The sequence below is a fragment of the Tenacibaculum sp. 47A_GOM-205m genome, assembly GCF_000518405.1.
GTDB classification, from domain to species: domain Bacteria; phylum Bacteroidota; class Bacteroidia; order Flavobacteriales; family Flavobacteriaceae; genus Polaribacter; species Polaribacter lutimaris.
The window spans coordinates 173,015-230,685 of sequence record NZ_JADN01000003.1 but is presented as its reverse complement, the minus strand read 5'-3'; the positions used below and the strand labels follow the sequence as shown (position 1 = coordinate 230,685).

At 31.4% G+C, this 57,671-nt stretch carries 44 protein-coding genes and 1 other RNA gene (2 of these 45 running past the window's edge); 26 read left to right on the top strand and 19 right to left on the bottom strand.

Translation table 11 applies throughout. From position 1 onward, the window contains the following. From N534_RS0101070 to N534_RS0101045, 6 genes are all read left to right on the top strand, one after another. A protein-coding gene (locus N534_RS0101070; protein WP_028890708.1) for a TrkH family potassium uptake protein crosses the window boundary here: on the top strand, positions 1-462 show its 3' portion. It extends 1,038 nt beyond the left edge of the window; 462 of the gene's 1,500 nt are visible here — the last part of the coding sequence; the start codon falls outside the window, past its left edge; it ends in the stop codon at positions 460-462. A 280-nt stretch (positions 463-742) separates the two neighbouring features. After that, positions 743-1,309: a phage tail protein gene (locus N534_RS0101065; protein WP_028890707.1), complete on the top strand. Its 567-nt coding sequence runs from the start codon at positions 743-745 to the stop codon at positions 1,307-1,309. Between the two features lie 151 nt (positions 1,310-1,460). After that, on the top strand, positions 1,461-4,541 hold the full coding sequence (locus N534_RS0101060; protein ID WP_028890706.1) for a T9SS type A sorting domain-containing protein: 3,081 nt from the start codon (positions 1,461-1,463) through the stop codon (positions 4,539-4,541). A 17-nt stretch (positions 4,542-4,558) separates the two neighbouring features. Then, positions 4,559-4,735: a hypothetical protein gene (locus tag N534_RS15405; protein ID WP_197017687.1), complete on the top strand. Its 177-nt coding sequence runs from the start codon at positions 4,559-4,561 to the stop codon at positions 4,733-4,735. Between the two features lie 66 nt (positions 4,736-4,801). Beyond that, positions 4,802-5,908, top strand: coding sequence for a hypothetical protein (locus N534_RS0101050; RefSeq protein WP_028890705.1), 1,107 nt, complete (start codon positions 4,802-4,804; stop codon positions 5,906-5,908). Beyond that, positions 5,898-6,983: a nucleotidyltransferase family protein gene (locus tag N534_RS0101045; protein WP_028890704.1), complete on the top strand. Its 1,086-nt coding sequence runs from the start codon at positions 5,898-5,900 to the stop codon at positions 6,981-6,983. Before N534_RS0101050 ends, N534_RS0101045 begins: the two co-directional genes overlap by 11 nt. On the opposite strand, the gene murC is transcribed toward N534_RS0101045, so the two are convergent. Continuing rightward, the gene (murC, locus tag N534_RS0101040; RefSeq protein WP_028890703.1) at positions 6,967-8,319 is read right to left on the bottom strand and encodes a UDP-N-acetylmuramate--L-alanine ligase; all 1,353 of its coding nucleotides are present in this window, start codon (positions 8,317-8,319) and stop codon (positions 6,967-6,969) included. The two genes, N534_RS0101045 and murC, sit on opposite strands and share 17 nt — an antisense overlap. 185 nt (positions 8,320-8,504) lie before the next feature. Here murC and N534_RS0101035 point away from each other — a divergent pair, with 185 nt between their 5' ends. The 4 genes from N534_RS0101035 (at position 8,505) to N534_RS14230 (ending at position 19,677) form a co-directional block, all read left to right on the top strand. Continuing rightward, positions 8,505-15,071 (top strand): alpha-2-macroglobulin, encoded by a 6,567-nt coding sequence (locus N534_RS0101035; protein WP_028890702.1) that lies wholly within the window; start codon positions 8,505-8,507, stop codon positions 15,069-15,071. A gap of 40 nt (positions 15,072-15,111) precedes the next feature. Then, entirely contained in the window at positions 15,112-15,597 is a 486-nt protein-coding gene (locus N534_RS0101030; RefSeq protein WP_028890701.1) for a hypothetical protein, read from the top strand. 265 nt (positions 15,598-15,862) lie between these two features. Beyond that, positions 15,863-18,610: a TonB-dependent receptor gene (locus N534_RS0101025; RefSeq protein ID WP_028890700.1), complete on the top strand. Its 2,748-nt coding sequence runs from the start codon at positions 15,863-15,865 to the stop codon at positions 18,608-18,610. Positions 18,611-18,612: 2 nt separating this feature from the next. Beyond that, complete coding sequence (locus tag N534_RS14230; protein WP_051435809.1) at positions 18,613-19,677, top strand: phytase; 1,065 nt, start codon at positions 18,613-18,615, stop codon at positions 19,675-19,677. A 67-nt stretch (positions 19,678-19,744) separates the two neighbouring features. Here the strand turns inward: N534_RS14230 and N534_RS0101015 are convergent, their stop codons facing one another. The 3 genes from N534_RS0101015 to N534_RS0101005 form a co-directional block, all read right to left on the bottom strand. Then, a complete protein-coding gene (locus N534_RS0101015; protein ID WP_028890699.1) occupies positions 19,745-20,260 on the bottom strand; it encodes a DUF4136 domain-containing protein in 516 nt (171 codons plus the stop codon). Positions 20,261-20,361: 101 nt separating this feature from the next. Beyond that, a complete protein-coding gene (locus N534_RS0101010; RefSeq protein ID WP_028890698.1) occupies positions 20,362-21,846 on the bottom strand; it encodes a S8/S53 family peptidase in 1,485 nt (494 codons plus the stop codon). Between the two features lie 171 nt (positions 21,847-22,017). Then, positions 22,018-23,016, bottom strand: a complete 999-nt coding sequence (locus N534_RS0101005) for a M28 family peptidase (RefSeq protein ID WP_028890697.1) — start codon at positions 23,014-23,016, stop codon at positions 22,018-22,020. 106 nt (positions 23,017-23,122) lie between these two features. Here N534_RS0101005 and N534_RS0101000 point away from each other — a divergent pair, with 106 nt between their 5' ends. Then, a complete protein-coding gene (locus N534_RS0101000) occupies positions 23,123-24,076 on the top strand; it encodes a transglutaminase domain-containing protein (protein WP_028890696.1) in 954 nt (317 codons plus the stop codon). Here the strand turns inward: N534_RS0101000 and N534_RS0100995 are convergent, their stop codons facing one another. Genes N534_RS0100995 through N534_RS0100985 form a run of 3 tightly spaced genes read right to left on the bottom strand, consistent with a single transcriptional unit; the run spans position 24,077 to position 25,926 of the window. Next, positions 24,077-24,445 (bottom strand): DUF1801 domain-containing protein, encoded by a 369-nt coding sequence (locus tag N534_RS0100995; RefSeq protein WP_028890695.1) that lies wholly within the window; start codon positions 24,443-24,445, stop codon positions 24,077-24,079. It lies immediately after the preceding gene. A 9-nt stretch (positions 24,446-24,454) separates the two neighbouring features. After that, positions 24,455-24,676, bottom strand: coding sequence for a DUF3820 family protein (locus tag N534_RS0100990; RefSeq protein WP_028890694.1), 222 nt, complete (start codon positions 24,674-24,676; stop codon positions 24,455-24,457). A gap of 41 nt (positions 24,677-24,717) precedes the next feature. Further along, positions 24,718-25,926: an NAD(P)-dependent oxidoreductase gene (locus N534_RS0100985; protein WP_028890693.1), complete on the bottom strand. Its 1,209-nt coding sequence runs from the start codon at positions 25,924-25,926 to the stop codon at positions 24,718-24,720. A gap of 212 nt (positions 25,927-26,138) precedes the next feature. Here N534_RS0100985 and ssrA point away from each other — a divergent pair. From ssrA to N534_RS14215, 9 genes are all read left to right on the top strand, one after another. Next, positions 26,139-26,534, top strand: a transfer-messenger RNA (tmRNA) gene (gene ssrA, locus N534_RS15165). 154 nt (positions 26,535-26,688) lie between these two features. Beyond that, complete coding sequence (locus N534_RS0100980; protein ID WP_028890692.1) at positions 26,689-27,471, top strand: hypothetical protein; 783 nt, start codon at positions 26,689-26,691, stop codon at positions 27,469-27,471. 66 nt (positions 27,472-27,537) lie between these two features. Further along, entirely contained in the window at positions 27,538-27,828 is a 291-nt protein-coding gene (locus N534_RS0100975; RefSeq protein WP_028890691.1) for a hypothetical protein, read from the top strand. Positions 27,829-27,918: 90 nt separating this feature from the next. After that, a complete protein-coding gene (locus N534_RS0100970) occupies positions 27,919-29,259 on the top strand; it encodes a DUF3987 domain-containing protein (RefSeq protein WP_028890690.1) in 1,341 nt (446 codons plus the stop codon). 197 nt (positions 29,260-29,456) lie between these two features. Further along, positions 29,457-30,521, top strand: a complete 1,065-nt coding sequence (locus N534_RS14225) for a DUF6371 domain-containing protein (RefSeq protein ID WP_051435808.1) — start codon at positions 29,457-29,459, stop codon at positions 30,519-30,521. A 72-nt stretch (positions 30,522-30,593) separates the two neighbouring features. Then, positions 30,594-30,884 (top strand): mobilization protein MbpA, encoded by a 291-nt coding sequence (mbpA, locus tag N534_RS0100960; RefSeq protein WP_028890689.1) that lies wholly within the window; start codon positions 30,594-30,596, stop codon positions 30,882-30,884. A 3-nt stretch (positions 30,885-30,887) separates the two neighbouring features. Then, positions 30,888-31,646 (top strand): relaxase/mobilization nuclease domain-containing protein, encoded by a 759-nt coding sequence (locus tag N534_RS14220; protein ID WP_051435807.1) that lies wholly within the window; start codon positions 30,888-30,890, stop codon positions 31,644-31,646. A gap of 2 nt (positions 31,647-31,648) precedes the next feature. Beyond that, on the top strand, positions 31,649-32,029 hold the full coding sequence (locus N534_RS0100950; protein ID WP_028890688.1) for a DUF6730 family protein: 381 nt from the start codon (positions 31,649-31,651) through the stop codon (positions 32,027-32,029). A gap of 69 nt (positions 32,030-32,098) precedes the next feature. After that, positions 32,099-32,371, top strand: a complete 273-nt coding sequence (locus tag N534_RS14215; RefSeq protein ID WP_081728255.1) for a ParA family protein — start codon at positions 32,099-32,101, stop codon at positions 32,369-32,371. A 276-nt stretch (positions 32,372-32,647) separates the two neighbouring features. On the opposite strand, the gene N534_RS0100940 is transcribed toward N534_RS14215, so the two are convergent. The 3 genes from N534_RS0100940 to N534_RS0100930 are packed head-to-tail and all read right to left on the bottom strand — an operon-like array spanning position 32,648 to position 42,499. After that, positions 32,648-34,525: an OmpA family protein gene (locus N534_RS0100940; protein ID WP_028890687.1), complete on the bottom strand. Its 1,878-nt coding sequence runs from the start codon at positions 34,523-34,525 to the stop codon at positions 32,648-32,650. An 11-nt stretch (positions 34,526-34,536) separates the two neighbouring features. Further along, positions 34,537-35,475 (bottom strand): type IX secretion system membrane protein PorP/SprF, encoded by a 939-nt coding sequence (locus N534_RS0100935; RefSeq protein ID WP_028890686.1) that lies wholly within the window; start codon positions 35,473-35,475, stop codon positions 34,537-34,539. 10 nt (positions 35,476-35,485) lie between these two features. Next, positions 35,486-42,499 (bottom strand): gliding motility-associated C-terminal domain-containing protein, encoded by a 7,014-nt coding sequence (locus tag N534_RS0100930; RefSeq protein ID WP_028890685.1) that lies wholly within the window; start codon positions 42,497-42,499, stop codon positions 35,486-35,488. Between the two features lie 776 nt (positions 42,500-43,275). Here N534_RS0100930 and N534_RS14210 point away from each other — a divergent pair. Next, positions 43,276-43,740, top strand: a complete 465-nt coding sequence (locus N534_RS14210) for a thioredoxin family protein (protein ID WP_051435805.1) — start codon at positions 43,276-43,278, stop codon at positions 43,738-43,740. A gap of 39 nt (positions 43,741-43,779) precedes the next feature. Here the strand turns inward: N534_RS14210 and N534_RS0100920 are convergent, their stop codons facing one another. The 3 genes from N534_RS0100920 to N534_RS15475 form a co-directional block, all read right to left on the bottom strand. Continuing rightward, positions 43,780-44,874 (bottom strand): OmpA family protein, encoded by a 1,095-nt coding sequence (locus tag N534_RS0100920; RefSeq protein ID WP_028890684.1) that lies wholly within the window; start codon positions 44,872-44,874, stop codon positions 43,780-43,782. 256 nt (positions 44,875-45,130) lie between these two features. Continuing rightward, positions 45,131-46,369, bottom strand: a complete 1,239-nt coding sequence (locus N534_RS0100915) for a tyrosine-type recombinase/integrase (RefSeq protein WP_028890683.1) — start codon at positions 46,367-46,369, stop codon at positions 45,131-45,133. A 266-nt stretch (positions 46,370-46,635) separates the two neighbouring features. After that, the gene (locus tag N534_RS15475; RefSeq protein ID WP_051435804.1) at positions 46,636-47,409 is read right to left on the bottom strand and encodes a helix-turn-helix domain-containing protein; all 774 of its coding nucleotides are present in this window, start codon (positions 47,407-47,409) and stop codon (positions 46,636-46,638) included. A 133-nt stretch (positions 47,410-47,542) separates the two neighbouring features. Between N534_RS15475 and N534_RS15235 the strand changes: the two genes are divergently transcribed. Next, positions 47,543-47,731 (top strand): hypothetical protein, encoded by a 189-nt coding sequence (locus tag N534_RS15235; protein ID WP_156025516.1) that lies wholly within the window; start codon positions 47,543-47,545, stop codon positions 47,729-47,731. 350 nt (positions 47,732-48,081) lie between these two features. On the opposite strand, the gene N534_RS0100900 is transcribed toward N534_RS15235, so the two are convergent. After that, positions 48,082-48,834, bottom strand: a complete 753-nt coding sequence (locus tag N534_RS0100900; protein WP_028890681.1) for a hypothetical protein — start codon at positions 48,832-48,834, stop codon at positions 48,082-48,084. 96 nt (positions 48,835-48,930) lie between these two features. On the opposite strand from N534_RS0100900, the gene N534_RS0100895 reads away from it, so the two are divergent. The 4 genes from N534_RS0100895 to N534_RS0100880 all read left to right on the top strand — a co-directional run bounded on the left by N534_RS0100895 (position 48,931) and on the right by N534_RS0100880 (position 55,403). Beyond that, the gene (locus N534_RS0100895) at positions 48,931-49,149 is read left to right on the top strand and encodes a helix-turn-helix domain-containing protein (protein ID WP_028890680.1); all 219 of its coding nucleotides are present in this window, start codon (positions 48,931-48,933) and stop codon (positions 49,147-49,149) included. A 316-nt stretch (positions 49,150-49,465) separates the two neighbouring features. Then, positions 49,466-49,996, top strand: a complete 531-nt coding sequence (locus N534_RS0100890; RefSeq protein WP_028890679.1) for a hypothetical protein — start codon at positions 49,466-49,468, stop codon at positions 49,994-49,996. 84 nt (positions 49,997-50,080) lie between these two features. Then, the gene (locus tag N534_RS0100885) at positions 50,081-50,350 is read left to right on the top strand and encodes a hypothetical protein (protein WP_028890678.1); all 270 of its coding nucleotides are present in this window, start codon (positions 50,081-50,083) and stop codon (positions 50,348-50,350) included. Between the two features lie 235 nt (positions 50,351-50,585). Then, positions 50,586-55,403: a BT4734/BF3469 family protein gene (locus tag N534_RS0100880; protein WP_081728253.1), complete on the top strand. Its 4,818-nt coding sequence runs from the start codon at positions 50,586-50,588 to the stop codon at positions 55,401-55,403. 177 nt (positions 55,404-55,580) lie between these two features. Here N534_RS0100880 and N534_RS0100875 read toward each other — a convergent pair whose 3' ends face one another. The 5 genes from N534_RS0100875 to N534_RS0100860 all read right to left on the bottom strand — a co-directional run. Further along, positions 55,581-56,027: a hypothetical protein gene (locus N534_RS0100875; protein WP_028890676.1), complete on the bottom strand. Its 447-nt coding sequence runs from the start codon at positions 56,025-56,027 to the stop codon at positions 55,581-55,583. A 112-nt stretch (positions 56,028-56,139) separates the two neighbouring features. Beyond that, a complete protein-coding gene (locus tag N534_RS15565; protein ID WP_369791953.1) occupies positions 56,140-56,229 on the bottom strand; it encodes a DUF1508 domain-containing protein in 90 nt (29 codons plus the stop codon). 396 nt (positions 56,230-56,625) lie between these two features. After that, the gene (locus N534_RS0100870) at positions 56,626-56,994 is read right to left on the bottom strand and encodes a hypothetical protein (protein ID WP_156025514.1); all 369 of its coding nucleotides are present in this window, start codon (positions 56,992-56,994) and stop codon (positions 56,626-56,628) included. A gap of 11 nt (positions 56,995-57,005) precedes the next feature. Next, positions 57,006-57,368 (bottom strand): hypothetical protein, encoded by a 363-nt coding sequence (locus N534_RS0100865; protein ID WP_156025512.1) that lies wholly within the window; start codon positions 57,366-57,368, stop codon positions 57,006-57,008. A gap of 83 nt (positions 57,369-57,451) precedes the next feature. Beyond that, on the bottom strand, positions 57,452-57,671 hold the 3' portion of the coding sequence (locus N534_RS0100860) for a hypothetical protein (RefSeq protein WP_231517290.1). It continues 212 nt past the right edge of the window; only the last 220 of its 432 coding nucleotides appear in the window; the start codon falls outside the window, past its right edge; it ends in the stop codon at positions 57,452-57,454.

Genomic DNA, 57,671 nt, shown 5'->3' with positions numbered 1-57,671 from the left:
ACCGCTATATTTTTCTCTCTATTTTTCTTAGGTGGCTCAGCAGGATCTACCTCTGGAGGGGTAAAAATTGTTCGACACATTATAATGCTGAAAAACAGTTTTTTAGAGTTTAAAAAATCACTACACCCAAATGCTATAATCCCTGTTCGTTATGATGGTAAAGCTGTGAATCAAACGATTATATTTAATGTACTTTCATTTTTTATCCTATACATGTTAATATTTATAATAGGTACAGTTGTGTTAGCTCTTTTAGGTTTAGACATAAAATCTGCTTTAGGTGCCTGTGCTTCTTCCTTAGGTAATATTGGACCTGCCATAGGTAGTGTTAGTCCTGTAGATAATTTTAATCATTTATCAGCAGGCGCAAAATGGTTTTGTTCTTTTTTAATGTTAATTGGTCGTTTAGAGCTATTTACTGTGTTAATTTTATTGACTCCTTTCTTCTGGAGAAAAAACTAACTTAGCTAATACACTTACCAATAAATAAGATTTCTCCTTAAACGTATATACCTTAAAAATATACGTTCGCATATCAATCAAACACGCTTAAACAATAGAATTAAAGTTTAGTTTAGTTTGTCTTTAAATTTGATTTTAGAAAAAAATATTCAATATTTAGTAATTTCACAAACTTGCAACAAACAATGTAATTAACAAATAATTAGATAGTTACGTGAAACGCATTGTTTTTTTTACTAAATTGTTGATCTAAACACTAACTACTAAACTTTTATTACTTATGGATCCATTTATAGGAGAAATTGTTATGTTCGGAGGAAACTTTGCTCCAAGAGGTTGGGCATTATGCGACGGCCAATTATTACCAATATCACAAAACACTGCTTTATTTTCAATTTTAGGAACCACTTATGGTGGAGACGGAAGAACAACTTTTGCTTTACCTGATTTAAGAGGTAGAGCCCCAATAGGTCCTAGACAGGGACCTGGTTTATCTGATTATAGATTAGGTCAAAGAGGAGGGGCACAAACTAACATTTTAAATGTAACCCAAATTCCTAGCCATAATCATGCTGCGACAGGGACCGTTAAAGCTTCAAGCTCTGACGGAACTACAAACGACCCTACAGGAAATGTTTTAGCCACTGGAAAAGCCCCGATAGATAGATCTAATATAGTTGATGCTAACATCTATACTAGTCCAGCCCCAAATACTAACATGGCTGCAAATGAAGTAACTGTTACTGTTGGAAATACAGGAGGAAATCAACCAATAAACAATTTGCAACCTTATTTGGCTGTTAATTACATTATTGCTTTAGTTGGTATTTTTCCTTCTAGAAACTAATTATAATTAACTTTTAAAATAGATAAACAAGCATTGATATATAATGTATCAATGTTTGTTTTTACTCAAAAAGCTTCAATAAAGAAACACTACCTCTCTGTTAATAACGTTTTTATTGAATTTATATGACTCATTTACAAATTAAGGCATTATGAAACAAAGCTATTTTATCTCGTATATATTATTTTTTATATACTCTATTACAATTAACTCTTCTTTTGCACAAACAACTTATACTTTTTCAGCACTAGGTAGTAGTAGTAATGGTTTTAAAACAATAACAACAAGTCCATCGGGAGCAAATATTATTGTTTCTGATAATATGACTTTTTACAATCCAATAATAACAGTTGGTGTTTCCAGTACCGCTAGTTTTACCTGTACTATTAAGGGAGATGGTGTTAATACAGGAACATTTACTTTTGATGATATGTTATGGGGACCGTTCACTGGTTCGAGAACTTTAACTAATACTCAAATTGTCTTTAAAGATTCTTCTGGTAATACTATTGATACATGGACTCTTTCAGCTGCCTATCAAGTCCTTTTAAGTTTTGATTCGGAGGTCTCCGCTAAAACAATTTTTGGTGAAACTAATTCAGTAGCTAATGTTGCTGAAGTTATAATTACTGCCGACTTAGATGGATCCTCAAATTCTGATAATATTGAGTTTAAAAACATAACATTAAGTTCAATTACTGCACCTGTAATAAACACAGCACCAGTAATTGGAGGTACAAGTGCTGGTCAAAGTGTAAATGATAATAGCACTATTGCTCCTTTTTCTAGTATTACAACCATGGATGCAGATGATGATAATTTATCTGCTACTATTACTTTAGATAATGATGCAAAAGGAATACTAACAGGTACAGGGCTTTCTGGTTCTGGTCCTTATACTATAGCGAGTACTACACCTACTGATTTACAGTCAAAACTAAGAGCTTTATCTTTCAACCCAACTGACAACAGAACAGCTACTTCAGAAACAACCACTTTTACAGTAGTTATTAATGATGGTACCACTGATGATACGGACAACACTACAACTGTAATTTCAAATGCAGTTGCACCTACTGTTTCTAGTGTGAGTGTACCTGCCAATGCTACTTATGTTACGGGACAAAACTTAGATTTCACTGTTAACTTTAATGAAAATGTAACCGTTAATACTACAGGAGGAATACCACAAATAGCTATTACTATCGGAGCTACCACACGCCAAGCAACTTATATTAGTGGCAGCGGAACAAGTTCTTTAGTTTTTAGACACACAATTCTTACAGGAGATCTTGACACTGACGGTATTGCTGTTGGTTCGTTAGCTGCCAATGGAAGCACTTTAAAAGATGCTGGAGGAAAAGATGCAAACCTGACTTTAAATAGTATAGGTTCTACAGCCGCTGTTTTAGTAGATGCTGTTTCTCCAACTGTTACAAGTGTTAGTGTTCCTATAAACGGTAATTATCTTACAGGTCAAAACTTGGACTTTACTGTAAATTTTGATGAGAATATAACTGTAAATACTACAGGGGGAACTCCTCAAATAGCTATCACTATTGGAGCCACTACGCGTCAAGCAGCTTACCAAAGCGGAAGCGGAACTAGTGCCTTAGTTTTTAGATACACAGTACAATCAGGTGATTCAGATACTGATGGTATAGCTGTTGGTACATTAGCTGCAAATGGAGGGACGTTAAAAGATACCGCTTCTAACGATGCTGTTTTGACATTAAACAGTGTAGGTAGTACCACCAATGTTCTTGTTGGTATAGGAACCGTTACTTGGACAGGGTCTACTGATGACAATTGGAATACAGCTTCAAACTGGGATCTTAATGTAGTTCCTCCAACCAATGCAAATGTTGTTGTTCCTTCTGGTTTATCAAATTATCCAACTGCCTACTCTGCAGTTACCTTTAACTCATTAACCATAAACAGTGGTGCTTCATTTATACCACAAAGTACTGTTACTGGTACTGTTACTTATAAAAGAAGTTTACCAACTACATTATGGTACTTGGTATCACCTCCTGTTGCTGGTGAAACTTTAGAGGATATTATTGCTAACCATACCTTGGCTAGTGGAAGTGGTGGTAATTTAGGGTTAGCTCCTTATAGTAATATTACTGGACCTGCATGGTTATACGCTCAAAGTGGTAGTACAGGAACAATAACTAATGGAACAGGTGTTTCTATTAAGTTAGCCACTCCTGGAGAGGCTTCAATAAGTGGAACAGCTAATACTTCTAATATTGCTAAAGCAATTACTACAGGTAGTAGAACTAATTACAACCTTGTAGGGAATCCGTATACATCTTACATTAACTCTGCTAATTTTGCAGCTGCGAATACAGCTATACTTACTAGTGAGACCATTTGGTTATGGAACGGAACACAATACACTACCCGAAACGCAGCTAACCCAATTGAAATTGCTCCTGGTCAAGCTTTCTTTGTGGAAGCTGCAGCAAGTAACAATCTTATCTTTGCTTTCTCTAATCAAAGTCATCAAAATTCAGATACATTCATGAAGCAAGAACCTATTCCTTCAATTGAATTATCTGTCGAAAATGGTAACACAAAAAGATCTACACAAGTCTTTTATATTTCAGGAAAAACTACAGGCTATGATAGAAGTTATGATTCGAAAATGTTTGGAGAAGATACTTCTGGTTTAGCTATTTTTACTGAGTTACTCACCAATAACCAAGGAAAACAATTAGCTATTCAAACATTACCAAATAATGATTATGAAAACATGATAATTCCTGTTGGTTTAAGAGCTTTAAGCGGTAAAGAAATAACTTTTTCTGCAGATATTAAAAACTTACCAGATAACTTAAATGTGTACTTAGAAGATAAAGTGAATAATACATTTACCAACTTGTCGGAGAAAGAGTATACCATAACACTTAATAACAACTCAAACTCTACAGGTCAATTTTATTTACATACTAGTGCTAAAAGTTCAAGTCCAACTTTACCGAATGAAACAAAAGGTATTGAATTATTTAAACCTAAAAACAGCCAAGTTATTATAGTTAAAGGACTTCAAAGTAAAAATGCTACTTTAAAAATATTTTCTTTATCAGGTAAGCAAGTTTTTGATACTGTTATTAATTCTAACGGTTACTCTGAAATTTCAATTCCTAAACTAGCTTCAGGTGTTTATCTTGTTGAGTTAGTTTCAGATCTAGGCAAAATTCCTGCTAAAATTATTTTAGACTAATTTAAACTCTAAGAATCATGAAAAAACAAACTGAAAACAACAATAAAGATATAACTAGAAAAGAGGCTTTAAAAAAAATAGGCAGCTACAGTAAATATGCAGCTTTAACAGCTTTAGGTACTTATATAATCTTAAACCCTCAAAAAGCACAGGCACAAAGCCCAGCTCCAGAAGGTCCAGGGCAAGATTTTTAATATCAAAGAATAATTTCACTCTAAAACCTCGAGAAATTCTCGAGGTTTTATTACTTTTATAAGTACATGACTAATAAACAAATAGAGAACAAGCAAGTTGTTTGGTTTCAAGACAATAATGAATATCTTGTTGTAGAACCTTTGGTTGCCGAAATATTATCTCTTTTAAACAAAAAAATCAGTAAAAAAGAAATTGTTTCTCAAATAACTAAGCAAGTTAACATACCTTCTCAAAAAGCAGTAGAACTTGTTACTGATATTGAAGCTTTACTTATTTCTTCAGAAAATAAAAACAATAAAAAGCTAATACCTGTAACTAAGTCTAAAACTTTTGAGGTTATAAAATACTATAGTATAAACAGTTTGATATTTAAAGCAAGTTACGCTTCTGATGCCGAAGCTTTCTTAATACATCCAAAATTTGCTCATTTAGAAGTTGAAAATATTACTAATATCAATCATCTATTTGAAGTATATAGTAACGACAATGCTATTTCTTTTTCTGTTGACAATACCCTTATTGGTACCTGGAACTTAAAAGAAGTGCATTACTTTCAAGGGAAGTTTTCAATGGAGTTAGTACAGAAAATACATCAAAAAAATGAAGAAGAATGGATAGGTACTTTTCATGCTTCAGCAGTTAGTAACAATGATAATTCTATTTTATTTTTAGGTGATTCTGGAAATGGAAAGAGTACTTCTTTAGCATTATTACAAGCCAATGGCTTTACTTGTTTAGCTGATGATTTTGTACCTGTTGATAATTCTTTAAATGTACACAGCTTTCCTTCTGCCATATCTATTAAAAAGAATAGTTTAGAAACGCTACTTCCAATCTATCCTGAATTAAAAACATCTGCTGAATATCATTTTAAAAAGCTAAATAAAATTGTTCGCTACTTACCTACAAACAATTATGATTATTCACTAAATCTTCCTTGTAAAGCTCTAATTTTCATTAAATATCAAAAAGACAGTGACTTAATCATTAATAAAATTTCAAGCATTACAGCTTTCGAGCAGTTGATTCCTGATTCTTGGTTATCTCCATTACCTCAAAATGCTGAGCTATTTTTAGATTGGTTTGAAAAATTGCCTTGTTATCAGCTAACTTATTCAAATAATGAAAAAATGATTTCAACTGTAAAAAAAATATTTGCTGATGAATTATAAAGAAACATTGTTATTTATTGCTAGGTGTTTAACCATAACACATGAAAGAATTCATCAAGAATTAATAGAAGAAACAATTAAATCGGGATTAATTAATTGGGATGCTGTAGTTAAAGTAAGTACAGGTCAATATGTATTTCCAGCTTTGTATTGTAATTTAAAACGAGCTGATTTATTACACTATCTACCTGTTGATTTAGTTGAATATATGAAGCATATTACCGATTTAAACAGAGAACGTAATCAACAAATCATAAAAGAAGCTAAAGAAATCAACGAGCTTTTACTCTCAAACAACATCACTCCTGTTTTTTTAAAAGGAACAGGTAATTTATTAGAAGATCTATACGAAGATATTGCAGAACGTATGGTGGGTGATATTGATTTTTTGGTAGATAAAAAACATGTTAAAACCACTTTTGGAATCCTAAAAAAAAACGGTTACACAAATAAAGTTTCTGAGCTTTTTGAAGACCACAGACATATACCCAGAATTACTCATCCAAATAAAATAGCTGCTTTAGAAATTCATAAAGAAATGTTACGAAAGGAAAAAGCTACATTTTTTAATTATGAAACTGTAGAAAATTCTCTCCTTACAACTAATAACATTACAGTTCTCTCTTATGAAAACCAAATTAAGCTAACCGTGTTTTCTAAATTGATTAATGATAATGCTTACTTTTTAAAAAACATTAACCTCAGAGGAGCTTACGATGTTTTTTTATTAGGTTATAAATTAAAAGTAAAAACTGAAGTATTTGATAACAATCTTTCTAAAGAGCTAAATGCTGGCTTAGATTTATACTGTAACCTTTTATCAAAACCTCAAAATCTTGAATACACTTCGGATAAAAAAAGCCAACAATATGTTGTAGATTGTTTCCAAAATTTAACTCCTAATCGATATAACAAAACCGAAAAAAGGGTTTTAAAATTCTATGTAAAATCAATTACAAGACTTCAAATCTTATTTAAATCTTTATTTAACAAGTCTTACTTTCTGTTTGTTATCTCTAAAATAACAGATATAAACTGGATAAAAACAAAACTAGGTTTTAAACCAAACTCTTAACCTCTTCAAAGTCTAATCCACCATAATTACCAGAGCTCATTAACAACAAGGCTGTATTATCTATGTCTTGGCTGAATAAAAACTCTTTAAACTCTTGTGGATTCGTATAAATTATTAAATCATCTCGTTCAAAAGCCTTCGCTATTTGCTCTTTTGTAACCTCTTCTAATTGTTTAATTTTTACTGCATGTGGAGAGTAAAAAACAACTGCTTTGTCTGCCTTATCTAAAGCGCCTTTATATTCCGATAAAAATTCAGCATTTAAACTAGAATATGTATGTAACTCTAAACATGCTAACAAAGTTCTATCTGAATATTGATTTTTAACCGCTGCAGTAGTTGCTGCTACCTTAGATGGCGAGTGTGCGAAATCTTTAAACACAACAGCTGATAAATTTTCAGCAATCTTTTCTAATCGCTTACTCGCTCCTTTAAAACTAGCTATAGCTTCGTAAAACTCGTCTTCATCAATTCCCATGTGCTGACAAATCCATTTTGCTCCTGCTAAATTCTGTAAATTATGCTCTCCAAATATTTCCAATGGTAAATCTCCTTCTGATGTCTCTAAATAGGTTATTCCATTTTCTATAAAATAATCAGGAGTTTTGTATGGATATTTTTTTATTGGGTGCGTTGAGCTTTCAACTACATCTTTTAAAATGGCATCTTCTTCATTATACACCATTATTCCTCCGTTAGTAAGTGAATCTGTAAAAATTGAAAACTGTTCTACATAATTTTCAAACGTTGGAAACACATTGATATGATCCCAAGCAATACCACTCAACAATGCAATATTTGGTTTGTACAGATGGAACTTCGGGCGCATATCTATAGGTGAACTCAAATACTCATCTCCTTCCAACACAATAAACTCGTTTTCTTCAGTTAAATGTACCATAGTGTCAAAACCATCTAACTGTGCCCCTACCATATAATCTACTTCTCTATCATGATAATTCAACACATGTAGAATCATAGACGTTATAGTTGTTTTCCCATGAGAACCACCTATAACCACACGTGTTTTATCTTTAGACTGTTCATATAAAAACTCTGGATACGAATAAATTTTCAACCCTAATTCTTCTGCTCTTAACAGCTCTGGATTGTCTTTTTTAGCGTGCATTCCTAAAATTATAGCATCTAAGTCGGTAGTGATTTTTTCTGGATACCATCCAAACTCTTCTGGCAACAACCCTTTGTTTGCTAAACGGGTTTTTGACGGATCATGAATCGTATCATCACTTCCTGTTATTTGGTATCCTTTTTGTTGTAAAGCAATAGCTAAATTATGCATTGCACTACCTCCAATGGCTATAAAATGAATTCTCATATATTAAGTTATCTGTAGTGTATAAAAACCCAAAAATACAAAACCAAGTAAGAATTTTAAGTATCTTTAAATCGAAACTCATTGAAAAGTTACATACACTCACTCAAATGCTATTATTACAAACTTTAACTTGTGATAAATTGTCATTTTTTGGTGCTTTGTAGGAATAAATGAATAATCACGTTATGAAAAAATTGACTTCTATTTTGCTAATGATTTTATTTTCAACCTTAGTAAACGCTCAAGAAAATTATAAAGACTTGTGGGAAAAAGTTCACAAGTACGAATTGGATAATTTACCTAAATCAGCATTAAAAGTGGTAAACACCATTTATGAAAAAGCTGAAAAAAGCAACAACTCGCCTCAAATTATAAAATCGCTATTTTATAAAAGTAAATACTCATTGACTCTAGAGGAAAATGCACAGTTGAAAATTATTAATCAATTCAAAAAACAAATTGATAAAAGTAGTTTTCCTATACAAAATGTGTTAGAAAACATTCTAGCTAATTTGTATTGGCAATATTTTAATGAAAATAGATGGAAATTTTACAATCGAACACAAACACAAAATAAGGTTGATGAAAACGATTTTAGAACTTGGGATTTAGATACACTTTTTGCTGAAATTCATTGTCATTATCAAAATTCTCTAGAAAATGAACGTGAACTTCAAAAAACAGATATATACACCTTTGGTGATATCATTCATGCTGAAAAAGATTCTAAGAAGTATCGTCCTACCCTATTCGATTTTTTAGCTCATAATGCTTTAGCTTTCTATAAGACTACAGAAACCAACATTACAAAACCTACTTATCAATTTAAAATAGATAATCCACAATATATAAGTAGTGTTAAAAAATTTCCAGCTTTAAAACTTACTTCTAAAGACGATTTATCTCTACAGTTTAATGCTTTAAAAATCTATCAAAAACTCATCAGTTTTCATTTAAAAAACAACAATTTAGATGCTTTGGTAGATGTTGACATTCAACGACTACATTTTGTTAATCAGCATGCAACTTTTAGTGACAAACAAGAACTGTTTTTACAAACCTTAACTACATCAGTTACTAATTATAATAACAAAGAAATTGGTAGCTTATATAACTATGAAATTGCTCGAATTTACAATCAACAAGTTAACTTATACAAAACTGATAAAAATAAAGACTTCCGTTTTAAAAATAGAGAAGCTTTAGCCATTTGTAATGAAGTTATACAGCAATTTCCTAAAAGTTTAGCTGCTAAAAAGTGTAAAACACTACAACAACAAATTACAACTACATCATTAAATCTTCTTTCTGAAATATTTGTTCCAACAAATACTCCTTCAAGAATATTAGTTACTTACAACAATATTGATAGCCTTTATTTTTCAGCTTATAAAATCAATCAAAAACAATTAGAAGAACTTCAAAAAATATACAAAGAAGAAGATAGAATTAACTTTATAAAAAAACTTACAAAAACCGCTTCTTGGAATAGTAATTTACGAAACGAAAAAGATTACTTACAACATACAACCGAAGTAGTTGTTCCTAAACTTAATCAGGGAAATTATTTAATTGTTGCTCATAAAAATACTACCTTCAATACTACCTCCTTATATGCTACCGCTAATTTACAAGTAACTAACTTAGTCCTTGTTGAAAGTAATAATAAAGGAACAAGAACATATCAAGTTGTTGATAGAATGACTGGAACACCTATTAAAAATGCCCAATTACTTCTTCAAAACAAACAATCTCGGTACGGAAAAAAAATTCATAAACTATTAACCACTGATAAAAATGGTTTTGCTTTATTTAAAAGTGAAGTGAACTACAGTAATGTTTACATTACAGTTACTACAAAAGACGATACTGCTATTTTTGGCAACTATTACTTGTACAAACATCATGAACAAGAGTTAGCCAACAACAAAGAACAAATACGTATAAAACCTTTCATTTTTACCGACAGAAGCATTTACCGACCAGGTCAAACAGTATATTTCAAAACTATTTTTATTCAACAAAAAAGAGAAAAATCAACACCTTTCACCAATGAATATGTACAAATAACACTGAATAGTGTTAATGGCGAAGAAGTAAAAACTTTAGATTTAAAACTAAACGAATACGGTGCTGCTTCTGGAGAAATTATACTACCTAATACTGGATTAACTGGTGAGTATTGGTTTGATATTGATGAAAGTGAAAAACACGAAAGTACCTTTTATGATTCTGCTGATTTTGACTTTGACCAATACGATTATATTACTCGTATTTCAGTTGAAGAATACAAACGACCAAAATTTGAAACCGAATTTAAACCCATCACCAAAACCTACAAAGTAAACGACAGTATAACTGTAAATGGATTTGCCAAAGCTTTTGCTGGTTCAAATATTACAGATGCTAAAGTGGTATATCGAGTACATCGTAAAGTGCAATATCCTATTTGGTGGTATTGGCGTAAACCTCAGTTTATTTCAGAAGCTCAAGAGATTACACATGGTGAGTTAACCACTGATGCACAAGGAAATTTTGAAATTACATTCAAAGCTTTACCTGACGAAAGTGTTGACAAAGAAAGTTTACCTGTTTTTGAGTACGAAGTCACTGCTGATGTTACCGATGTAAATGGAGAAACTCGCTCAGCAACCTCTATTGTTAAAGTTGGGTATCATGCACTACTTGCCAGTATACAAATTCCTTCAACTATCAATAAGGATGATAAGAGCTCCAAAATTAAAATCTCGAGTAAAAATTTAAATGGAGAGTTTGTTCCTGCGGAAGGAAGTATAAAAGTTTATAAACTTCAAGCACCTAAAAATCCATTACGTGAAAGACCATGGGACACTCCAGATTATCAAGATATCTCTGAAACTGAATTCAGAAAACTATTTCCTCATGATGCTTACACTTCAGAAGAAGAAAACCCTGATAATTGGAGAAAAGGAACGCTAGTTTTTGAGCAAACTTTCAACACTCAAGAATCGAAAGAAATTACTCTTACCAGCTATAAAAATTGGAATTCAGGAAAGTATATAGTTGTATTAGAGTCTAAAGATGAATTCGGGCAAAAAGTTACTGACAAAACTCGTTTCACATTAACTTCTAAAGATGAAAGAAGTATAGCAGATAGTCAGTTATTTGTTTACAACACTAATAAAACAGTTTACAACCCAAACGATAAAATCGAATTACAAATTGGTTCTGCTTCAAAAGATGTAACTATAATAGTTCAAATAGAAAAAAGTCAGGAAATTATAAAAACCAAACTTGTTCATGTAAGTAATAACCTAAAAACTATCAAAATTCCTATTACGAAAGAAGATATAGGCGGATTTGCTATTAAATACTACTTTGTAAACTATAACAGCTTTGTAAGTGGAACTATTCCTATTTCGGTACCGAATGAGCAAGAAACTATTAGTATAGAAACCAATACATTTAGAGATAAACTACAACCCGGAGCAGAAGAAACTTGGAGTTTTACCATTAAAAATGATAAAAACAACAAAGTAACCGCTGAAGTATTGGCGAGTATGTACGATGCTTCTTTAGATGAATTTAAACCACATCATTGGGAATTCAACCCCATCGTAACTCCAACCTATTACTCTTATGGAAACAATGCTAATGCATATCAAAGTTTTGGTAACGAACATTTCAGAGTTTTTAATAGACGCTATCCTAAATCTTATTATCCAACTCAGCAATATGACCAATACAATTGGTTTGGATTTAGTTTTAACAATCATCGTTGGGTTCAAAAACGATTTACACAACAGCTTGCTAGAGCTCAAAAAACTACAAGAAGTAATTATGACAGAATTATTACAGGGGTGGTTCAAGACGAGTCAGGTCCATTACCTGGAGTTACTGTATTAATTAAAGGAACTGGCTTCGGAACCGAAACTGATTTTGATGGGAAATATTCAATTAAGGTTAAAAAAGGTGATGTTCTTGTTTTTAGTTTTGTTGGAATGAAAACTGAAGAACGACAATTAAATGAAGCTTCAGAAGTAATTCTTACATCAGATAATTTATTAGAAGAAGTAGTCACTGTCGCTTACGGAACAACAAACGATCAGCCTTATACTGCTCTAAAAGGTAAAGTAGCAGGTGTTGAAATTGTAGAAAGCCAAGAAGCTGATAGTGTCGTTAGAATTCGAGGAAATGCTTCTACAACTGGTAAAAAAACTCCTATCTATATCGTAGACGGAAAAATTGTTGATTCATTTAATATAGCTAGTAACGATATTATTTCTTCAACTGTTTTAAAAGCTAACGAAGCTATCGCTCTATATGGTGAAAAAGCCAAATTTGGCGCTATTGTTATTGTTACAAAAGCTGGTCAATCAAAGTTAGACAATGAATTAGCAAAAGTAAAAGCTCGTAAAAACCTTCAAGAAACAGCTTTTTTCTATCCACATTTACAAACTGATAAAGAAGGTAATATTACGTTTAGTTTTACCACTCCAGAAGCTTTAACACGCTGGAAATTGCAGTTACTAGCACATACAAAAGAATTACAGTCGACTACCAAGACATTAACTACTGTAACTCAAAAAGAGTTGATGGTAATCCCTAACGCTCCAAGATTTTTAAGAGAAGGAGATCAAATTACATTAAATACCAAAATAGCTAACATCTCTGATAAAAACTTACAAGGTAACGCACAACTTGTACTAACCGATGCGGTTACGGGAAAAGAAATTAACCTATTAGACAATTCTGCGAAAAATCAATCTTTTAGTGTTGATGTAAATGGAAACACACAAGTTTCTTGGAACTTGTCTATTCCTGACACCTACCAAGCTATTCAATATAAAGTAGTTGCCAAAGCAGGAGATTTTTCTGATGGAGAAAAAAATGTGCTACCTGTCTTATCAAACCGAATGTTAGTTACCGAAACACTACCAATATGGGTACGCAGCAATCAAACCAAAACATTCACTTTGGATAAATTAAAAAATAATACTTCTAACTCTTTAAAAAATCACAAACTTACTTTAGAAGTCACCTCTAATCCTGCATGGTATGCTGTACAGGCTTTACCATATTTAATGGAATATCCGTACGAGTGTAGTGAACAAACCTTTGCACGCTATTATTCAAATACTTTGGCTAGTCATATCGCAAATTCAAATCCAAGAATTCAAGAAGTATTTAATGCTTGGAAATCTTCAGATGCTTTGTTGAGCAACTTGGAAAAAAATCAAGAGTTAAAATCGTTAATTATTCAGGAAACTCCTTGGTTACGTGATGCTCAATCTGAAACCGAGCAAAAGAAGCGTATTGCTTTGTTATTCGATTTAAACAAAATGAAAAACGAACAACAAAACGCTATTAACAAACTATCTCAAATGCAGTTAAACAATGGCGGATTTCCTTGGTTTAAAGGTAGCGATTACCCAAATGCTTATATCACAAATCATATTGCTACTGGTTTTGGGCATTTACAAAAATTAGGTGTAACCAATTTTGATAAATCAACTACTGCTATTGTCCAAAAATCAGTCAGCTTTTTAGATGCTGAAATTGAAGAAGTTTACAAAAAGCTTCTAGAAAATGCTGAACGTATCAAGACTAAAAAAGGACAAAAGAAGTACGAAGAATTCTTACAAGAGAATCATTTAAACTATTTTATCATTCAGTATTTATACATGCGTTCTTTTTATAAGAATATTGATATCAATAGCACTACTAAAACAGCTATTGAATACTACAAAAATCAAGCGTCCAAATATTGGAAAGATTTTAATTTATATGGAAAAGGACAAATAGCTTTATTACAATTTAGAAATGGAAACACTTCCATAGCTAACAAAATTATTGCCTCTTTAAAAGAAAATAGTATTACCTCTGAAGAACTGGGTATGTACTGGAAAGAAAATCAACCTAGTTGGCACTGGTATCAAGCTCCAATAGAAACACAATCATTATTAATTGAAGTTTTTGCTGAAATTGAAAATAATACCGAAACAGTTGACAATCTTAAAATTTGGTTACTAAAAAATAAACAAACCAATCGATGGAAAACTACCAAAGCTACAACCGAAGCTGTATATGCTTTATTATTACAAGGAAGCGATTGGATTTCGATAACCGATATGGTAGATGTAAAAATTGGAAACCTAATTATTAATCCATCTAAATTAGAAAACACTAAAATTGAGGCAGGCACAGGTTATTTTAAAACTTCATGGAATGGTTCTGAAATTACTCCTAATATGAGTACCATAAGTGTCTCTAAAAAAGGAAAAGGTATCGCTTGGGGCGGACTATATTGGCAATATTTTGAAGATTTAGATAAAATCACCTCCGTTAAAAATCCGTTAAATTTGAACAAAAAATTGTTCAAAAAAATTAACACAGACACAGGAAAAAAACTACAAGAAATCACCAAAGACACACGCTTAAAAGTTGGAGATATAGTTACCGTTAGAATAGAACTTCGTTCAGATAGAAATATGGAGTTTGTTCATATGAAAGATATGCGAGCAAGTGGTGTTGAACCAATTAACGTATTATCACAATACAAATGGCAGGATGGTTTAGGGTATTATGAAAGTACAAAAGATGCGGCAACAAATTTCTTTTTTGAACGTTTACCTAAAGGAATCTATGTATTTGAATATGATGTTCGTGTAAATAATGCAGGAAATTTCAGCAATGGGGTTACTACAATACAAAGTATGTATGCCCCTGAGTTTGCTAGTCATTCTAAAGGAGAAAGATTACTAATTAAATAAAATAACTATCTTAGCAACACATAACATTAAATTAAAAATTATGAAAAAAATCTTTTTATTTATCGGATTTTTAACCCTTTCGTTTTTTACAGCTAATGCCCAAGAAATTTCTGATAACGCTATTGGTCTTCGTTTAGGAGATGGAGATGGTTTTGGTGCTGAAATTTCTTACCAACGTAGATTAAGCGATAACAACCGTTTAGAACTTGATTTAGGTTTAAGAAGTGGTAATGGTTATGATGGTTTTAAACTAGCAGGATTATACCAATGGGTTTGGCAATTAGACGGTAGATTCAACTGGTATGCTGGTGTTGGTGGTGGTCTTGGGTCTTATAGTTTTGATAACCCTCTATCTAATGGTGATGATAGTGAAACATTTATTTTTGCTGCTGGTGATGTTGGTATTGAATATAGTTTTGATATCCCTTTAATGCTTTCTCTAGATGTAAGACCTGAATTTGGTTTTGGAGACTTTAGAGATGATTTAGATTTTGATATTGCGTTAGGTATCCGTTACCAATTCTAAAAAGACAGTAATAAAATTTATAAAAAACCTCCAAGTTAACTTGGAGGTTTTTCTTTTTATGCCCTTATAATTTAAACGTTAAATGTTTTTATAAAGTAATTTTTACTTTAATTCAAAAACACCAAAACATCATTAAAACCTTAACCAATTAACATATAATCAACTCTATAAATACATTTTAATAATTTTTTACTAACAAATTTGAAATCTGGTTGCTAGTTATCATAAATAATTTCGCCGTGGATAATTCACTAAAGATTTCAAAATGAAAAAATTAATTTTAATTACTTTATGCTTTGTTAGTATTTTAGGATACTCACAAAGTAAATCTGGATTAAAAGGAAGAGTTTTAGACGAAACAAATCAACCTTTACCCGGAGCTACGATTAGCATTCCTTCTTTACAAGTTGGATTTTCTACAGACTTTAATGGAAACTACGAACTTTTAAATCTACCAATAGGGAATTATGAAGTTCAAATATCTTTCCTAGGTTATCAAACTCTAACAGAAACTATTACACTTACAAACAGTATTCAATCTAAGAATTTTTCTCTAACGCCTAAAATAGATAGATTGGATGAAGTTGTTATTAAAGGAAGTATTGGTAAAGGACAAGCCAAAGCCCTTAACCAACAAAAAAATAAAGAGAATATAACTAATATTATTTCTGCAGATCAAGTAGGAAAGTTTCCAGACGCAAATATTGGTGATGCCTTAAAGCGTGTTCCTGGTATTTCTATGCAAAATGATCAAGGAGAAGCTAGAGATATTGTTATTCGTGGATTAGCACCTCAATTAAACTCGGTAACTTTAAATGGTGACAGAATTCCTTCTGCTGAAGGAGATAACCGTAGAGTTCAAATGGATTTAATTCCTTCTGACATGATTCAAACTATTGAAGTTAACAAAGCAGTAACTCCAGATATGGAAGGAGACGCTATTGGTGGCTCTGTTAATTTAGTTACACGCTCTGCTCCTACTACTTTTAGAGCTTTTGTTGCTAGTTCTTACGGACAAAACCCTGTAAGAAACACGCCTAACTATAATGTTTCTGCATTAGTTGCCAACAGAACTTTTAAAGACAAACTAGGATATGTTATCAATGCTTCTTATAACTCTAACGATTATGGTTCAGATAATGTTGAGTTTGAATGGGAAAAAGAAAATGGTAAAGTCTACATTGGTGAACACGATATTAGACGCTACGACGTAAAAAGAAATAGAATGAGCATTTCTGCTAACTTAGACTGGACACCAGACAACAACAATACAATTTTCTTCAAGTCTATGTACAATCAACGAAACGATTATGAAAATCGTTACAGAGTGCGTTTTAGAAAAATAGATGAACCTGATGCTACTGGATTATCAAAAGCTGAAGTACGTCGTCAAACTAAAGGTGGTATCAACAACAATACAAACGACAACACGCGTTTAGAGCGTCAAAGTACTTACAATATATCTGTAGGTGGAGAACATATTATTTTTGGGAACATTAAGTTGAACTGGAAAACAGGAACTGCCAAAGCAAAAGAAGAGCGTCCAGACGAACGTTACATAAGTTTTGAGAATGATGATATTGAAGTTATGCAAGACTTTTCGAGAACAAACTTCCCTGTATTACGACCAACAAACAATGACTTTAACGATCCTTCAACTTTTGAATATAAAGAAGTAACACAACAACAAGGATTTACACAAGAACGTAAAATCAGTTCTAATTTTGATGTTTTGGCTCCTATCAATGCTACTGGAGCTTATAAAAACTCTTTAAAATTTGGATTTAAGCACAAATACAAAGAAAAAGTAAGAGACAATAGTTTTTATGAATATGATTTAGAAAATCAATTTCCAACCATGAATACCACTACTACTAAAGACTATACCATTAATGGTTATTTAGCCGGCGATGATTATAAATCAGGGCTATTTGTTTCAAAAGAATTTTTAGGAAGTTTAAACTTAACAGGAGGTGAACTTGTACTAGATGAATTTGTTCCAGAAAACTACAATGCTAACGAAAATATTTATGCCTTTTACGGAATGTTGCAACAAAACATCAATAATAACTTTTCTTTTATTGCAGGTGTAAGAGTTGAAAAAACAACAACTAACTATAATGGTTTTGCTATTGATGTTGAAACTGCTGAAGATTTAAGCGACGTAACTAAAACATCAGGAACTCGAAACTACACAAACTGGTTACCAAACTTACAAGCAAAATACAATATTGATAAAAATACTATTGTTAGAGCTGCTTGGACAAACACAATTGCTAGACCTAACTATTACGATTTAGTACCTTATAGAAACATTAATAGTGATGATATTGAAGCTGAGTATGGAAACCCTAATTTAGATCCTACTGAAGCGATGAACTTTGACTTAATGTTTGAACACTACTTTAGCAATGTCGGAATTATATCAGCTGGAGTTTTTTATAAAGATTTAGATAAATTTATTTACAATTCAGTTACTGAAGAACCAATTACCATTGGAGGTGTTACAGAAACTTATGATGTTACACGACCTTTTAACGGAGGTACTGCCGAAATTTATGGTTTTGAAGTTGCTTTACAACGTAAATTAAACTTCTTACCAGGTTTCTTAAGAAACTTAACAGTGTATGGTAACTATACCTATACAGATTCTAAAACAGATGGTATTGCTGATAGAGAAGATGGATTACCTTTAGCTGGTGCTGTTAAGAACATGTTTAACGGATCGTTAGCCTATGAAAGTTCTAAACTATCTATTAGAGCCTCTTTAAACTTTGCTGATGATTATATTTTTGAATACGGAGACGATACCTTTACTGATGTATTTTATGACGAACAATTGTTTGTAGACCTAAATGCTTCTTACCGTATTACCAAAAACTTACAAATCTTTGCTGAAGCAAAAAACTTAACCAATCAGGAATTACGTTTTTACCAAGGTACAAAACATCAAACAATGCAAGCCGAGTTTTATAACTACAACTGGAATGCTGGTTTAAAATACAATTTTTAAGAATGAATAATTTATATAAAATAACACTTACTTGCCTTGTTTTAAGTGCTTGTAAGGTTGAAAAAATAGTACATCAAAACCCACAAGTTAAACCAGTGGTAGCTTTAACTGCTGATGCTGAAACAGAACCCGTTACTTCTTTTGACGACGCTGCTGATGATCCGTGTGTGTGGGTAAACCCTGCTGATGTAACAAAATCAACCATAATTGGTACAAACAAAAAAGAAGGTTTAGAGGTTTATAATTTAGATGGAAAACGTTTGTATTCTTATAAAATAGGACGTGTAAACAATGTTGATATTCGTGACGGATTTTCATTAAACGGAAAAGAAGTTTCGGTTGTTACTGCTAGTAATAGAACACACAATACTATTTCTATATTGATTGTAAAACCTACAGGTGAATTAGAAGATGCTGCTGCACGAAAAATAACTTCTAACTTAAAAGAAGTATACGGTTTAGGAATGTATAAAAGCCCTAAAACTAACAAATTTTATGTTTTTATGGTTGGTAAAAAAGGCGGTGTTGAGCAATGGGAATTGTTTAAAAACAATACTAAAATTGATGCTAAGTTAGTTCGTGAATTTTCATTAGGAAGTCAAGGAGAAGGTATTGTTGCCGATGATGTACACGCCAAAGTATATATTGGTGAAGAAGATAAAGCCTTATGGAAATATGATGCTGAACCCAATGCTGAAAACAATCGTGTAAAGGTTATCAGCACCAAAGACTTGAATATGAAAGATGATTTTGAAGGCGTTACCTTATACGATGCTGGAAACGGAAAAGGGTATATTATTTTATCATCACAAGGAAATAACAGTTATGCTGTTTTTGATAGAATTAGCAATCAATACCTAGGAAGCTTTTCATTAAAAGATGGTGCTATTGACGGTACCTACGATACGGACGGAATTGATGTAACTTCTGTTAATTTTGGCGCAAAATACCCTAAAGGATTCTTTATTGCGCAAGATGGTGCTAATACCCAAGGTAAAGACAGTTTACATCAAAATTTTAAACTGGTTGATTGGCAGAAGATATCTAGAAATCTACATTTAGATTAGTATACATAGTGTGTTTGTTGTGTAATTTGAAAAGCCTCTAAGTTAATTAGAGGCTTTTTTAACTATCTTATTTTGGCGGATAGTTATTAAGCACTTTACCAACTACTTTTTGAAAATGTAATTTCTTTTGTTCTGGAGTCGCTTTTTCTCTTAATTCGCTAGTAACAATTCCTTGCCATATTAACTGGTTATCTTTACTCTCAACAAAATCAATTGTTAATTGCTGATTTATTTTTCTACTCTCAATAGGGATACCTCCTGAAATTCCAAACCCAACATTTCTTCCCCCACTTCCTAGTCCGACACCTATTGTATTTCTATTAACTGATTCTCGTTCTTCAGATAAAATATTGATATACATATCTGGGTTTTCAGTCAATTGCATTCCTTTAGCTTTTAAAGCAGCCGTTATTTCATAAGTAACCCTTTTTATATCCAACTCATTTAAACCTTTACCAGCATCTTCAAAAAAATTAAAAGTTTTGTATTGCCTAAAATCTGTTTGACTATCGTAGTCATATACTACTTTAGAAGAGGAGCACCCAATAATAACTAGCAGAAAAAAATATTTGTAATACTTCATATATAAATTCTTTACAGTGTATTTAATCAAAAACTATACCTTATAAAAATACAAAAAGCCTCGCGTAAACGAGACTTTTTCTAAGGTTAGTTAGTTGATTTTTATTGAACCGCTTTTAAAGCATCAATATTTCCATATCCAAACTCTGAATGTTTGTTCGGATAAAAATCAGCGGATTCTTTCATTTTTTGTAAAACTTGTTCTCTTGACCAAGAAGGATTTTTAGCCCATACCAATGCAGCAATACCTGCTGTGGTAGCAGTTGCTACAGATGAACCTCCAACATAATTTGCTTGCCCATCATAATAACTTAATACCGGAATTTTATTATCCGTTCCGTTAGTACGTTGCATTTGTACCGTAAAATCAATTTGTGATCCTGTATGACATACATCACACTTGCTATACTGTCCTTCTTTAACACCTGTTACTGCAACAGTTTCAGACATACTTGCTGGAAAAATTACTCCATACCAAGTAGTAAATGAAGTAGAAGTTCCTCCAGCTGCTAAAATCATCTTTCCTTTGCTATGTGCATACTTAACTGCATCCGACACATTTCCAATACTAAACGGATAGCCAATTGACATAGAAATTACTTTTACATCATTTCTATTTGCTAAAGCTGTTAACGCTTCTACAACTCCTCTTTTTTCATGATAATCATCTATTACTACATTTTCAACAGCTCTATATGTTACTAGGTTTGCGTTATAAGCAACACCTACAGGTAAATTATCATTATTTCTTGGAGCTGTGGCTACTGCTGCCATTTTAGTTCCATGACCACATTTATCATTCACTCCATCATAATTATTAGACCAAGCCCACCAAGAATCTACAAACGTTCCATATTTCTGAACTGTTCTTCCTGATGAATATCCATCATTAAAGTATTGATTCATCCATTTTTGCTCTGGTGATAAACCTGAATCTACAATTGCCACCGTTACTCCCGATCCAGTGCTATAATTCCAAGCTTGTGAAATATTATGTGCATCAAAAGACCAAGGTAATCTAGCTCCAGGTGATACCGTACGATAATCACCCATATTTAAAGTTGCAGTGCCATAACCACACCCTGAAGAACCTGATGAATCTGATTTAGCCTGAGCAGTTGCCTCTAAAAAATTATACGCTGCTGGCTCAATATAACGTACTCTGCTATCTTTTAATAAAATACTAATAGTTTCTCTACTCGTTACCTTTATGTCAAGGTAATTGATATTCTCATCTACATATAATTCCGAACTTCCTTTTGCCGAAGTTGGTTCATTATTTTTTACTAAAGCTATTAAAGCTTCTTTAATATTTTCTGTTTCTGTATTTTTTGCAAAATTATTTTTGGAATTACCATAGCCTATTGTTAAAATATTTTCTCCATGACTTACTGCACTCCAAATTATATGTGCATCTTGCGACATCCAGTTAAAATCTCCTGTTTCTTGTAAAGAAGTATTTATTATTGCGTTAATTTCTTTTTTGGTAAGTATATCTTGTTCTTTTTCTGTTTCTAATGTTTCATCATTATTAGAACATGAAATCATAGTTAAAACAACCGTTAAGCTTAAAAGTATTTTTTTCATTTTCGAAGGGGTTTAAATTAAAACTTTTCGAATATAGTAAAATTTTAATACAATTTTAACACTTTAATTAATTTAACTAACACAAAATTAATATTTTACTAAAAACACAATACCTGATCCCAATAAAAAAGGAGCTCATGGCTCCTTTTTTACTTTAAGTTTTCAATATGTTTACTCCATATTAACTCTAGTAGGTGTATCTTTTCCTTCAATAATGCTTTGAGTTCCTCTAGCAACTGCTTTAACAGTTTCTGTTAAAACAGTCATATTTAACGTTTCAGCCTCGTCTGTTACTTTATGATAATCAGCATCAATATCAATTGGAGTGGTTGAAAATGTATGAGACGGTACACCTAAACGTGCTAAAGAAGCATTATCTGATCGTAAGAACAATTGAAATTTCGGATATGGATCTGGAAATAACTTGTATCCTGATCCTTCTAAGTTCTTCTGAATTATTTTACCAAAATCCGATTTATCAAAACCTGTTAACCATGCTGTTTTAGGTCCTGTTTTTGGTTGTTTTCCTATTAACTCTAAATTAATTCCAGCTACAAATTTACTAGCATCAATTCCTTTTCCAAAGTATTCAGAACCTACTAATCCCATTTCTTCAGCTGTAAAACATACAAACAAAATACTACGTTCATTATTTCCTTTTTTAGCATAATATTCAGCTAATGATAATACACCGGTAACACCAGAAGCATCATCATTCGCACCATTAAAAATTCTATCCCCTTCTCCGTCTTTCTTTACCCCTAAATGATCGTGATGTGCAGATACAATAACAAACTCATCTTTTTTAGACTTTCCTTCTAACAAGCCTATAATATTGCTCATTTTAATACCCTTGTATTCAAAATTTTGACGATATGTAGTTAATGTATCAAAAGTTTTTAAACCAATTCTTTTGTATTCATTTTCTATATACTGAGTTGCTTTTTCCATTCCCTCAGTTCCTGGTTTTCTACCTTCCATTTCATCTGAAGCAAGTGTATATAAGTGTTTTCTTACTAAAATAGAATCAATTAACTCTTCTTTATTTTGTTTTTTCTGAGTTACCTCAACAGTATTCATAGCAACCTCGCTACTAGTATTTTTAGTTTGCTTACACGACAGTAAAACTGATACACTTACAAGTGCTAATGGATATAAAACTTTTTTCATTCTTTATTTATTTAAAACCCTAAATATAGCCAATTTAATTTCTTACATTAAATCACTATAAATTTATGGGCACAATTTTTGCTTTACAAAGTTTTTTAGTTTAAATATGAAACAATTTCTTTTTATATTATTTCTTCTTATTACTACCATTGCTAGCGCTCAAAACTTTTCTTTAGTTGAAAAAAAAGTTAATGGTTACCCTAAATTTAATAAAGTAGGAAATTTAGCTCAACAGATAGCAAGCGACTTTAAAACTGAAGAACAGCAAGTACAAGCTGCTTTTTATTGGCTAGCTCATAATATTAGATATGATTTAGACGGGTATTACAATCCAAAGCAAAAAAGAATTTCTTTTAGATACAGGAACGAGCAAGAAAGGTTAGAAAAGCTACAGGCCATAAAAGATAATATTGTTAACGAAACACTTATAACCAAGAAAGCTATTTGTGAGGGATATGCACAAACTTTTGCGAAAATTTGCTCAATACTTCAGATTGAGAATGAAGTTATAAAAGGATATATCAGAAATTCCTCAAACGATATAGCTAATCCTAAAACCAACTCAAATCATGCTTGGAACGCTGTTAAGCTGAATGATAAATGGATTTATATTGATGCTACATGGGCAGCTGGTGTTGTGAATAATAACAGATGGCAACCTTCATTTAATGCTTACTACTTCAATTTTCCAAAAGAAAAATACTTTAAAACACATTTTCCTGAAAAGAAACTTTGGCAATTAAGAGTTGGTAGAATGGATAAAAAAGATTTTTATAACCAACCAATTTATGATGCTGCCTTTTTAAAATCAGATTTAGAATTAATAACTCCTTCTAAAGGGCTGTTAGAAAAAGATTCTATTATTGAATTAAAAATAAAAAATCTACGTCCTAATCAATCAGTTTCCTTTGGATATAGTGGATACCGATATGCAGTAAAACCACACAGCAAATCTATCAAAAATAATATTGCTACAATTACAACCTCTCCTCTTGAAAATAGCAAACGGCTATTTTTAATTATAGATAAAGAGGTTATGCTTGAATTTTTGATTCAGTAATTATTTCCTCCAAAAACCTTTATGATTGTGTTTTGCTACTTCATCTATAACTTGTAGTAGTATTTCTTCGTTAATTTCTTCTATTGATGAATAACGGAGTGATTTTACCACTGCTCTTCCTTCCGAAACTAAAAAAGCATCAAAAGCTTCTAAAACACCTTTTGCCCAAAACCCAACGTCAACAAATCCTTTTTTATGAGATGCATTCATATAGCACAGCTGTTTCCCGTTAATATAATATACTGGTATTTTCCACTTATACTTTAGTTCTAAATCCTGAAAATTACTTTCTATCAATACTTGCAGGTGCAGTAAAATAGACTTGAATGGTTCTGGTTGTTTGAGTATATATTCTTCAGCTGGTTTCATTTACCAAATTTAAGAAACTCGGCGAATTTTCCTCAAAATATCTTCTAGTCCGTTTAACTTCAATTCATAAACCAACTCTAGCATTGTACCTAATTTACCTTTAGGAAAACCTTTATTTTTATACCAAACAATATAATATTCAGGAATTTCAATTAAATACGTTCCTTTATATTTACCAAAAGGCATTCTCATGTTTGCTGTATCAATTAAAAATTGCTTGTCTGGTATCATATATAAATAAAAAATCCCGCCGAAGCGGGAGTTAAATTGTGTTATTCTTTTCCGTCCACGTAATCCTGCAAATATGCATAACGTTCGGTTAATTTACCAGTATTAGTTGTCATTTTTGATCGAGCTAAAATTCCATCTTTATCATTGTTATAAAATGCAGGAATTACATGCTCTAAAAACATTTCTCCAAAACCTTCACTAGCATCTTTTGGTAATTCACAAGGTAAATTATCTACAGCCATTACCGTGATGGCTTTTTCATCTTTATAATCAATTTCTGATTCCGTTTCTGGATTGTAACCATAAATAGGATCAGCTATTGTAGAAGCTCTTAATGTTGATGCCACAGGTCCGTCAATATCACATGAAATATCAGCTACATACTTTATTCTAAACTCAGGATGTTTAGCATCTTCACGTGTAAATAAATACGGTGCTCCGTCTCCATAAAAATGTCCCGCTATAAAAAAATCAGTTTGTTTAGCATACGCCATAAAATTACTTTCGTAACCAGTTGGATCTTTATAAAACTCAAACTTATCTCCTACTTTACCATCTTTACGTTTTGCATATTCCATTACATCAGCTATACAATATACTGGCTCAGTAAACTCACTTGTTAAATACAAAGCATCACTTACTTGTTTAATTTTTAGATGGTCTAATATTTCTTGAGCTCCCTTGGCTACTTTTCCTGTTCCTGTTAGCAATATTTTTATGTTAGGTAAACTAATTTTATCTAATTCAGCTTTTACCGCATCTAAATCGGCTAAGGTTTCTACTTTAGGTAAATTGAATAAACCTTCACGTAAACCCAAAGACCTGAAACCATTGTATGCACCTACTAAACCAGCATAACGACCAAAACCAATTAATCGTGCTCCGTTTTCTTGAACAATGGTTTCATGATCAAACATTTCAATATTTTTTTCTAACATAGCTTTTAACAACTTACGATTGTATGGTTGCTTTTTTATAGTATGACTAAAGAAAAAGTATTTTTTATTTGGTATTAAATTGTCTACAGGAACTTCTTTTACTCCTAATAACACATCGCAATCAGAAACATCATTGGTTACTTCGAACCCAGTATTTTTATAGGCTTCATCAGAAAAAACTCGGATATCAGAACTTTCTACCACTATTTCTGCTTGAGGAAACTGTTGTTTAAACTCTTGCAGTTTTTCTGGAGAAAATACGACTCTTCTATCAGGTGGATTTTTACGCTCTTTTATAATTCCGAATTTCATTCTTTACTTGTATTAAAATTAAACAACTTTACGTATAATGTTATATATATAACAATAGTGGCGAAAATACTTGTTTTAAAGTGATTGTACAAATAGTATTTTTTTATATTTGCCACCCATCTGTATTTTATAAATACAAATTAAATCATAAAACCTGACATTCTGTTATTTTATATAGAAAGGAATGGTTTTTGACATATCTTTGACATATTGGGGACGACTGGTTTTGACAGCAAGACGAGTGAAAATGTAAGCATACCGAGGAGTGAAATGATAACTCGTTAAACTTATTTCAAACATTTAAACGGCGAAGATAACTACGCTTTAGCTGCTTAATCTGAATTTATAGTAAGATAGAGCCTCGGCGCACTAGGTGCGCAAGCTAAATGTCCACGAAAAGCCTTGGTTTACGGCGTTTCATTTATGGGCATCGTAAAAGTAAACATAGAAAACTTAGTGCTTCGATAGGTTTTCGAAACTAAAGAAGATAAGTTAAGATTGGGCAGTTTTTGGTCAGGTCTTAATCGAAAATTAAACAAAAACTAAGTATGTAGAAAGCCTTTGAGCTGCTTGTTTGGACCCGAGTTCGATTCTCGGCGTCTCCACTATTAACCCTTATAAACCTAGTGTTTATGAGGGTTTTTATTTTGAGTTGATAATTCCGTTGATAACTCGAACTTCCTTATTGTCAAAACTTTAATTTGCTGTTCCTTACCAAAGTTAATACTTTTATGATTATTAACACTAATAACACATAAAATTATGACATCATATTATTTTTCTTTTTTTACAATTATTGGAATACTAACATTAATACTCACGCATATTGTTACTAAAAAGTACGCACCATATTTACTCAATTATATAATAAACGAAGATCTTAACTGGAACCCTAATTCTGATAGAATAAAACTCACATTTGTTATTGCTTTTTTTATTGCTCCTTTTGTGTTTCTTAAACAATTATTGGATTTAAATCATGAAAACGACTTTTTTAATTATACATGTCTTTCGCTTATCATTTTAAGTATGATATTTTGTATTTGGATGATTAAAAAAGTAATCAATACAGATTTTAATCTGAAATCAAAAAAAACTAATAAAATTGAGTCAATCAAACCTAAAGTTTCTAATTATACAGAAAATAATCAAGTAGAATTAGTAGTAAGTAAAGATAAATATGATGATTTTTTGGAAAACATTTCAAACTTTGAGTTTTTTGACAAGACTTCTAACTCTTTCGAATTAACAACCTTCAAGATTAACCTAAACAACTCATTAAAATCTAAACACGCATATATGATTTTAATCGTTTTTTGGTTTGAAGAAGTATTAAAAAGCAAATCCTATATAGACAAATTAGATAGTTCTTATTATGAGAAAATTAATAATCTTTATTTGAAAAATATTAACTCTACTATTTCAAAACAAAACTGGGGGTATTTCAAGAAACAATACATTATAGATTTAAAAATTAATGATTTAAAAGAATCTAATTTTTATAAGGAATTATTGAAATTTTATAAAAGAAAACGCAGTAAGTAAAAGAGGTAAAACAGGTAAAAGTCTTTATTGTATTTATTTACAGTATTAGTCAATAAAATTTTTATCATGAAAAACTTCAACGATCCCTTTGGGCATATTTTTAATCAACTGTCTGAACTAAAGAAAATTGTTCTAGATATTAAAAATGCTCCTAAAGAAGACTACACGAACAAATACTACACCTATCATCAAGTTGCAGATTTACTACACGTGGACTATCAAAGTATTCGAAACTACGTTACTTCTGGTTTTATAGAAGCTCAAGAATTCGGCCCTCGTAAAAAACTTATACATCACTACCAGATTTTCAATGAAGACCAAACATTGAAAAACTTCAAATACAAAAGAAAAGCGTAATGGCTCTCATCCATTACGCTTTAAATATTTTCTAAAACAGTATTAACTACCGTATAAGACAAATATACGGTAAAACATCCACCATAAAAAATGAGTGAACCAAAACTTCGTATTGTCGAAAATATCGACTTGGAACTTGATTACCAAAAGTTTGTTGGTACAAATATTAATCTATTCCCTACAAATGTTTTACCCAAAATACTTCAAGAGGTAGTTTATGAAACTAATAACAAATTTCAATTCGCTCTTGATTATATATGCGCTGGTATTTTAAATACTGCTGCATCTGCTATTGGTAATAAAATAAAAGTCAAAGTCAAAGAAGGGTGGATTGAAAAATGTAACCTTTTTACTGTTATCGTTGGAAGACCAGGTGATGGTAAAAGTCATGCTTTAAATTTCTGTTTCAAACCAATCCACATAAAAGAAAACCACTTATATGAAGAATATGAAAAACTTCTAAAAAAACACGAAGAATCAACTAATGAAAATAAAATAAAACCAAAACTAAGCAAGTATTTAATTACTGATTATACTCCTGAAGCATTAATACTTCATCATACAAATAATAAAAAAGGACTTACAATATATGTTGATGAGTTATTAGGTTGGTTAAGAGGTTTTAACCGGTATAATAATTCAGGTGAAGCTGAATTCTATTTAAGTTTATGGTCAGGAACTACAATTTCTTCCGATAGAGCGTCTGGTAAGAGCCTCAGAGTTGAAGATCCTTTTATTGGAGTTATTGGCAGTGCTCAAATATCAGTTTTAAAATCTTTTGGAAAAGATGGCAGGACTACAAATGGATTTTTAGACAGGCTCTTATTTGTTTACCCTGAAAATCAGAAGACACTCAAGTGGAATATAGACAATGTTGTTCCTCAAAAGCTTGAGAACTATTATAATATTATTTCTAACCTTATTGAGTTATGCGATTCGATAGAATCATCAATCTCAATTCCAATTGAAAAAAAAGCTAAACAACACCTTTTTAATTGGCAAAACAATAGACCCGAAAACCACCTTTTTGATTTTGAACGCAGTATTGATATCAAATTACAACAATACGTTATTAGATTTTCTTTAATAATACAATTGTTACATCATATTACAGATAATAAGTCTAAGGATCAAATAGAGCTTTTTGCAATAAAAGGAGGCATTGAACTCTATAATTACTTTCATCATAACGCAATGAAAGTAAGACGTATAATATCCAACGAAGGATACCTTGAAGGATTAACTGAATTACAAAGAACAATATTCGAGGAATTACCTAATAAATTTTCAACAGGTGAAGGAATAAAAATCGCTTGCAAACTAATTCAAGGTAAACCAAGAATCAGTGATAGACAGTTTAAAAAAATACTAAAAGACAAAAAATTATTTAAACGAATATCACACGGTAAATATGAGAAGATAGATATATAGGAGTTCACTTTCTTCATTTTTTCACTTTAAACACATAAATCGCTAACAAACAAAAACTTAACACCAGTTAAAATAATCCAAAAAGTGAACAAAATGAAAAAATAATAATCTAATTTATTTAGAAAGTGAACAAAATGAAAACAAAATGAACATAGAATCATCTCTCAACCTCCTATTAATAAAGAAAAAGGAACAAAATGAGGAAAGTGAACTGTATGTATAAATATACACTACATAAAAAATCAACAAAACATACATGTCCTAAATGTGGTAAGAAGAGATTTGTTCTATACATAGATAACGAAACGGGGCAATATCTATCTGAAAAAGTTGGCAGATGTGATAGAGAAATAAATTGCGGATACCACCATCCTCCTAAACAATATTTCCAGAATAATGGAGAAACCTATAATTATATAATTAATGATGCTAACAAGCTAGCTATTGAAAATTTGGAGACTTCTTATCACAGTGATTCCGATTTAGATTCTTCATTAAACAACTATGATAAAAATCAATTCATAAAGTTTCTTACTTCTAAAATTGACAAAGTCAAAGTTCAAAAGATGATTACTGACTATAGAATTGGGACAGCTGATTTTTGGAATAACGGAACCATTTTCTGGCAAATTGATAAAAACAACCAAATAAGAGGAGGAAAAATCATTATTTATAGCACTGATGGGAAAAGGACGAAATACATCAACTGGGTTCATTCATATCTAATGAAAAACAAAAAAGTTGATAATTTTAATTTAAAACAATGTTTGTTTGGTGAGCATCTCTTATCTAAATATTCAAAACCTATTGCTATTGTTGAATCAGAAAAAACAGCTTGTATTATGAGTATGCTCTTTGATAAATTTTTATGGTTAGCGACAGGAAGTTTGAGTGGACTATCATTATCAAAAATTGAGAGTTTGAAAGATCGTAAAATCATTCTCTATCCAGACTTAGGAATTAAAAAGCAAAATCTATCTCCTTTTATAAAGTGGAAAGAGAAATCTATCGAATATCAAAAGAAAGGATTTGACATTCTAGTCTCCAATTTATTAGAACAAAAATGCTCTCAATCTGATCGAAAAAAAGGGCTTGATATCGCAGATTATTTTTTAGAAAACCTAAATATTAAACCACGAAAAATTGAATCTAAATCAAATAGTAATCTTCTAAAAATGTATATGAAAAATAAAAACATTAAGACCCTTGTAGAGGTTTTTGAACTAACAAATAGTAGTGGAAGGAGAATTAAAATTGATTAGTATTTCGAGATGTGTCCTTGTCAGGACAAATCTCGCTTTTTCTCCCTACGGTCGCAAAAGTTGAGCAGCAATATGAAAAATTATAAAATCGAATTTAGATGTAGTCTTTACGAAAAGAAACTTTTAAAAGTTAAAGCAAAAAAAGCTGGCTTATCGTTAAGTGAGTTTTGCAGAAAATCCGCAAATGAAAAAGAAATTTCTGAACGATTAACAGACGAACAAATTTCTCTTTACAAAATGCTTGTACAGTATCACAACAATTTTAAATCAATTGGAAATTTGATAAAAAACAAACATCCTGATTTGTATCAAAAAGTATATCAAACGGCTGATGAAATAAAAAATCATCTTAAAAAATTTTAAAAAATGATTGGTAAAGGAAAAACAATATCACATACAAAAGCTTCCATCGAATATGGATGGAATCAAGAAAAAGATGCAGAAATAGTTTATAAGCAAAATCTAGCAGGTGAAAATCCTAAAGAAATTACTGAAGAGTTCAAAATCATTCAATCGATGAATGATAAATGCGAACGTAATACTTTCAGTTTTGTTATTAGTCCAACTATTGAAGATGGTAAAAAACTAGACTTAAAAGATCTTAATAAAATAACCTCTGAATTTGTTAAGGACTTAAAATTAGAAAATCATCAAGCAATTGCATTTGTTCACAACGACAAAAACCATAAGCATATTCATTTATATGTGAATCGAATCGATTTTAATGGAACAGCTTACAAAGACAATTTTATTGGAAAACGTTCACAAAAAACAGCAGAAAAAGTCGCAGAAAAGCTAGAATTACAAACTGTTAAGCAGGTCAAAGAACAGAAATTAGAGAACTTAAAAGAAATTAGAAAATATATCAAAGAAAAGCATGAGCTTTCATTTAAGCTTTTTCATCCTGAGAATTATCAGCAGTATATCAATCAAATGAGACAATTTAACATCCAAGTTAAACCTGTAATAAATAAATCTAATCAACTTCAAGGATTCCGATATCAACTTAACAACATCAATCTAAAAGGTAGCGAGGTACATAGAAGTTTATCTATAAACAAACTCAAAAGTAAATTCTTAGAAATTGCAAAAGCTACTCTTAAACAAATCTCTATAACTAAATAATCATGGCTAAAATCGAAGAAATAACTGCTTTACTCATCGAGGAAATTGAAAGTTTTCAAAAAGCGGTAAATCAATTAAGTAAAGACACTGATAAAATTAAAAATCACAAGATTACTGTTGACACTTCTCAAGTTCAATCAGTTTTTAAAGAGTTTAACAGTGAACTAACTTCTACCTTAAAAGAACAACAAAATCAAATTCGTACACTTCAAAACAAACTGAATAAAACCATCATTGTTCCAAAGTGGATGATAGTTTTATTCAGCTCGTTTTTCATTATCTGTCTTTTGAGTATTTCAATAAATTTTTATCAATATCAAAAATTTAAAAATGTAGAGGAAACTAGCTATATAAAGGGGGGGGGGGGGGGGGTGAAGAAATAACGAATCATATCCAAGAGTTTTTCAAAAAGAATCCTGAAGCACTCAAACAATATCAACAATGGAAAAATAATGACTAACATGGGAAAAATTATTTTAATCACACATCAAAAAGGTGGCGTAGGTAAATCGACGTTTACTTTCAACCTAGCTCAAAACATATCTGAAAACGCTTCAGTAGTTATTCTTGATTTAGATTTACAAGGTAGTTTATCTCAAGTTAAAAAATTAGCTTCTGGTTTTGATATTATTCCTTACAAAGGGAAGATTAATCAAATTCAAAATCTGGAATATGACTTCATTTTTATCGATACCCCCTCCTTACCTATCCAGTCAATTACCTGAGCTTATTCAATTAGTTGATTTAATCATCATACATACAAAAGCTGATGTCTTAGATCTATTAACTATTAAAAGTATCATAGAGGTCTCATTGAAAACAAAAACAAAACTAATAATGTAATGATATAAAGAAAAAAATAAACTTTTAACAAAAGACAGTATACATACGCTGCATTTTCTCTACAACCCTAAGGTAAATACATAAAGTCCCAATCCAACATACTCATTGAATCGGGACTAAGGAAAACTACTCTACGGGAAACTTATTACTTATCTTAACTATTTATAATCATTTATAATTATAAATTTTGATCGTCGGTTTTCTTGGTGCTCCTCTTTTGTACAAGGAACGCCGCTAGAACATTTGTTTACTAAGTGTTTTTCTCCATAACCTATAGCACTTTCTATTCTATTGGTAGCTATTCCTCTTGAAAATATATAATCTCTAGTAGATTTTGCTCTCTTATCCGATAAAACTTCATTATAACTATCACTTCCCCTACTATCGGTATGAGATTCTATTTTTATATTCATTCTTGGATGATTCTTTAATACCTGTACTATATGCTCTAACTCATAGGCTGCATCTGGACGAATATTCCATTTATCAAAATCGAAAAATATTGGATTTATAACAATCTCATCTCCTATTATTAATGAGGTTAAATACAAGTCTAATTCTATATTCTTATTATCATCATTGGTCGTTAGTACATCTTTTAAATCGTCTTTATAATCACTTTTTGAGCCTCTGAGAACATATTTCTTTCCACAATTAACTTCAAAAAAGTAAGAACCATCTGCCTGTGTTGTAATTGTTTCTAAAACTTTCCCTCTTGAATCAACAAGTTCTACTAACGCTTCTGATAATAACTCTTTTGTCTTTTCATCAAAGACTTTTCCTGATATAAATTGCTTACATTTTTCAAAGCTATATATATCATCGTGTCCTTTTCCTCCAGGTCTGTTTGATGAAAAATAACCTGTTTTATTGTCTTCATTTAAAAAGAAGGCAAAGTCGTCGTAACCACTATTAAAAGGTGCTCCTATGTTTTTTACTTCTGATGAATTGTTATTTAATATACTTGACTTATAAATATCTAACAACCCCAAGTTTGCATACCCATCCGAAGAAAAATAAAGTGTGTAGTCTTTTGCTACAAAAGGAAACATTTCTCTTCCTGTTGTATTAATTTTATCTCCCATGTTTACTGGAGCTCCATAAGTTCTATCTGGTAATATTGCTACTTTGTAAATATCTGTTAAACCATAACCTCCTGGTCTATCTGAAGTAAAATATAGGGTTTTCTCATCTGGACTCAATGCTGGGTGTCCGCTTGAATATACTTCATCATTTAATGAAAGTTCTTCTATATTATCCCATTGTCCATTAACCAACGTAGCTTTATATATTTTTAAGTGAGAGGTTCCTTCTTTATCATAATCTAACTTATCTCTTTTATTTAAGTTATTTCTGGTAAAGTACATGGTGCTACCATCTTTTGTTATAGCTACACTTGATTCATGAAAACTTGTGTTTATTTTTGAAGAGGCTATTGGCGCTACATCTTCTATAGTTTTTAGTCCATTCTCTACATTTATTTTCGCTTCATACAAGTCTAAATAAGGCTCATTATTCCATTCATAAATTTTACCCTTTTTGTTTTTTGCTGATGAAAAAACAAATGTATTTCCTCTTACATAAGGTCCAAAATCCGAGTTTTTAGTATTTATCTCTAAATTATAAATATTAATCGTATCGTTATTTAAGCTCATCAGGTTTTCATAATCTTCTTTTGATACGCCGCCTTTAGCATCGGGTAACTTTTCTAACCATTTATCTGCCTTTTCATATTCTCCAATACTTCTTAATGCTTGTACGTATCTTTGAATATTCTCTTTACTTAAACCCTCTTCACTTTCTGAGGCTAATTGATACCAATAAACCGCTTGTTTTGAGTCTGAGTTGTTATAATAACAATCGCCTAGTCTTGCTAACGTATAACTTGTACTATCTCCTTTCTTTACTGCGTTTTCATAAAACTCTGCTGCTTTTACATAAGCATAGTCTCTAAAAAACTTATCTGCTACTCGTTTTTGTGAAAATGAATATGAGAATGTAAAAATTAAAAGTAAAAGTGTAATTTTTGTCTTCATAACTATGCTTTTTAAAAATATCTAGGAGATTTAACTCTATTTACTTTATGCAATTCAAACATTAACAGTACTTCATGCGTTCCATTTGAATACTGATTTATGTCTGATAATGGGTGCTCATATGCGTAACCTATTCGGAACTGCCGGGATACTTGAAAGTCTACCAAAGCACCTAAAGCGCCTGTATATTCATTTAGCCTGTAAGAACCTCCTAACCAAAACTTTTCGTTGAATAAAAAATTGGCTGTAATATCGTATGATAACGGTGCTCCGTTGGTTGCTTTAACTAATGTTGCTGGCTTAAATTTTACATTCTCGCTTAAATCAAAAACATACCCTCCTGTTAAGTAATAGCTTACCCTATCTATAACTCCGTAATTAATACCGTTTACTACCAAATCATTATGATCTATATTTAATAGTCTTGGGGCAGAAAGCCCTACATACCACTTGTTGGTATGTAGTAACAATCCACTTCCTATGTTTGGTTCCCATCTATTTTGAATCCCTGAAATTCCCGGATCTGACCCTTCTGCAGCTATTAAAGCATTATCAATGTTATATTGTGTAAACCCTGCTTTTAGTCCAAAGGCTAGCTTTACTTCTTCATTAAGTCGAATCGTATATGAAAAATCTCCATATAAATAGGTAAAGTTTTCATATCCTAATTGATCATTTATAAATGATAAGCCTAATCCTATCTTATCATTTCTAAGAGGAGTATGAATAGATAAAGTTTGTGTTTCTGGGGCTCTATCTAATCCCGCCCACTGACTTCTATGTAACCCTACAATACTCAATACTTCTCTACTACCTGCATAAGCTGGGTTTATAGATATTGTATTATACATATACTGAGTAAACTGGGGTAGCTGTTGTGATTGAACTGTTAAAACTGTTGTAAAAAACAGTACTACAACTGCATGTAATAGTTTATTATTATGGTTCATAGCTATTATATTATTTTGTTCCTAAGTAAATTGCTCCTGTAAATGGTTTTAAACCACTGTTCTCTAATATTACAATGTAATAATATGTACCGGCTGGTAATCTTTCTGCTCCGCCAAACGTAGATCCGTCTGAAACTCCGTTCCAATTATTTGCATAATTGTTTGATTCATAAACTCTAGCTCCCCAACGGTTGAATATTTGTACTTTGGTTATAAAACCACAGGATTCTACTCCTGTAACTTCGAAAAACTCATTCCATGAATCTCCATTTGGAGTTACTGCTTTGGAAATTACCACATCTTCTCTGCTACATGTCAACACTACACAATCGTCATTGATATTAATAGTTACTCTTGTTGCTATTAAACATTCACTATTTGATGATGTATAGGTAAAGATGTAATCTCCTAAGTTTAAACCTGATGGATCAAAAATCCCACCGTCTGATAACGTTACACTTCCTTGGGTTACCTCCCAGATTCCACCTGTACTTTGAGTAGCTAAATAATCATTCAAGTCAATTGTTCCATCTTCAATACATCTTGAATCTGCTATTTCTGTCACAGAGGTCTTTACTGTTACTGTAATATATTGTGTAAAGTCTGCTACATTCCCACAGTCATCTGCTACCGTCCATGTTCTTGTGATTGTATAATCACTATCACTTCCATCAAATGTGCTTGTTTCTTCAAAACTTGTTTGCGTTACAGTTGAAGAACAATTATCTGTAAACTCCAAAGTTGGAACCGATGGAATTGCATCACATTCTACATCTATATCTTCTAATGTGGATACCAATTGTGGGGCTTGTGTATCTTCTATTGTGAATACTTGTGATACTTCTACTGCATTATTTCCACAAGCATCTGCAACATTCCAAGTTCTGGTAATGGTTCCGCCACAAGCAGTACCTACAAGAGGTCCGTCTACGCTAGTTACCATACCACCAGCATCACAGTTATCTGTCCATGCTAAATCCATTGCTGCTGGTAAATCATCAATACACTCAATAGTTGTATCTGCTGGTGCAGCAGCGATTACAGGTACAGTTGTATCCTGAACAGTTATCCTTTGTATGTGAACGGCTTCATTGCCACAGTCATCAGTTGCTGTCCACTCTCTTGTTAATGTGTAACTGTTTGGACATGATCCTGCTGTTGTAGTCTCTACAAAAGTTACTGTAGCTGTTCCACAGTTGTCAGTAGCTGTTAAAGTTTCAGCAACTGGAACGGCATTACATTCTACGGTTACATCAGTTGGTAAGCTTTCTACAAATGTTGGTGCAGTCGTATCTTCTACGGTGATGGTCTGCGTATGTACGGTTTCGTTGCCACAAACATCTGTAGCTGTCCAATTTCTTACGATTTCATAATTGTTTGCACAACTTCCTTCAACAATTTCTTCATCAAAAGTTACAGGAATGTTACTTTCTCCTGGCATAAATACAGATACGAATAACTGTGCTATACTAGAAGTAGGCTCTTCTTGTTGAGCAATTAGAGAAGTTCCTCTTCCTCCAAAAACCTGAGCTGAATTTTGAACAGTTACATCTCCTGAGTTATAAACTATATAAGGACTAGTAAGTGTAGTAACTATATTTTGGTCACCAAAAAAGTTAACTCCAGGAGATCCTGGGAATGGATATAGCTGATTTCCATCTCCAGAAAAAGTCAATTTTTCTCCACTTGTTAATGTAGGATTTCCAGATATTTGGAAGGTTATTGGTTCTGAGAATGTAAGCGTAATTTTTCCATTATAAAGTGCAAAACCCACATTGTTTTGACGTACTCGAGGGTTAAGAGCTCCTGATACTGCTTCTGTTGTAAGTGATACTGTAACACCATTAAAATAGTCTATCACATCCTGAGAAACACCATCTTCTAATATATCTGTTACTAATATATCTGAAAATATTGTTCCAAATCCTGAGTTATTAGAATCATAATTACTGATTATCTTATTCATATCAAGATAAAAGTCATTTGTTAGATTCTGTATGTTTTGATTTATTGGATTAGTACAATCTGTTGCTGTAAGCTCTACGGCATCTGGTATTGTATCTGTACACTCTAATGTTATATCAGCTGGTAAAGTTTCATTAAACGTTGGACCAGTAACATCATTAACTGTAATAATTTGTGGGTCTGAAACAGTTTGATTACCACAAGTATCAATAGCTACCCAACGACGTTCGATAGTATATTGACCAAAGCAAGCACCATCGGTACGTAATTCGTCTACATAAACTGTTGCATCACCACAGCTATCTGTTGCAGTAATTGTTGCAGCAGCAGGAATATCCTCTGTACAGGCTACCTCGATAGCATCTGTTGGTGGTGTGGTGTTGAATGTTGGTGGTGTAGTGTCCTCTACGGTGATAGTCTGCGTATGTACCGTTGTTAATCCACATTCATCTGTCGCAGTCCATGTTCTTGCTAAGGTATAGCTGCTTGGACATGCTCCATCGGTTCTTGTTTCTGCAAAGGTTACTGTGGCTGTTCCACAGGTATCGGTAGCTGTTAAAGTCTCAGCTACGGGTACTGCATCACATGCTACGGTTGCATCGGCTGGTAAGGCTTCTACAAAAGTAGGTGGTGTGGTGTCTTCTACCGTGATAGTCTGCGTATGTACCGTTGTTAATCCACATTCATCTGTCGCAGTCCATGTTCTTGCTAAGGTATAGCTGCTTGGACATGCTCCATCGGTTCTTGTTTCTGCAAAGGTTACTGTGGCTGTTCCACAGGTATCGGTAGCTGTTAAAGTCTCAGCTACGGGTACTGCATCACATTCTACCGTTACATCTGCTGGTAAAGCTTCTACAAAAACTGGGGCAGTGGTATCTTGAACTGTTATGGTTTGCGTATGTACTGTTGTTAATCCACAAGCATCTGTTGCAGTCCATTCCCTTGTTAACGTATAACTGTTTGGACATGAACCTGCTGTTGTAGTCTCATTAAAACTTACTGTTGCAGCTCCACATGTATCAGTAGCTGTTAATACATCCGCTGCCGGTACTGCATCACACTCTACTGTTGCATCCGCTGGTAAAGCTTCTACAAAAACAGGCGCTGTTGTATCTTGAACGGTGATGGTTTGAACACACTCTGTAAATAATCCACATTCATCTGTAGCTGTCCATGTTCGTTCTATAGTTTTTGCATTACCGCAAGTAATGGTTTCTACATCATTATGGGTAACCGTTACTGGCTCATCAACTTGAGTGCTATAAATTGTTGTTTCAAAGAAATAATCAAGTGCGTCTTGGACACCATCAAAAACTCTTCCTCCACCAGAATTAATATCACTAAATTCTGACATCCAAGCAACCTTACTGGTATTGTCACTTGAAGTTAATTCAATTCGATACAATTGACCAGCTGTAACCATAAATGGTGCAGGTAACTTAAACGTTACCGGATAACTATTAGTTGGACCCGGGCCAGGCACTAATACAGGTGGTGTACTTGGATTTCCATCAGCATCTTGAAACCCTCCACCTAATTTAGGTAACGGAAGATTTGTTACCATTGGTGATGATATAATATTTCCATTGCCTGGATCTGCATCTAAGTAAAGATCTAATGTGTGGTCTTCTCCACTTGCCCCCAATTGAAACAACATTATAGTAATCTCATTAATTTGACCAGTAGAAGTAGCTGTAAAGCTTTGTCCAATTCTATAACCACTCGTAGTTACTATTTGAGTGCCACCATAACTATTAGTACCTATGTAATTTATTTCAGCAAGCAATGGGACATTATCAGCTACATAGGTGGCCTCTCCGGTATCTATCGGTTCTGTTGAATCGCCACACTCTACCGTAATATCTGCCGGACAGGTAATGGTTGGTGGGGTATCATCTTTAAATACAATGTTTTGTACACAAGTACTATAGTTACCACTATCATCATAGGCATACCATGTACGTTGTATGGTATCGCCCGTTGCACAATCGCCAGTAACAACAACATCTGTATAGGAAACATAGGTATTGCCACATTCATCTGTAGCGGTAGCCGTACCATAATTGCCCGAAAGGTCTAATGCAGAACTTAAAATTTCTACATCTGCTGGACAGGTAATCACTGGTGGTGTGGTGTCTTCTGCAATGGTCACATTTAACGTTCCTATAGCATAGTTATTTGTGTTGGCATTTTCTGTAATACGGTATTCTAAGGTATAGGTTTGCCCTGGAAAACTACCAGCAGCTATATCTACCGTACCGTCGGCATTGACACTCAATATTCCTTCGGGGTCGGGGGTTTCTTCACTAATTGTATAATTGGCTTGTACTACAGGATTGCTAAACTCGGTATCGTTATCCATTACATTGCCAATAGCCAGTTCTTCTTCAAAAGGACAAACGCTAGTTAGGTCGTCTTGATTGGTTATTAAATCAGAGGCAATAATATTAATGGTTACTACGGTGGTATCGTTGCCTGAGCAAGTGCCACCTACGTTGTATTCGAATTGATACGTACCTACGGTCATGGTAGAAGCATCCCATACTTCATTATTTAATGTTCCTGTATTAGACAGGTCTGTCCACGTTCCCCAATTGTCGTAAGGGGCGGTATCATAATCAAACAAATTAATTAACCCTACATTTTGTTGTAAAATATCAACGGTTTGCCCTGTTCCTGCTTCTTGTGCCAGCTGTGGGTCTGTTACCGTGAAACTTAAGGTTTGTGCAAAACAGGAACTTGGGTTGGAAGGATCTGTTAATGTAGCATAATACGTCCCCTCATCGGTTGCAGAACTGTAAGGATTAAAGGTTAAAGTGTTCCCTGTTGCTATAACTGTAGGATCTGCATCTTTTGTCCACTCGATATCTAAAAAGGATAACCCATTTATAAATAATTTACCTGTTTCGCCATCGCATAAATTGTCTGGTACTATTACCGGTGCTTTTACCTCATCTGTTTTAAAGGTAAAAACAGCCGTATTGCCACAACTATCATCAATTTCTACAGTGTATTCTCCCGGTGCCAGTTCTGAAAATACAGGGTCGGTACCATTATCTATAGTTAATGGTGCACCATCAAACTCGGTAATACTATAATTTAAAGGGGGAACACCTATGGCATCAATAACCAACTCGGTATTACCACTTGTACAGTTGGCTACATAATAATTATTTAAACTAATTCCATTGGAAGGTGTATTAAAAGTATCTAAAGTTTCTCTACAATAAAAATTATTCGATATTCCATTACTATGAATTACAGATTGTACTACAACCCTAAAATGTCCTGTCTCCGCTATATTATTAAGAGTTCCTGAAACAGTTTGATACCCTGAATTATTGTTAGACCCATTTATCTGCATACCTGTTGTTGATCCTATTTGATTTCCTTCAGTGTATAAAGTTCCAGTGGTAGGATGTCCCCACTGTCCTAATGCGGGATAATATTTTTGAAGCCACATTACTTCATTTCCTAAATAAGAAGAAATTGATGCTGAAACATTAAAGCTACCACAATTTTGGGCTGGTGTTACTGTAGAAGTAACGATTTTATCATAAATGGTAAAGCTACCTGTTGCGGGTAAACCACATTCCCCAATACCTTCTACAGTATAATCTCCAGCAGGTAGGGAGTTCATATAAAACTGCCCATTTGAAGCAATGTTATAAGACACATCGTAAGGCAACGCTCCATAATTGGTAACAAACTCAGCTGGTGCCGAAGTAATGTTTACAGAAACAAGATTGTCTGCTTGGGCTGAAGAACTGCTTGTTTTAATATAGAAATTGACTGAACCCTCATTATCTCCACAACCGGAGTAATATCTTCGAACATTAATACTGTAAGATACATTATTAACTATCGTAAAATTTTTAATCTCTGTTCTACCACAAGACGTTGTCTCAATAGTGTAGTTCCCTTCTGGCACTCCTACTGAAGAAGCATCCCCAAAAAGTACTGCATTAGGTAATGTATTATAAGTATTCGAATATGCTCCTGGGGTAAAATCGGTATTATAATCGGCCGGATCAAAACCTGTCGGGTATGCCGTAAATGCTACTTCAACAGGAGCAAAATGATAACGAAATAAATCCATACGAAGAAATTTTGTACCACAGTTAGCTACTAATTGTCTTAAACGAGTTGAAGGTGTAGCGTTAATGGTATCTGTGCGGGTGGTGACTACTCCACAGGCATCTGTATACGTAACCGTGTAATCATAGGATTGCCCGTCATGAAATGGTATTAAAACCAGTTGACTATTGTCGGCATTAGAAGTCCACGTACTGTTTATAACCGTATTAGGCCCTCCAAACGGATCCTGAATTTCTATGACTACATCTATAGGAAAACGAACTACGGGAATATTGTTACCACCATTATACTGCAATTTTTCAATATGCCTAATTGTATTACAATCTTCCTTTGTCCAAAAACCATATATTCCATTGTTTCTTTGGATACCATAAACTGCTGGGTCATCTGTTACCGTAACCCCTAAGGACGTACTATTACCACACACATCAGTTACTACAACCGTATAATCGCCTGCCGCAACAGATGAAAAAATATTAGAGGCTTGAGGGCCTGTTACTAAAGTGTTGGATGTATCATACAGTTCGTAAGTATCCGGATTACCTGCTGTTACATTTACCGTTATATCGGCGCCTGAGCAAAGCGGTTCTTGAGATAAAGTAAAAGCCAAATTTTCTATATTACTTGCTATAGTTACATCTGCTTCTTGTTGGTTAGTTTCTATACCAACCGTTTGTGTAACAATTACATGGTAAGTACCACTTGGTAATGCGCTTATGGTATGTTGTAGTGTAGTACCTGTAGCTGTAGTACTTTCTACTCGTATAGGAGTTACTAGGTTTGAGGATTCGTAGATTGTAAATTCAAACTCGGCACCTGTTTCGGTATTGTCAATATCGATAATAAATTGCCCGTTACCAGTACAGGTTTCGTCTACGGGCGTTACAACCATGGTAAATGGTGTTACTTGTGCATTAACTGTTACACTTACTGTTAATACAAACATTAAAAACACCTTCATTATCCCCCTTTTTAGAAAAGTAGTTTTTTTCATATTGTTAAGTTTTTATTAAGTCTCTTTTTTATTGGCTCAAAAGTTATGACACTTCTTTTTAAAAAAAGTCACAACTTCACATTTACACGCAGCATATAACTAACTTATTTTAATTATATTAAAACCTCTTTAACAGTTTTTTCTTAAAGTATTTTTCTTTTTAATATTCTAAAACAATTTAAATTACACGCAAATTTTTCAGGTCAAAAACTAACTCTAAAAGGATTATCTCTATGATAAAATTGAGAGGTTTACCCTCAATTATTCATCTTTGGAGAAAGACAATACTGTAACAAAGAACAGGAATATCTATAAACCAACATGATAAAAGTTAATCATCTTAATTTTTAACTCGAATAAGAACAAAACCGAAAATGTGTTTATAATCTTTTAAAAACAGAAAATTACAAAAAAACTTATTACATTTGATACTGAGCCTAATAAATCATCTATTTTCAAAAAGTTGAGAACAGGAGCCATAAATCGAATAATGAAAATGTAAAAACAGAAAAATATATGTATTTTTGAGTTTTACCTATTAATTGAAGTGAAAAAAAATCACATTGTTTATAATAGAGATTAAGTGATTTAGAAAGTCTTTTTCCATAAAAAGAAAAATTAAATATCCCAAAAAAAAGACTTATATTTTATTGAGCCTGTTATCACTTTACAACATAGTTAAAGATTTTATTTTAAAGTGTGGTATTATTTTTGTTCTATTGGAGAATATAACTGTATTATATATGAAAGACTTATTATTGGCAGGATTATTGTTTTTTAGCACATATTCTTGGTCGCAAGAAGATATAAACACTCCTAATTTAACTATTTGGACAACTTCTTACAAAGAAGCTTTAAAAGAAGCTAAAACCAATCGAAAACCATTGCTAATCTACTTTAAAGGTTCGGATTGGTGTAGCCCTTGTAAAAAGTTAGATAAGAAACTTTTTACTACAGAAAAGTTTAAAAACTTATCTAAAGAGAATTTTGTTTTGTATGAAGCAGACATTCCTTTTAATGAAGATTTAGTAACAAAAGAAAAACTAGCAATAAATAAAAAGTTAGCAAAAAAATTTAAGATATCTTCATACCCAACATTACTTTTTATTAATTATAAACAGAAAATAATCGATTATAAAAAAGGTTTAATTCTTACAGAGTATTATTATCCTTTTTTTGAATCTGTAATAAATAAAAATCGAGAGTAATAATTACTCTCGATTTAAACCCTTTAAAAAATCAATCAGTTATTGATTAATTACCCTAAATTCTGTTCTTCTATTTATTCTATGCTCAGCTTCTGTACAGGTAACACCATCTGAACATCTATTTTTTAGTTTAGACTCTCCATAGCCCTTAGCAACTAATTGACTTGGGTTTATTCCATTTGAAATCAAGTAATTTACTACTGCCTGTGCTCGTCTATCTGATAAATCTTGATTAGCCTCTCTAGAACCTCTCGAATCTGTATGAGAAGCTAGTTCTATTTGTACACCATCTTTTAAAATAGGCAACAATCTAGAGTCAATAAGTTTTTTTGCTGTTGAAGTTAAAGTAGCACTTCCAAAATTCCAGTTTATAGGTAATGGATTATAAGTAAGTAATTTACACTCTACTTCTTTCCAACTTGTTAATCCTCCTTTACTAACTAACACTTCTTTACTTACGGCTTTATATTTAGCAGGTATAATAACCTCCTCTTGCCATGCATCTTTAACTAAAACACGCTTAGTAATTTCATTATAAACAGCTGGCATCTTAATAACTCGTGTAGTGGGAGGTGTTGTCATTACTCTTTTAGTATAAGTTTTTTCAAAACCAGATATAGGGATTTTTTGAGTAGTAGCATTACTATTTAGTTTTGTTATTGGTATAGTTACAAATTGAGCTGGAATTGGTTTATAACACCAATATCGACAATCATTAGGGTCGCTTGACTCACAATCTGGAGCCTTTTCACTCATTTCCCATTTGGCTGATGCCGCTTTGGTTTCTATAACTTCTTCATCTGGCTTGAATGTTGCCTTGATAACCCTTAAACTATTCGCATCATCTTTTGCTTGATATGACACAATTTTATCTTCCCAAACCGCAGGCACTATTTCTAAACGTTCACCTGCTTCTTTTACTACAACTCTTTCCGTAACTGTTTTGTATTCTGCTGGGTGAGTGACGATTTTTTTATAAGTAGGTGCAATTTCTATTTTGACATCTTCATTTTTCCATATCTCTGGAGTTTTACAACGGACATAACATTTTCCTGGCTCTGGATTTTGAGGCAAATCTTGAGAGTAACTAACCATGGAAGTAGTAACTAACACTCCTAATAATAGTTTTTTCATAATTTAATAAATTTAAATAAGTATTTAACTTTAAAAAATTTGACACATATTAAGGTGTAAAGTCACATTTAACACTTCTATGTAACTATAAATACTTTTTGTTTTTCTTTTCTTCAGTACTCAGTTTCTTTCTTAAACAAGCTAATTTAACTTGTCCTCATATTTCCTTTAGTAATCTAGTATAGTTAGTAGGCTGAATATTTTTAAATATTATATGCGATACAAATGAACACTATACTAGGTTTTATTTATAATATTAAAAATTCTCAAAAACAGACTTAACTGCATTTATTTTTGCGTTATTATCGACTTGATGATACATATTAAAAGTCTTCAAATCTTTGTGCCCACTAATACTCATAATCGTTTTATCAGCAATTCCTTTATTTCGCATAATGGTTATAAAAGTTCTTCTAGCAGTATGAGTGGAAACACGCTTATAAAATGGCTTTATAAAAACTTGCTGCTCTACCCCTTTGGTTCTTGTATATTCAACCTCATTAGTAAATCCTGCTTCCTTTAAAATATCTTTGATATAATCATTCTGTTTTTGATTAGATATTAAAGGCAACTCATAATTATACTTTTCTAATATTGATCTTGAAATAGAAACCAAAGGAATTTCACGAGTCGGTTTAGAGCTATCCTTTTCTTCCTTTAATATCACACAACCATTATTATTAATTGTTCTTTTATTTACTCTTTTTAATTCCCCATAACGCATTCCTGTTAAACACTGAAAAATAAAAACATCTTTAATTTTATTTAGTCTGTCATCTTCACAAGTAAAACTATAGAGAGTTTTAATATCCTCAAAAGACAAAGCTTCTTCCCTAGTTAAAACTCGTTTCGGTTTCTTAAAATCAACAAACTTGTTATTGTAAGTATGTTCTTTTTTCAAAGCCCAAAACATAAATGTTTTGAATAGTCCTAAGTTTCTATTAAATGTATTAGTATAATGATCTTTATACTCATAGCAGAAATCGATAAACTCAGTATAGAACGTATTATTTATTTTACTAAATGTTAGTTTGTACTTCTTAACCTTTTCAAATTCTTGTAATAAGTTCTTAATATTTTTATATCGCTTTATTGTTGAATATTTCCATTCTTTCCTTTTAATTTTCTCCTCCGTAAATTTATCATAAACTTCAAAGAACGAAGTTTGACTTAATGTTAAATTATTAAAAGTTTTATCTAGATGCTCTTTTAATAATTGGCTTGTAAATTCTGTTTTACTCATTTCGCAACGAGAATACATTTCCTCAAAAGCATCTGTATATTCATTTATTCTTTTTGTTATTCCTTTTTGGTCTTTAGATATATTTTTTCCTTTATTTTTTGGTTTCTTATTTTCGAAATCCCAATGATCAGGAAGTATCGATTTTCTAATTGAATATTTGAATTGCTTTTTCTCATTTTTAAAGTAACATGAAAAAACAATTAATGTTTCTTTTACATCTTTTGGTTTTCTTAAACAAAATGTATGTTTCATAATTTTTATTTGATTTTTTACGCGTTGATAATTGAGTTGATAATTTTCTTATATCTTATTAGTGTAAAAGTTATTAACAAGACATAAAAAAAGCCACCAAACCCCTGTATTTAAACAACATATAAAGATTTACTGACAAATAAAAATTAAGCTAAAGTATATTCGGCGTCTCCACAATTAAAAACCTCAACTAACTATAAAACAGTTAATTGAGGTTTTTTAATTTATTTTTTAGTCAGTATTTAGTCAGCTTTATAAAATAAATACTACTTCAATTCTTCAAGCAACTCTAATATTTCGTTTTTCTTATAGTATACCCTACCTCCTATTCCGTATGATTTAATCATTCCTTTCTTTGTCCAATTATTTAACGTTGGTAAAGATATATTAAGAAAGTCTTTTGCTTCACTTCGAGTTAATAAATCTTTATCTATAATAATAGGTTGAACATTTTTAACAACCTCAACTTTTTCTTTACTTGAAGATTTATCTTGTATTAAAAAATCATTCTTTTTCTTTACTTTTAGTGCTTCTTCTGTAATCTCAATAAAATTCCTTGCTCTTTCTGAAATTCCAGAACTTGAGCTCTTCATTAAGAACTCTACAATAACATTCCTAACTATTTCAATAATTTTGATATCATCATAAGCAAAAATCGCATGAATCGAACTAGGATTAAAAATTTCATCATTATTATTTTCGTAAGTTCTTACTATATACTGTAAATATGCGCTTTGTCTAATTATCAATTCTTTATTCTTAATTTTTTTTGTTTTTTCACCATAAAATATAATGTTATCAATAACTGAATCATGAGGAACAAAAGAAAAAAGATGCGACATACCTAAAGCCTTACCAATCTCATATAACAAATCACAATATATATGGCTAAAATACACCGTCCATATTGTTTTCGAATTCTTATATTCTAATAAATCAACATAGACTCTACACCATCCTTCTTCCTCTTCAGCAGAAAACTTATTCTCCTTAAAAATTATACTGTTTATTGATTTAATATTACTTTTACTAGACTTCATTTGTTTTATAAATATACAAACAAAAGTAACGTATTTTTCAAGCACTATAACTCACTATTTTTACTTATAAGAGAGCTAATAAAAAAAATTAAAGTAGTTGAATATTCAACTACTTTAATTCTTTCTATAAACCTTGATTATACTAAAAACTAAACAACTAATTCCTGCTCCTATTGCCATAGGAACTGTTAAAGGAATTCCTACCGCAATCGCTAAACCGAATCCAACTGATGCGCCAGACGCACTAACCATTGCAATAACTGCACTTGCTTTATTTTTTTCTTCATTCATATTTGGTGATATATTATTAAGTTACAACTAAGGTCTTTCCTAAACTAATTAGACCTAAAAAGTCAAACAAAACTTCCATACAAAATGAAACGAAAAAAGTTTTTCAAAACTCAGACGTAGTTCATAAAAAATCAAAATAATTGGCTTTCTCTAGCTTAGAATACTATTGTTTTCTAATTTGTAAATTCTATCACAAAAGGATAACTTTAATGTTTCAAAAGTTAATTTTTTTAATGCAAAATCTGTCATAATGTATTTATACTATTATAAGTAAAAGAACACTATGACAGATTTTGCAAATAATTAGAGAGCTTAAAACTTACATTCTTAACTGTTAATTTAAATGGTTTTGCTTTAACTTATTCATTAAACTCATCTAAACTAATTACTTTTAAAAACATTATTAATATCCAAAAGATTATCAGTTGTATATTGAATATTTTTAAGATTATCTTCAAGCATTCCGCATTTATTTATTGCTTCTATTTTTGCATTCTTTACATCATCACCAATACCAAAATTACACCAAACACTTGTAAATTCAGTAATTCTATTTTTTCTGTGTTTTTTTGAATCGAGTTGAGGATAATATATAAAACTATCATTACAGCTCATATTACGTAACATTATTACATCTTGTTTAGTTTTAACAACCCATTTATTCAATTTTGAATCCCAAAAATTGTATTTAGTATCTCCATTGAGTTGAGATTTAACTAAAAAACCTTCTAGCTCAATGTTATCAATAACTTTTCCATTAGATTTAAGTTTAAAAAGAGTTTTAATACGATAAGAACTTACTACAACATATTTATCAAAGCCTATATCCCCTTCAGTAACATACATCTTTTTAGAAGTATACATATTCTCTTGACCAATAATATTTTCAACAACTTCTAACTTGTAAGAAATCCCATTTTCATCTGTTACAGAAGAGTTATTCATGTAATAACGAAGCTTTTCCAACTTCTTTTCTTCTTGTTTTTTCTTTGCTAATTCTTCTTCCTTTTCAGTTTGAGTAACCTTCTCTGTTAAGTTATCTTTCTCAGAGTTCTCCTTAGGGGTTTCTTCTTTTGTGGTTGTTCCACATGATACTAGAAAAGAAATCATAATACTTGTTAAATATTTTTTCATAAGATTTTATTTTTAATTCGCTCAAATATAGAAGAAATATTTCTTTTGCGTCTGTTCGTCCGCATTATTTTTTACAACTATACATTCATTTGCTGTATGGATGTAAATAAAAAAGTTTGCAATTACATAGCTAAAGAGTGGATTAAACCAAGTAAGTCTAACAGAAACTTTGCTCTTGACCATAATATTGACGAGAAAACTGTTAGAAAGATTCTTCAGACAGATGGATATAGAATTCCTTTAAAAACTTTACATAAGATTTGTGAAGCTAGAAACCTTAAACTTGAAGATTTTTTTAAACTAGTTAAGATTTAGAGGTCTTTTATTTGACCTGTTAACCTTATTACTGAACAAATAAACATTTACGATAATCGTAAGTGTTTATTCTCTCTATAAATCAATAGAAACACGTTAAATATCACATACAAATGTGGGGGAAATATGCAACTTATTAATAGAAGTAGAAACTCTCCCCCCATTTGTATGTTTTAAATTTAAAGCATAAATAATCTTTATGTAATACTAAATTAATGAGGTAATAAATATCAAAAAACTTTAAATTTGATTTAGTAAAACTTTTTTAAGTTATATTAAAGTAATTATTTTAAAAAAAAATTAAAAACATATCTCTATGGGAAAAACACTTCGTCAATTGCATTTTGAAATACAACATATAATGGATCTAAGTATCCAAGAATTAGAAACGACTCCAAAAGAAGAGTTGAAAGAATTTCTGAAAGAATTGAAATGGAATTGTCGATATGTTATAGCCGAGAAACAGAGACATACCTACAGCAACAATATTCAAGCTAATGCAGAACGTCGTATCATAGATATAGAAATGCAAATGGAAAATATTAGTGAAGTTTTAAACAAGGAAGAAATTACCAAAGATAAAGACAATATTATGAAAACCTCACACCCATTTGTGGATGATGAAACACTATCTATTTTCAATAATATAATGGAAAAATGGGATTATGATAAAGATATAAAATACGCTTACATCTTTAATGAATTAATGCCTGAAAATCATCCACCTAGTGAATACGAAAAATATATTCGTGAGAATTATAACAAGTTAATTGTTAAGTTTAACTACAACAATGCGAATTCAAAAAAAGTAAAACAACGTTTAAGAGAAATAATTAGATCTAAATAATTTTATAGATAAATTATCCTAATTTATCTATACATTTTCAGCTTAAACTCGTAAGATATTTGTGCCATCATAAAACTATTAACAATGGTAAAATATATTACAACACAATTATCACCAAAAGAATTAGTGAACTTTTTTAACTGTAAACCTATAGAGGATGCAGTAAGCTTAAAAATTAAAAAATCAATCTCTATAAGAAAACCTTTCTTAACTCGAAAAGAAACTGTACAGCTTTTCGATATTAATCTCAATTATACTAAGTTACTGGAGCAAAAAGAAATTCTAGATTCTCTTAAAATAGATCGAAGGAAATATTTTAAAGAGTTCGACTTTTTCAATCTACTGTTCCAGTAAATATACATAGCACTAATTCTTTTATACTGTCATTCTAGAGGACATATAATTTGATTTCTGCTAACTGTAATAATAATTACAGTATCAAACCTGTATTAGTTATAGAACCTATACAGACAACTTAATCTATAAGTAAACACCTTACTTTTTTAACCTGTGTACCACTTTGGGGAAGTGACTCTTTATTCTATATAAGAATTAGATTTCCCAAACTGGAACACCCTAAAATTATAAAATGAACAACAAGTATTATTACTTTTCAACCCACACAACCAATCCGTTGATATATGATCGCTTGGAAGCCTACAAGACATACAAAACATTAAATGAAGAAACCAAAGACCTACTAGATGTCTTTGTAGATAAATATCCAAAGGGAGAAGCAACAGAAAGCCCTATAGATTATTGTTCTAAATTCATAATGAAACATAAGGAAGAGCTTTATGAACTTGACAAACTAAAAGCAATAAAGCCAAAACAATTTCTTTATAACTTCTTAGGGTGCTCCAACCAATGGAATGCCAGTACAAGGTCTTTCGGGAAAAACAGAAAAGAAAGAGCAAATACTATTTCAGAACAGGAATTAATCGATGAAATGACAGATCCAAATGAATCAATTAAAAAATTATTAGACTCCTCAGGAGGAGATTTGTCAGCTGTAAAACCTTTCTTACCAGCTATTATGATATCACTTGATACAAATACAAGAGACAAATCCAAAATGGAGTTTAAACATACAGGTAAGTTTTGTTTTGATTTTGACAAACTAGAAGACTCCAATGAAGCTATTAAATGGATGAACAAAGTATGGTATGGAACAAAAAATATAAAACCATACATGGCGTTTGTATCCCCTAGGGGTAAAGGATTTAAAATATTCTGTCAAGTAGATCTTTCAAATCTTGATTTTCAAAGTGATTTTAGTTTAGAAGAAAGAGAAAGTGTTATGAGACATCATAAGGTTTGGTATGAAGGAGCTAGAAAAGAATTAGCAGCTGCTTTTCCTGAACTAGAAGATAAAATTGATGTATCTACAAATGACCCTCAACGTCTAACTTACCTACCTTTCATAGCAGACAAAGCCAATAGTTTCAAATATGATCCTTCTCAAATCTCTAATTACTCAGAAATTGTAACTATTGAAAGGGAACTAAAGCAGAAGGAACTCCTTAAGAAGATCTCTGAAAATATAGTTGAGGTAAAAAACATTATGAAAACTCACAATATAACTTCAAAGGTAGATGCTTATCACTTATTAATCAAAAATAGATCTAAGAACTTTAATTTAGAATATGAGACTGACAAGTTCATCAAAGTTATTGACTTTTTAGAAGATCTATCAAATGAAGATCATCGAGTTTCTAATTGGGTACACGAAAAGTTTGATGATTATCACACATTAAACAAGTTATGCTGGGTACTATATGGAGTATTTGGTGATTTAGCTATTGAACAATTAAAAAGACTAATTCCTGAAGGATCTAATAAATTAGATGAAGATCATAATGATTATCGTTGGGCAATCAAATCTAAAAATAGTTATACTGAAGAACAACTAAGTTCATCATCACTTGGAGCATTTTACGAATTGATTAGAGAGCTAGGAGAGGTAAAAGATTTTCTTTCTGAACAGTATAGATTATCCTCAGGTGAAGTAAACGACTTTAAACTAATTAATAATTATTATGAGATTTATATTAGAAATAAAGTTTCATATGATGAAGATAATAATTCAGCGGATTTATCTGAGTTTTTAGATGAAATCACCAATTATATTGATAAAAAGAAAGTAAGATTACCTTTAATTGAAGAATTAGAGACTATTACAGCAGAAATTACTCTTGGAGAAGAAGAGTATCTAGACAAGAACGTTATGCATGACTTATTTCAAAACAAATATGCTGAGAAAAGAATATTTTGTCTTAGAAGTCAATGTGGTACAGGGAAAAATAGTATTGCTGGTCACCCAGACTATAAAATGAATGGTAGAACTATATTAAGTGAACCATTTATGTCAATTCAAAATCAAATTGCTAAAGAAGCTTGGGATGAAGAAAATAGACCTGATCAAGTTTTTGTCAATTCCAATATTGAAAATACACTTAAAAGCTTTAAAAAGAAAAATACTGAAGTTATTAAGGTTAATTATGAAAGTACCTTAAAAGGAAAAGACCTACCAAAGTCTGATGATTTAGTTGTTCATTGTACCTATAACCAAGTGTTGAATCTGAGCCATGAACAATTGGCTACTTTTGATTATATCTTCATTGATGAAGCTCATACATTGTCAGATGGACTTGACTATAGAGCTGATGTTATTTCCAACCTCATACACCATATTATTGAGTTTGTTTCTAGAAATAGAGATTGCAAGACGAAAATTATATTCATGTCAGGAACTCCTAATGTTGAAACTCATGTTATACCAGAACTAATGGAACGTGATCATATAAAATCACTATTCCAAAGAATTATAGTTGATAAAAATTACAAAAGGAAACCAATTATACACTTAACTAATTTAGATACGGATGACTCTAAAGAAAGATTTGATGAGGTTGTAAATCAAATGAATAAATATTTAAAACAAGGAAGAAAAGTATGTCATATTTTTAACAACAAAGCTAAAATGGACGAATGTATCAGAGAAATTCAAACCAAATTATCTTCTGATATTAAAGTTGGATTATTTTATTCAGGCTCAGAAGGAAAATGTACCCAAAATATACTATCGGGTAAGTTTGGAGATTACGATATAGTTCTTGCAACAACTTTTTTTATAAACGGTATCAATATAAATAAAGATGGAGTCACAGAAGATGAGATAAAACAAGGTAAAATCTCTCCTCAAAAATATGGAGTGATCATAGATTTAGGAGTGACTCATACTAAAATTAGTGCTATAAATGCAATCCAAGCAATTAATAGATTTAGAAACAGACAAGTTCATAGTACAGTATTCTTACCAAGAATATTTAAACCAGATCCAAAGAATTCTTCAAGAGAGTTTAGTTTTAGAAATGCAGGGAAAACAATTCTTGGAATCAATAAATATAATTATCATTTACTAAGTGTTAATGAAGGCGCTACTCCAAACAAAATAGTAGAAGAGGATGAAAAAGAGAAATTACATTTATTAGAAGAAGTAAGAAAAAACCCTGAACAAGTAACGGTAAAAAATATTTCAATATTTGCTCAAGAAGAGGAGAATAAAAAGCTGGTAATAGACAGTATCAGTAAAAAGGCAAGAATGTACGAAGATTGGTTTTGCTCTTTAGATGGTTATCATTATTTAGCCAAAGATGCTGGATTTAATTCTATCATAAAGCATAAAAGTATTGGTGAACCCCTTAAGGAAATGACCGAAGATCAAATAGATTTAGAAAACGAACTTATAAGAAACTTCTTGAATGATGAAAGGGCTATGGATTATCTTGAAAGCCAAGTTGATCCAGAGAAAAGAATGTGTGTGAAAGCTTCTAAAAAGGTATCAAATCCTCTAAGTACAGATATTGGTAATTTTCAGGTTATAGATAATATTAACGATTGCTATATCATTCAAGGAGACTTTCATTTTTCTCATGAAAGAGCTGTAAATAAACTAATAAAATATCATTTAAGATTATGCTATTGGTATGGAGTTGAAGAAGCTATTAAAATCCTACATTTTTTAATAAATCCAGAAGCAGAATTATCAAATTCCGACAGTCCTAGTTACCTTAAAAAGATTACTAAGTATATTGATTCTTGTAATTCAACTCAGAATGATAAACTAATTCGAGGTATAAATTATATAAAGACAATAGACTTCCTTTCTGATAAGAAATTAGGAATTGTTAAGAAAGTAGAACCAACTTATATATCCTATACAATTCATAATATAGAATTAGTAGAAGCTCTAAAAAACATGTGGGCTAAACAGCAATACGAAGACACTATGTATAAGTTAGAGACATCTAATTCTAAAGAAAAAAAAGACCTAAAGAAATATTATTCGAATAAGGAATTAATAAAAACAATTGATTTAAAAGAATTAGAAACCCAATTAAACAGATTATCTAAATACACTCCTTTAAATTATACTAAAAAAGGGAATCTTAAATCCTTAGAAACTATAATAATACCTAGAGTTCTCAGAAGTAAAAAATTACTAGTTGATATGGATCTAGATATTAGCAAGTTTGTTGAACCTGAATTATCCACCACTACAGATAATTTAAATGAGTTGACCAAAATTTGTAATAATAGTTTAAGAAACCTGAAAGCTTATGCAAAACCATTATTAAAATCTAATAATATATACATACAAGATATATTTAATTCTCTTGAGGAGAAATTAAAAAAGAAAGACATTTATGGCTCCATAGAATATGTAAATGATTTAATTGAAAATCCAACTGCGCCTAATTTCTTAGGAGAATCTAATATACTTAACAAATTAAAAATTGATCTTAGCAAATGGGATGACTTATTATTAACTTCTTTTAAAACTTCAGAACACAGTACTTATAATAAACTTAAAAATTTAAAATATGTTCCCTTTGTACGTCAAACATTTTTCTGTGATGAAGAGTTTAAACTAGAGAGTTTAGATAAAAAGTTTACTCTAGATTTAAATGAAGAAGATGTATTTAAATCTTTGAGAAAAAATTCAAACCAATATAGTGGTACTAAAAAACCAAGACCAAGAAAGAACTTCAGTAGAGTTACTATAAATAATAATACAACTGAGACTTCTTTTGTAGTTCTAAACAAAAATGGTGACATTATTTATTCAGACTTCTCTCTTACCAAAGCTTGTAAATTTTTATGCCAACATGCTTATAATAATCAAGGATTTGTATTGAAAGATCGAAGTACTCCTCCTAAAAATTTTAACAAGGGTATCTATAATCCTAATACATTTAAAAGAGATTATTATGCCAATAGTTCTAAAAACAAATCTATTGCGAATTATAGTATAGTTCTATTTGATGTCAATATTCAAGACTATAGAGACCATCTAGATAAATTAAAGATAACACCAAAGAAGAAGAGAAAGAAAACTGCTTAGTTATCTCAAAAATGATCTATTAATCTTTGAAGATAGTGTACCACTTGGGGAAACCTAATTCTTATATAGAATAAAGAGTTACTTTCCCCAACTGGAACACTTTTTATAGAAATAAGAAGGTAAATCCAAGTCCATTTTCCTTATCTCATTACATACCCTAAACTATTTCTTTTAAAATTATAACTGTTGTGTAATTAATGACTTAATTAAGCTAATAATATTTTCTGCTCCTTGACGATTTAAAACATTGAAATTCAAAGATGGACTCCACAAGCTACTATGCCAAATCGTGTGATAATCATATATATTAGCAACCCTATCTACCTCTTTAACAGTCATTCCTCCAGTTCTTGTAGCACAAACAATAATATCACAATTATCTTTAGCTAATCGCTCAACGGTATTATCATGTATCATCCTGCTATTAGGGTCACCTTGGCTTTCTAATCCAATTTTTACATTTCCAATAGTAATAGTTAAAAAAATATCTCCACTATAGTCAATGTTAGATATTGAAGGAGAAGCGTCTGGATAAGTTTCTAATAATAAACTACATACCTTTTTAATCGTTTCTGATTTACCTTGATTAGCTTTTCCATAAACTGATATAATTGTTCTATTCATTTTGTTTGCAATTTTAAAATTTATTTAAAACCCTAAAATACCAAATTCTAAGAAAACAAAAAGATGAACCTAAGTCCATCTTCTTGCTTGTTTTAATTATGTTACTTCACTACTAAGAATTATCTTCTACAGTAGCATTTGGTGCATTCTTTTTTACGGAAGCTATACCATTTTCCATGGCATCTTTAGTTTTTAGTTGAATAAATTCTTAATGAAATTATTTATTTTAACATCATAAGCTTTATAACTATATACTGATTGAAAATACTTCTTACAATCTTTACAGTAAAATTGTTGTTTGTTATTACGAATACCTTTTTTGATGTAATTATTGGAATTACATTTTTTACATTTCATAGCACTTTTTTTAAAGCGCCAATTTAATACACGTGTCCTAAACAAACCTATATTTTATAAGCTCTAACAAAACTTTACTATTTAAATGAACGTAATATACCGCCCTTTTAGAGCGGTATATGTTTTGTAATCACCTAGTTTTCAGTATTTATTTTTTACTAAAAATCAAAAGCTCCATTTTGATACATTACCCTTAGAGAGCACAGCAGGACATTACCTCCTTTTTCTATTATAATAAGTTTTATTTTTTATCAATAAGCCTTTTAAAGCCTGCTGCCCATTCTTGCTCATTTATAAGACCTCTTCTTGCATAAAAGCTAATCTTATCGTCATCTTTATGAACTAGAATAACTATTGGCTGCCCTAATTTGAACATTAAGTCTATATTGTTCTCTTGTCCATAACTGACTGATTCCTCTTCAAGATTATAAGCATAAATAATATCTCTATTCCATTCACTATCCAGCGGATTAGATGTTCTGGTCATCTTTGTTATAATTCCCTGTTTTTCTATAAAGTCTTCCTCATTATAATCCTCATATTTCTTTTTTCCACAACTAAATAAAAATAATGAGACTAAAATTGTTGAAATAATTATCCTTGATTTCATAGTAATTAGTTTTATTCTATTATTCCATTTTTTAACTTTCTCCACCTCATAGACATATGTTTCATATACGTTCCTCTACCTTTAAACCTACCTCTATATAAGTGGCTAAATTTAATATGAAAATCTCTAAAAGACATATTTTTATAATATGATGAAACACTATTGTTTATTACCGTAGGTGGAGTAGCTGTGGCAGATACTATTCTTGGTTTTATACCTCCTCGAATTCTGCCTAAATAACTTGCTTGAACTGATCTAGCAAGACCTTCATTCCCTGGCTGAGTAATAGACATCATATCAAAATAACTCACAAAATTTCTTAAATGAGCGACATCTCTATTTCCTACATATGCAATATGATTTCTAGCTGTCAAGGGCTGGAATTTACCAAGGCTTTCAAGAGATAATATGCGCATTCTTAGACTTCTTCCTTTTCTACTAGAAAAAAGCTTATCTCTCATTTTAAATCAACATCTTTTACTCTAAACTTTATTTTCTTCTTTTCTTGAAACTTAATCAACTTATTAAGAATTGTAGTTCTCTTCTTTATAGTAGATTCCGAAACTCCTTTCTTACCGTCTTTATTGGCATTATATTTAAGCCTCTCAATATATTGCTCGGTATAAGCAATTAAATAATCTATTTCCTTTATCTCTGACTTCCCTAAAAATTTAGCG

Coding starts and splice junctions, on each gene's coding strand:
- N534_RS0101065 (WP_028890707.1), top strand. CDS start 743: ATGGATCCATTTATAGGAGAAATTGTTATGTTCGGAGGAAACTTTGCT.
- N534_RS0101060 (WP_028890706.1), top strand. CDS start 1,461: ATGAAACAAAGCTATTTTATCTCGTATATATTATTTTTTATATACTCT.
- N534_RS15405 (WP_197017687.1), top strand. CDS start 4,559: ATGAAAAAACAAACTGAAAACAACAATAAAGATATAACTAGAAAAGAG.
- N534_RS0101050 (WP_028890705.1), top strand. CDS start 4,802: ATGACTAATAAACAAATAGAGAACAAGCAAGTTGTTTGGTTTCAAGAC.
- N534_RS0101045 (WP_028890704.1), top strand. CDS start 5,898: ATGAATTATAAAGAAACATTGTTATTTATTGCTAGGTGTTTAACCATA.
- murC (WP_028890703.1), bottom strand. CDS start 8,319: ATGAGAATTCATTTTATAGCCATTGGAGGTAGTGCAATGCATAATTTA.
- N534_RS0101035 (WP_028890702.1), top strand. CDS start 8,505: ATGAAAAAATTGACTTCTATTTTGCTAATGATTTTATTTTCAACCTTA.
- N534_RS0101030 (WP_028890701.1), top strand. CDS start 15,112: ATGAAAAAAATCTTTTTATTTATCGGATTTTTAACCCTTTCGTTTTTT.
- N534_RS0101025 (WP_028890700.1), top strand. CDS start 15,863: ATGAAAAAATTAATTTTAATTACTTTATGCTTTGTTAGTATTTTAGGA.
- N534_RS14230 (WP_051435809.1), top strand. CDS start 18,613: ATGAATAATTTATATAAAATAACACTTACTTGCCTTGTTTTAAGTGCT.
- N534_RS0101015 (WP_028890699.1), bottom strand. CDS start 20,260: ATGAAGTATTACAAATATTTTTTTCTGCTAGTTATTATTGGGTGCTCC.
- N534_RS0101010 (WP_028890698.1), bottom strand. CDS start 21,846: ATGAAAAAAATACTTTTAAGCTTAACGGTTGTTTTAACTATGATTTCA.
- N534_RS0101005 (WP_028890697.1), bottom strand. CDS start 23,016: ATGAAAAAAGTTTTATATCCATTAGCACTTGTAAGTGTATCAGTTTTA.
- N534_RS0101000 (WP_028890696.1), top strand. CDS start 23,123: ATGAAACAATTTCTTTTTATATTATTTCTTCTTATTACTACCATTGCT.
- N534_RS0100995 (WP_028890695.1), bottom strand. CDS start 24,445: ATGAAACCAGCTGAAGAATATATACTCAAACAACCAGAACCATTCAAG.
- N534_RS0100990 (WP_028890694.1), bottom strand. CDS start 24,676: ATGATACCAGACAAGCAATTTTTAATTGATACAGCAAACATGAGAATG.
- N534_RS0100985 (WP_028890693.1), bottom strand. CDS start 25,926: ATGAAATTCGGAATTATAAAAGAGCGTAAAAATCCACCTGATAGAAGA.
- N534_RS0100980 (WP_028890692.1), top strand. CDS start 26,689: ATGACATCATATTATTTTTCTTTTTTTACAATTATTGGAATACTAACA.
- N534_RS0100975 (WP_028890691.1), top strand. CDS start 27,538: ATGAAAAACTTCAACGATCCCTTTGGGCATATTTTTAATCAACTGTCT.
- N534_RS0100970 (WP_028890690.1), top strand. CDS start 27,919: ATGAGTGAACCAAAACTTCGTATTGTCGAAAATATCGACTTGGAACTT.
- N534_RS14225 (WP_051435808.1), top strand. CDS start 29,457: ATGAGGAAAGTGAACTGTATGTATAAATATACACTACATAAAAAATCA.
- mbpA (WP_028890689.1), top strand. CDS start 30,594: ATGAAAAATTATAAAATCGAATTTAGATGTAGTCTTTACGAAAAGAAA.
- N534_RS14220 (WP_051435807.1), top strand. CDS start 30,888: ATGATTGGTAAAGGAAAAACAATATCACATACAAAAGCTTCCATCGAA.
- N534_RS0100950 (WP_028890688.1), top strand. CDS start 31,649: ATGGCTAAAATCGAAGAAATAACTGCTTTACTCATCGAGGAAATTGAA.
- N534_RS14215 (WP_081728255.1), top strand. CDS start 32,099: ATGACTAACATGGGAAAAATTATTTTAATCACACATCAAAAAGGTGGC.
- N534_RS0100940 (WP_028890687.1), bottom strand. CDS start 34,525: ATGAAGACAAAAATTACACTTTTACTTTTAATTTTTACATTCTCATAT.
- N534_RS0100935 (WP_028890686.1), bottom strand. CDS start 35,475: ATGAACCATAATAATAAACTATTACATGCAGTTGTAGTACTGTTTTTT.
- N534_RS0100930 (WP_028890685.1), bottom strand. CDS start 42,499: ATGAAGGTGTTTTTAATGTTTGTATTAACAGTAAGTGTAACAGTTAAT.
- N534_RS14210 (WP_051435805.1), top strand. CDS start 43,276: ATGAAAGACTTATTATTGGCAGGATTATTGTTTTTTAGCACATATTCT.
- N534_RS0100920 (WP_028890684.1), bottom strand. CDS start 44,874: ATGAAAAAACTATTATTAGGAGTGTTAGTTACTACTTCCATGGTTAGT.
- N534_RS0100915 (WP_028890683.1), bottom strand. CDS start 46,369: ATGAAACATACATTTTGTTTAAGAAAACCAAAAGATGTAAAAGAAACA.
- N534_RS15475 (WP_051435804.1), bottom strand. CDS start 47,409: ATGAAGTCTAGTAAAAGTAATATTAAATCAATAAACAGTATAATTTTT.
- N534_RS0100900 (WP_028890681.1), bottom strand. CDS start 48,834: ATGAAAAAATATTTAACAAGTATTATGATTTCTTTTCTAGTATCATGT.
- N534_RS0100895 (WP_028890680.1), top strand. CDS start 48,931: ATGGATGTAAATAAAAAAGTTTGCAATTACATAGCTAAAGAGTGGATT.
- N534_RS0100890 (WP_028890679.1), top strand. CDS start 49,466: ATGGGAAAAACACTTCGTCAATTGCATTTTGAAATACAACATATAATG.
- N534_RS0100885 (WP_028890678.1), top strand. CDS start 50,081: ATGGTAAAATATATTACAACACAATTATCACCAAAAGAATTAGTGAAC.
- N534_RS0100880 (WP_081728253.1), top strand. CDS start 50,586: ATGAACAACAAGTATTATTACTTTTCAACCCACACAACCAATCCGTTG.
- N534_RS0100875 (WP_028890676.1), bottom strand. CDS start 56,027: ATGAATAGAACAATTATATCAGTTTATGGAAAAGCTAATCAAGGTAAA.
- N534_RS0100870 (WP_156025514.1), bottom strand. CDS start 56,994: ATGAAATCAAGGATAATTATTTCAACAATTTTAGTCTCATTATTTTTA.